At 66.5% G+C, this 55891-nt stretch carries 60 protein-coding genes and 1 tRNA gene (1 of these 61 cut by a window edge); 31 read left to right on the top strand and 30 right to left on the bottom strand.

The features are described from left to right. The 6 genes from ACZYZF_RS15630 to pth all read left to right on the top strand — a co-directional run. Nucleotides 1-294: the end of a ribose-phosphate diphosphokinase gene (locus ACZYZF_RS15630; protein WP_463836208.1), read on the top strand. The gene continues 687 nt to the left of window position 1, outside the view; the window shows 294 of its 981 coding nt (coding positions 688-981); its start codon lies beyond the left edge, outside the window; its stop codon occupies nt 292-294. After that, nucleotides 295-657: an arsenate reductase (glutaredoxin) gene (gene arsC, locus ACZYZF_RS15625; protein ID WP_463836207.1), complete on the top strand. Its 363-nt coding sequence runs from the start codon at nt 295-297 to the stop codon at nt 655-657. It begins immediately after the preceding gene. Further along, entirely contained in the window at nt 654-1298 is a 645-nt protein-coding gene (locus ACZYZF_RS15620) for an LpqN/LpqT family lipoprotein (protein WP_463836206.1), read from the top strand. The genes arsC and ACZYZF_RS15620 overlap by 4 nt, the downstream gene beginning before the upstream one ends. 27 nt (nt 1299-1325) lie before the next feature. After that, on the top strand, nt 1326-2198 hold the full coding sequence (locus tag ACZYZF_RS15615) for an oxidoreductase (RefSeq protein ID WP_463746155.1): 873 nt from the start codon (nt 1326-1328) through the stop codon (nt 2196-2198). A 169-nt stretch (nt 2199-2367) separates the two neighbouring features. Further along, nucleotides 2368-3009 (top strand): 50S ribosomal protein L25/general stress protein Ctc, encoded by a 642-nt coding sequence (locus ACZYZF_RS15610; protein WP_463746154.1) that lies wholly within the window; start codon nt 2368-2370, stop codon nt 3007-3009. 12 nt (nt 3010-3021) lie between these two features. After that, nucleotides 3022-3597 (top strand): aminoacyl-tRNA hydrolase, encoded by a 576-nt coding sequence (gene pth / locus ACZYZF_RS15605; RefSeq protein ID WP_463836205.1) that lies wholly within the window; start codon nt 3022-3024, stop codon nt 3595-3597. Between the two features lie 98 nt (nt 3598-3695). Here the strand turns inward: pth and ACZYZF_RS15600 are convergent, their stop codons facing one another. Both ACZYZF_RS15600 and ACZYZF_RS15595 read right to left on the bottom strand, forming a co-directional pair. Next, nucleotides 3696-4781 carry a metallophosphoesterase gene (locus tag ACZYZF_RS15600; RefSeq protein ID WP_463836204.1) on the bottom strand — a complete coding sequence of 362 codons (1086 nt, stop codon included), beginning with the start codon at nt 4779-4781 and terminating at the stop codon, nt 3696-3698. Between the two features lie 75 nt (nt 4782-4856). After that, nucleotides 4857-5891, bottom strand: coding sequence for a 4Fe-4S binding protein (locus tag ACZYZF_RS15595; protein ID WP_463746151.1), 1035 nt, complete (start codon nt 5889-5891; stop codon nt 4857-4859). 108 nt (nt 5892-5999) lie between these two features. On the opposite strand from ACZYZF_RS15595, the gene ACZYZF_RS15590 reads away from it, so the two are divergent. Next, nucleotides 6000-6527, top strand: a complete 528-nt coding sequence (locus ACZYZF_RS15590) for a DUF6611 family protein (protein ID WP_463836203.1) — start codon at nt 6000-6002, stop codon at nt 6525-6527. Continuing rightward, the gene (locus tag ACZYZF_RS15585) at nt 6527-6661 is read left to right on the top strand and encodes a hypothetical protein (protein ID WP_463746149.1); all 135 of its coding nucleotides are present in this window, start codon (nt 6527-6529) and stop codon (nt 6659-6661) included. Before ACZYZF_RS15590 ends, ACZYZF_RS15585 begins: the two co-directional genes overlap by 1 nt. A gap of 67 nt (nt 6662-6728) precedes the next feature. On the opposite strand, the gene ACZYZF_RS15580 is transcribed toward ACZYZF_RS15585, so the two are convergent. From ACZYZF_RS15580 to ACZYZF_RS15565, 4 genes are all read right to left on the bottom strand, one after another. Beyond that, nucleotides 6729-6956 (bottom strand): hypothetical protein, encoded by a 228-nt coding sequence (locus ACZYZF_RS15580; protein ID WP_463746148.1) that lies wholly within the window; start codon nt 6954-6956, stop codon nt 6729-6731. A gap of 74 nt (nt 6957-7030) precedes the next feature. Continuing rightward, entirely contained in the window at nt 7031-7462 is a 432-nt protein-coding gene (locus tag ACZYZF_RS15575) for a DUF4189 domain-containing protein (protein ID WP_463746147.1), read from the bottom strand. A gap of 248 nt (nt 7463-7710) precedes the next feature. Next, nucleotides 7711-9345: a fatty acyl-AMP ligase gene (locus tag ACZYZF_RS15570; RefSeq protein WP_463746146.1), complete on the bottom strand. Its 1635-nt coding sequence runs from the start codon at nt 9343-9345 to the stop codon at nt 7711-7713. Between the two features lie 434 nt (nt 9346-9779). After that, nucleotides 9780-10748: a 4-(cytidine 5'-diphospho)-2-C-methyl-D-erythritol kinase gene (locus tag ACZYZF_RS15565; protein WP_463746145.1), complete on the bottom strand. Its 969-nt coding sequence runs from the start codon at nt 10746-10748 to the stop codon at nt 9780-9782. Between the two features lie 55 nt (nt 10749-10803). On the opposite strand from ACZYZF_RS15565, the gene ACZYZF_RS15560 reads away from it, so the two are divergent. Further along, nucleotides 10804-11670 (top strand): serine/threonine-protein kinase, encoded by an 867-nt coding sequence (locus ACZYZF_RS15560; protein ID WP_463746144.1) that lies wholly within the window; start codon nt 10804-10806, stop codon nt 11668-11670. 57 nt (nt 11671-11727) lie between these two features. Here ACZYZF_RS15560 and rsmA read toward each other — a convergent pair whose 3' ends face one another. The 3 genes from rsmA to ACZYZF_RS15545 form a co-directional block, all read right to left on the bottom strand. Then, nucleotides 11728-12636, bottom strand: coding sequence for a 16S rRNA (adenine(1518)-N(6)/adenine(1519)-N(6))-dimethyltransferase RsmA (gene rsmA / locus ACZYZF_RS15555; RefSeq protein ID WP_463746559.1), 909 nt, complete (start codon nt 12634-12636; stop codon nt 11728-11730). Continuing rightward, nucleotides 12633-13760, bottom strand: coding sequence for a transglycosylase family protein (locus ACZYZF_RS15550; protein WP_463746143.1), 1128 nt, complete (start codon nt 13758-13760; stop codon nt 12633-12635). The genes rsmA and ACZYZF_RS15550 overlap by 4 nt, the downstream gene beginning before the upstream one ends. A 77-nt stretch (nt 13761-13837) precedes the next feature. Next, a complete protein-coding gene (locus tag ACZYZF_RS15545) occupies nt 13838-14692 on the bottom strand; it encodes a TatD family hydrolase (protein ID WP_463836202.1) in 855 nt (284 codons plus the stop codon). A gap of 26 nt (nt 14693-14718) precedes the next feature. Between ACZYZF_RS15545 and metG the strand changes: the two genes are divergently transcribed. The 5 genes from metG (at nt 14719) to ACZYZF_RS15520 (ending at nt 21171) form a co-directional block, all read left to right on the top strand. Continuing rightward, on the top strand, nt 14719-16278 hold the full coding sequence (metG, locus tag ACZYZF_RS15540; RefSeq protein ID WP_463836201.1) for a methionine--tRNA ligase: 1560 nt from the start codon (nt 14719-14721) through the stop codon (nt 16276-16278). Nucleotide 16279: 1 nt separating this feature from the next. After that, complete coding sequence (gdhA, locus tag ACZYZF_RS15535) at nt 16280-17629, top strand: NADP-specific glutamate dehydrogenase (RefSeq protein WP_463746140.1); 1350 nt, start codon at nt 16280-16282, stop codon at nt 17627-17629. A gap of 102 nt (nt 17630-17731) precedes the next feature. After that, nucleotides 17732-18925 carry an NAD(P)/FAD-dependent oxidoreductase gene (locus ACZYZF_RS15530; protein WP_463746139.1) on the top strand — a complete coding sequence of 398 codons (1194 nt, stop codon included), beginning with the start codon at nt 17732-17734 and terminating at the stop codon, nt 18923-18925. Continuing rightward, nucleotides 18922-19848: an RNA polymerase sigma factor SigJ gene (gene sigJ, locus ACZYZF_RS15525; protein ID WP_463836200.1), complete on the top strand. Its 927-nt coding sequence runs from the start codon at nt 18922-18924 to the stop codon at nt 19846-19848. The genes ACZYZF_RS15530 and sigJ overlap by 4 nt, the downstream gene beginning before the upstream one ends. Nucleotides 19849-19938: 90 nt before the next feature. Beyond that, the gene (locus tag ACZYZF_RS15520; RefSeq protein WP_463746137.1) at nt 19939-21171 is read left to right on the top strand and encodes an aminodeoxychorismate synthase component I; all 1233 of its coding nucleotides are present in this window, start codon (nt 19939-19941) and stop codon (nt 21169-21171) included. Here ACZYZF_RS15520 and rsmI read toward each other — a convergent pair. Then, nucleotides 21141-21977, bottom strand: a complete 837-nt coding sequence (rsmI, locus tag ACZYZF_RS15515) for a 16S rRNA (cytidine(1402)-2'-O)-methyltransferase (RefSeq protein ID WP_463836199.1) — start codon at nt 21975-21977, stop codon at nt 21141-21143. The genes ACZYZF_RS15520 and rsmI overlap by 31 nt on opposite strands. 24 nt (nt 21978-22001) lie before the next feature. Between rsmI and ACZYZF_RS15510 the strand changes: the two genes are divergently transcribed. Then, entirely contained in the window at nt 22002-23552 is a 1551-nt protein-coding gene (locus ACZYZF_RS15510) for a dolichyl-phosphate-mannose--protein mannosyltransferase (RefSeq protein WP_463746135.1), read from the top strand. Between the two features lie 178 nt (nt 23553-23730). Here the strand turns inward: ACZYZF_RS15510 and arcA are convergent, their stop codons facing one another. Next, on the bottom strand, nt 23731-24936 hold the full coding sequence (gene arcA / locus ACZYZF_RS15505) for an arginine deiminase (protein ID WP_463746134.1): 1206 nt from the start codon (nt 24934-24936) through the stop codon (nt 23731-23733). 33 nt (nt 24937-24969) lie between these two features. Here arcA and soxR point away from each other — a divergent pair, with 33 nt between their 5' ends. After that, nucleotides 24970-25401, top strand: a complete 432-nt coding sequence (soxR, locus tag ACZYZF_RS15500) for a redox-sensitive transcriptional activator SoxR (protein WP_463746133.1) — start codon at nt 24970-24972, stop codon at nt 25399-25401. 34 nt (nt 25402-25435) lie between these two features. Further along, nucleotides 25436-26032 carry an alpha-ketoglutarate-dependent dioxygenase AlkB gene (locus tag ACZYZF_RS15495; protein WP_463746132.1) on the top strand — a complete coding sequence of 199 codons (597 nt, stop codon included), beginning with the start codon at nt 25436-25438 and terminating at the stop codon, nt 26030-26032. A gap of 9 nt (nt 26033-26041) precedes the next feature. Here the strand turns inward: ACZYZF_RS15495 and ACZYZF_RS15490 are convergent, their stop codons facing one another. Together ACZYZF_RS15490 and ACZYZF_RS15485 are read right to left on the bottom strand one after the other, a co-directional pair. Beyond that, nucleotides 26042-26716, bottom strand: a complete 675-nt coding sequence (locus ACZYZF_RS15490; RefSeq protein WP_463746131.1) for a DUF5642 family protein — start codon at nt 26714-26716, stop codon at nt 26042-26044. Between the two features lie 47 nt (nt 26717-26763). Next, nucleotides 26764-27447 carry a DUF5642 family protein gene (locus ACZYZF_RS15485; protein WP_463836198.1) on the bottom strand — a complete coding sequence of 228 codons (684 nt, stop codon included), beginning with the start codon at nt 27445-27447 and terminating at the stop codon, nt 26764-26766. A 168-nt stretch (nt 27448-27615) separates the two neighbouring features. Between ACZYZF_RS15485 and ACZYZF_RS15480 the strand changes: the two genes are divergently transcribed. Beyond that, on the top strand, nt 27616-27867 hold the full coding sequence (locus ACZYZF_RS15480; protein ID WP_463746129.1) for a hypothetical protein: 252 nt from the start codon (nt 27616-27618) through the stop codon (nt 27865-27867). 148 nt (nt 27868-28015) lie between these two features. Continuing rightward, nucleotides 28016-28714, top strand: coding sequence for an envelope biogenesis lipoprotein LpqN (lpqN, locus tag ACZYZF_RS15475; protein ID WP_463836197.1), 699 nt, complete (start codon nt 28016-28018; stop codon nt 28712-28714). Here the strand turns inward: lpqN and ACZYZF_RS15470 are convergent. From ACZYZF_RS15470 to ACZYZF_RS15455, 4 genes are read right to left on the bottom strand one after another with little or no spacing between them, the layout of a single operon-like run. After that, complete coding sequence (locus ACZYZF_RS15470) at nt 28704-29567, bottom strand: shikimate 5-dehydrogenase (protein WP_463836196.1); 864 nt, start codon at nt 29565-29567, stop codon at nt 28704-28706. The genes lpqN and ACZYZF_RS15470 overlap by 11 nt on opposite strands. Then, the gene (locus ACZYZF_RS15465; RefSeq protein WP_463836195.1) at nt 29564-30565 is read right to left on the bottom strand and encodes a GNAT family N-acetyltransferase; all 1002 of its coding nucleotides are present in this window, start codon (nt 30563-30565) and stop codon (nt 29564-29566) included. Before ACZYZF_RS15465 ends, ACZYZF_RS15470 begins: the two co-directional genes overlap by 4 nt. A 32-nt stretch (nt 30566-30597) precedes the next feature. Next, a complete protein-coding gene (gene modA / locus ACZYZF_RS15460; protein ID WP_463836194.1) occupies nt 30598-31380 on the bottom strand; it encodes a molybdate ABC transporter substrate-binding protein in 783 nt (260 codons plus the stop codon). Continuing rightward, on the bottom strand, nt 31377-31784 hold the full coding sequence (locus tag ACZYZF_RS15455) for a TOBE domain-containing protein (RefSeq protein ID WP_463836193.1): 408 nt from the start codon (nt 31782-31784) through the stop codon (nt 31377-31379). Before ACZYZF_RS15455 ends, modA begins: the two co-directional genes overlap by 4 nt. Before the next feature lie 144 nt (nt 31785-31928). Between ACZYZF_RS15455 and ACZYZF_RS15450 the strand changes: the two genes are divergently transcribed. Continuing rightward, nucleotides 31929-33386, top strand: a complete 1458-nt coding sequence (locus ACZYZF_RS15450) for an aldehyde dehydrogenase family protein (protein WP_463836192.1) — start codon at nt 31929-31931, stop codon at nt 33384-33386. A gap of 12 nt (nt 33387-33398) precedes the next feature. Here ACZYZF_RS15450 and ACZYZF_RS15445 read toward each other — a convergent pair whose 3' ends face one another. From ACZYZF_RS15445 to ACZYZF_RS15435, 3 genes are all read right to left on the bottom strand, one after another. After that, a complete protein-coding gene (locus ACZYZF_RS15445) occupies nt 33399-33953 on the bottom strand; it encodes a hypothetical protein (protein ID WP_463746122.1) in 555 nt (184 codons plus the stop codon). Next, nucleotides 33950-34165: a hypothetical protein gene (locus ACZYZF_RS15440; protein WP_463746121.1), complete on the bottom strand. Its 216-nt coding sequence runs from the start codon at nt 34163-34165 to the stop codon at nt 33950-33952. Before ACZYZF_RS15440 ends, ACZYZF_RS15445 begins: the two co-directional genes overlap by 4 nt. 199 nt (nt 34166-34364) lie before the next feature. After that, the gene (locus ACZYZF_RS15435) at nt 34365-35102 is read right to left on the bottom strand and encodes an SDR family NAD(P)-dependent oxidoreductase (RefSeq protein ID WP_463836191.1); all 738 of its coding nucleotides are present in this window, start codon (nt 35100-35102) and stop codon (nt 34365-34367) included. A 168-nt stretch (nt 35103-35270) separates the two neighbouring features. On the opposite strand from ACZYZF_RS15435, the gene ACZYZF_RS15430 reads away from it, so the two are divergent. Further along, nucleotides 35271-36086 carry an enoyl-CoA hydratase/isomerase family protein gene (locus ACZYZF_RS15430; protein ID WP_463836190.1) on the top strand — a complete coding sequence of 272 codons (816 nt, stop codon included), beginning with the start codon at nt 35271-35273 and terminating at the stop codon, nt 36084-36086. On the opposite strand, the gene ACZYZF_RS15425 is transcribed toward ACZYZF_RS15430, so the two are convergent. Next, nucleotides 36083-36697: a TetR/AcrR family transcriptional regulator gene (locus ACZYZF_RS15425; protein ID WP_463836189.1), complete on the bottom strand. Its 615-nt coding sequence runs from the start codon at nt 36695-36697 to the stop codon at nt 36083-36085. The two genes, ACZYZF_RS15430 and ACZYZF_RS15425, sit on opposite strands and share 4 nt — an antisense overlap. 438 nt (nt 36698-37135) lie before the next feature. Then, nucleotides 37136-37720 (bottom strand): TetR/AcrR family transcriptional regulator, encoded by a 585-nt coding sequence (locus ACZYZF_RS15420; protein ID WP_463836365.1) that lies wholly within the window; start codon nt 37718-37720, stop codon nt 37136-37138. Nucleotides 37721-37866: 146 nt separating this feature from the next. On the opposite strand from ACZYZF_RS15420, the gene ACZYZF_RS15415 reads away from it, so the two are divergent. The 3 genes from ACZYZF_RS15415 to ACZYZF_RS15405 are packed head-to-tail and all read left to right on the top strand — an operon-like array spanning nt 37867 to nt 40795. After that, nucleotides 37867-38547 (top strand): hypothetical protein, encoded by a 681-nt coding sequence (locus ACZYZF_RS15415; protein WP_454791792.1) that lies wholly within the window; start codon nt 37867-37869, stop codon nt 38545-38547. Further along, a complete protein-coding gene (locus ACZYZF_RS15410; RefSeq protein WP_454791793.1) occupies nt 38544-39353 on the top strand; it encodes an SDR family NAD(P)-dependent oxidoreductase in 810 nt (269 codons plus the stop codon). The genes ACZYZF_RS15415 and ACZYZF_RS15410 overlap by 4 nt, the downstream gene beginning before the upstream one ends. Then, entirely contained in the window at nt 39350-40795 is a 1446-nt protein-coding gene (locus ACZYZF_RS15405; RefSeq protein ID WP_463836188.1) for a cytochrome P450, read from the top strand. The genes ACZYZF_RS15410 and ACZYZF_RS15405 overlap by 4 nt, the downstream gene beginning before the upstream one ends. Nucleotides 40796-40814: 19 nt before the next feature. On the opposite strand, the gene ACZYZF_RS15400 is transcribed toward ACZYZF_RS15405, so the two are convergent. The 6 genes from ACZYZF_RS15400 to ACZYZF_RS15375 all read right to left on the bottom strand — a co-directional run bounded on the left by ACZYZF_RS15400 (nt 40815) and on the right by ACZYZF_RS15375 (nt 45922). Beyond that, nucleotides 40815-41285, bottom strand: a complete 471-nt coding sequence (locus ACZYZF_RS15400) for an SRPBCC family protein (protein WP_463836187.1) — start codon at nt 41283-41285, stop codon at nt 40815-40817. Nucleotides 41286-41420: 135 nt separating this feature from the next. Beyond that, nucleotides 41421-41493 (bottom strand) — tRNA-Ala (locus ACZYZF_RS15395). A gap of 55 nt (nt 41494-41548) precedes the next feature. Then, a complete protein-coding gene (sepX, locus tag ACZYZF_RS15390; RefSeq protein WP_463836186.1) occupies nt 41549-42745 on the bottom strand; it encodes a divisome protein SepX/GlpR in 1197 nt (398 codons plus the stop codon). A gap of 242 nt (nt 42746-42987) precedes the next feature. Further along, nucleotides 42988-43641 (bottom strand): GNAT family N-acetyltransferase, encoded by a 654-nt coding sequence (locus ACZYZF_RS15385; RefSeq protein ID WP_463746112.1) that lies wholly within the window; start codon nt 43639-43641, stop codon nt 42988-42990. 46 nt (nt 43642-43687) lie between these two features. Next, entirely contained in the window at nt 43688-44926 is a 1239-nt protein-coding gene (gene glp / locus ACZYZF_RS15380; protein WP_463746111.1) for a molybdotransferase-like divisome protein Glp, read from the bottom strand. Between the two features lie 66 nt (nt 44927-44992). Then, nucleotides 44993-45922, bottom strand: coding sequence for a UTP--glucose-1-phosphate uridylyltransferase (locus tag ACZYZF_RS15375; RefSeq protein WP_463746110.1), 930 nt, complete (start codon nt 45920-45922; stop codon nt 44993-44995). Nucleotides 45923-45949: 27 nt separating this feature from the next. Here ACZYZF_RS15375 and ACZYZF_RS15370 point away from each other — a divergent pair, with 27 nt between their 5' ends. The 4 genes from ACZYZF_RS15370 to ACZYZF_RS15355 all read left to right on the top strand — a co-directional run bounded on the left by ACZYZF_RS15370 (nt 45950) and on the right by ACZYZF_RS15355 (nt 50649). After that, a complete protein-coding gene (locus tag ACZYZF_RS15370; RefSeq protein ID WP_463836185.1) occupies nt 45950-46549 on the top strand; it encodes a 5-formyltetrahydrofolate cyclo-ligase in 600 nt (199 codons plus the stop codon). 19 nt (nt 46550-46568) lie between these two features. Beyond that, on the top strand, nt 46569-47804 hold the full coding sequence (locus ACZYZF_RS15365; protein ID WP_463836184.1) for a PucR family transcriptional regulator: 1236 nt from the start codon (nt 46569-46571) through the stop codon (nt 47802-47804). Nucleotides 47805-47929: 125 nt separating this feature from the next. Next, complete coding sequence (locus ACZYZF_RS15360) at nt 47930-49765, top strand: amino acid permease (RefSeq protein ID WP_463836183.1); 1836 nt, start codon at nt 47930-47932, stop codon at nt 49763-49765. After that, entirely contained in the window at nt 49762-50649 is an 888-nt protein-coding gene (locus ACZYZF_RS15355; RefSeq protein ID WP_463836182.1) for a universal stress protein, read from the top strand. Before ACZYZF_RS15360 ends, ACZYZF_RS15355 begins: the two co-directional genes overlap by 4 nt. A 3-nt stretch (nt 50650-50652) precedes the next feature. On the opposite strand, the gene ACZYZF_RS15350 is transcribed toward ACZYZF_RS15355, so the two are convergent. Beyond that, entirely contained in the window at nt 50653-53034 is a 2382-nt protein-coding gene (locus ACZYZF_RS15350) for an arylsulfatase (RefSeq protein WP_463836181.1), read from the bottom strand. 202 nt (nt 53035-53236) lie between these two features. Continuing rightward, complete coding sequence (locus tag ACZYZF_RS15345; RefSeq protein ID WP_463836180.1) at nt 53237-53935, bottom strand: HNH endonuclease family protein; 699 nt, start codon at nt 53933-53935, stop codon at nt 53237-53239. Between the two features lie 129 nt (nt 53936-54064). Between ACZYZF_RS15345 and ACZYZF_RS15340 the strand changes: the two genes are divergently transcribed. From ACZYZF_RS15340 to mscL, 3 genes are all read left to right on the top strand, one after another. Then, nucleotides 54065-54397, top strand: coding sequence for an FmdB family zinc ribbon protein (locus ACZYZF_RS15340; RefSeq protein ID WP_463746103.1), 333 nt, complete (start codon nt 54065-54067; stop codon nt 54395-54397). A 70-nt stretch (nt 54398-54467) separates the two neighbouring features. Next, nucleotides 54468-55127, top strand: coding sequence for an SAF domain-containing protein (locus tag ACZYZF_RS15335; RefSeq protein WP_463836179.1), 660 nt, complete (start codon nt 54468-54470; stop codon nt 55125-55127). A gap of 135 nt (nt 55128-55262) precedes the next feature. Beyond that, complete coding sequence (gene mscL, locus ACZYZF_RS15330; protein WP_463746101.1) at nt 55263-55730, top strand: large-conductance mechanosensitive channel protein MscL; 468 nt, start codon at nt 55263-55265, stop codon at nt 55728-55730. The last annotated feature ends 161 nt before the right edge of the window (nt 55731-55891 follow it).

The following is a 55891-nucleotide window of genomic DNA, read 5'->3' as shown; positions in this document are numbered from 1 at the left end:
GACGACATGATCGACACCGGCGGCACCATCGCCGGCGCGGTCAAGCTGCTGCGTGAGGACGGCGCCAAGGACGTGATCATCGCCGCCACCCACGGCGTGCTGTCCGATCCGGCCGCCCAGCGCCTGGCCGACTGCGGAGCCCGTGAGGTGATCGTCACCAACACGCTGCCGATCACCGACGACAAGAAGTTCCCGCAGCTGACCGTGCTGTCCATCGCACCGCTGCTGGCCAGCACCATCCGCGCGGTGTTCGACAACGGTTCGGTCACCGGACTGTTCGACGGGTCGGCCTAGATGGCTGCATCCGATGGGCCGCCCGCCGCCGTCATCTACCACAACCCCAAATGCTCCACCTCCCGCAAGACGCTGGATCTGTTGCGGGAGAACGGGATCGAACCCGAGGTTGTGCAGTATCTGAAGACGCCGCCGACGCGTGATGACATCGCCGCGCTGATCAAAGCTGCAGGAATCGACGTCCGCACCGCCGTGCGCAAACGTGAATCCCTGTACGCCGAACTGGGTTTGGCCGATGCCTCCGACGACGAACTGCTCGATGCGATGGCCGCGAACCCGATCCTGATCGAGCGCCCGTTCGTCGTCACCGACAAGGGCACCCGGTTGGCCCGGCCGATCGATTCGGTGCGCGAGATTCTGTGAAGCGGCTGCTCGCCACGGCCGGCGCACTGGCGGTGCTGGTCACCGGTTGCGGCGCCGAAACGCCTGACTACAAGTCGATCTGGACGACGAGTTCGACGCCTCCGCCCGCCCCTGCGGACAATCAGCCGGTGCCGCTCTGGCAGTACCTGGAGGACTCCGGTGTCGTCGGCGAGCCCATCGCGCCCGAGAAGATCCCGCATCTGACGGTGACCATGCCGAGCCCACCGGGATGGCATCCGTACAACAATCCGAACCTTGCCCCGGGCACCCGGATGATCGCCAAAGGCGACACCTACCCCACCGCGATGATGCTCGCGTTCGCCTTGCACGGTGATTTCGACGTGCCCAAGGCCCTGAAGGACCACGGCTACGCCGACGCTCAGCTGTCGCAGAACTTCAAGCAGCTCAACGCATCCACCGCGGACTGGAAGGGCTTCCCGTCGGCGATGATCGAGGGCAGCTACGACCTCAACGACAAGCGCATGCAGAGCTACAACCGCGTGATCATCGCCAACGACGGGCTGCAGCCCCCGCAGCGTTATCTCATCCAGCTGACCGTCACGACCTACGCCGACGAAGCTGCAGCACAGGGTCCCGACATCGAATCGATCATCGCGGGCTTCAACGTCGCCAAGAAGTGATCGAGAGCCACCCGTAGGGTGGTCAACATGAGTGGATGGACCAGCGCCGACCTGCCCTCGTTTTCCGGCCGCCGGGTGATCGTCACCGGCGCCAACAGCGGGCTGGGGCTCGTCACCGCGCGTGAGCTCGCCCGCGTCGGCGCCAAGGTCACCGTTGCGGTCCGCAACCTGGAGAAGGGCACCGCAGCGGCCGAGACGATGACCGGTGGCATCGTCGAGGTACGCAAGCTCGATTTGCAGGACCTGGCCTCGGTACACGAGTTCGCCGACACCGTCGAGAGCGTCGACGTGCTGGTCAACAACGCCGGCATCATGGCGGTCCCGCTGAGCCGGACCGCCGACGGCTTCGAGAGCCAGATCGGCACCAATCACCTGGGTCATTTCGCCCTGACCAACCTGCTCCTGCCCAAGATCACCGATCGGGTGGTCTCGGTGTCGTCGTTGCTGCACTGGATGGGGAAGATCAGCCTGCACGATCTGAACTGGAAATCCCGGCCGTACTCGGCGTGGCTGGCCTATGGGCAGTCCAAGCTGGCCAACCTGATGTTCACCTCCGAGTTGCAGCGCCGGCTGACGGCCTCGGGCTCGCAGGTACGCGCACTGGCCGCCCACCCCGGCTATTCGGCCACCAACCTGCAAGGTCAGACGGGAAACAAGTTCGGCGAGCGGATGATGGCGACCGCCAACCGGGTGTTCGCCAGCGAGCCGTCGTTCGGCGCCCGTCAGACGCTGTTCGCGGTGTCCCAGGACCTGCCCGGAGACAGCTTCATCGGGCCGCGGTTCGGCCAGTTCGGCCCCAGCCAGCCCGTCGGGCGCAGCCCGCTGGCCCGGCGCGTGGACACCCAGAAGGCGCTCTGGGAGCTGTCCGAAGAGCTCACCAAGACCACGTATCCGCTGTAGGTCTCCCGGTCCGATTTTTGGCGGCGCCTCGGTCTTTGCTACCCTGACCTGGCGTCACGGCGAGGGTGGACCTTTTGGACCACCGTTATCGGCGGGAACTACTTCAAGTGTTGTGACCCTGCCGTGCTGACGATCTGACCGCAGTACCGCAATAGAGGAGCAACACGAAATGGCCAAGAACGCCCCCAACAAGCTGACCGCCGCCGTGCGTACCCGCACCGGCAAGGGCGCGTCGCGCCAGGCCCGCCGCGACGGCAAGGTGCCCACCGTGCTCTACGGCCACGGCACCGAGCCCCAGCACCTGGAGATCAACGCCCGCGACTTCGCCGCCGTGCTGCGCCACGCCGGCACCAACGCGGTGCTGACCCTCGACGTCGAAGGCACCGAGAAGCTCGCGCTGACCAAGGCCCTGGACATTCACCCGATCCGCCGCAACATCCAGCACGCCGACCTGCTCGTGGTGCGCCGCGGCGAGAAGGTCACCGTCGAGGTCACCGTGGTTCTCGAGGGCGACGCCGTCCCGGGCACCCTGGTCACCCAGGAGACCAACACCATCGAGATCGAGGTCGACGCGATGTCGATCCCCGAGCACCTCACCGTGTCGATCGAGGGCATCGAGGCCGGCACCCAGATTCTGGCCGGCCAGGTCAGCCTGGAAGCCGGTGTTTCGCTGGTTTCGGACCCCGAACTGCTGGTCGCCAACATCGTCGAGGCCCCGAGCGCCGAGGACCTCGAGGCCGAAGGCGGCGGCGAGGCTGCCGAGGCCCCGGCCGAGGAGCCGGCGGCCGAGGCTGCCGAAGCCTCCGAGTAAGCAACCCTCTCGATGGCCGAGCCGCTGCTGGTGGTGGGCCTGGGTAATCCCGGGCCCGCCTACGCCAAGACCCGGCACAATGTCGGGTTCATGGTGGCCGATGTGCTGGCCACCCGCATCGGCTCGGCCTTCAAGGTGCACAAGAAGTCCGGCGCCGAGGTGATCACCGGCCGGCTCGCAGGAGCCCCGGTGATACTGGCCAAACCTCGGTGCTACATGAACGAGTCCGGCCGTCAGGTCGGTCCGTTGGCCAAGTTCTATTCGGTGCCGCCGGGCCGGCTCGTGGTCATCCACGACGAGCTCGACATCGACTTCGGCCGGATCCGGCTCAAGGTCGGCGGCGGTGAGGGCGGCCACAACGGGCTGCGTTCGATTGCATCAGCCCTGGGCGGCAAGGACTTTCAGCGGGTCCGTATCGGGGTGGGACGCCCTCCGGGTCGTAAGGACCCGGCCGCGTTCGTGCTGGAGGCGTTCACCGCCGCCGAACGCACCGAGCTGCCGACGATCTGTGAACAGGCCGCCGATGCCACCGAGCTGTTGATCGCCCAGGGCCTGGAGCCGGCGCAAAACACCGTCCACGCCTGGTAATCCCCTGTCGCCACCTCTGCGCGAGCAGACGCAAAACTGCCCTATTTCATGCGAAAAGGGGCAGTTTTATGCCTGCTCGCGGGGGGAATCGCCCCCCGCTACCAACTGAACGGCCGGTCGAGGGTGAGCGTGCGCTCCGCCGGTGCATACCAACCCTGGGGCGCGTGCTGGCCGGTGTGCAGATAGCACTGCACCCGCACCTGCCGGCTGCCGGGGCGAAACGTCAGCAGCCGGCTGATCGGCAGGGTCGTGATCGGCATGTGATGGCGGCTCAGTGACGCCACGTTCATGAAATAGGTTCCACCCCAAGCCTGCTCGATATGGGTTTTCCCGCCGTGGGAATCGTCGGGGTTGGTGTGGGTATGCCCGGCCAGCCACAGCGCCACCGCACCCGGATGCTCGGTGAGATATCGCTCGAACGCCCCGGAATCCGGCTTGCCGCCAACCCAGTACAGGTAGGACGCGCCCTGCGGAGTCCCCTCCGGAAAGGGACGATGGTAGTGCTCGTAGAGTTTCCCGTCCGGACCCCGGCGCACTCCCTCCCACTCCCCTGACGCCACCGTGGTGTCCTTGAGCACGTAGTGGTGCACGGTGATGATGGTCGAATCATGGTTCTGCTCAACCATGTTCGCCCACCACTGAAATGTCTCGGCGGAGACCACGCCACCGGGGTTGCCGCCGAGCGTGCCCCGGCCCACAGCCTGCGACGGTTCGTTGCGGTCGCTGAGCATCAGGAAGAGCAGGTTGCCCACCCGGAACGAGTACCGTTCCCAGGTCCCGGTAACCGGATACCGCCGGGCCCCGGCGTCGACGCCGGACTGTTCGGTGTGCACGCCCAGCGGGTCGATCCACTTCTGCCACCACCAGGCGTCGGGTTCGGAAAGCCCACTGCGGTCATGATTTCCGCACACCGAATACACGTCCTCGCGTCGATGCTTGCGCATTGCGGAGAGTTGCCGGCGAACTTCCTGCCCCTCGGCGTCGTCGGGCAGGCTGTGATGCGCCCCGGACATGTCTCCGACGTCGACGGCGAGGTCCCAGTCGAACGGCGGGCCACCCTCGGCGCCACCGAATTCCGACTGCCGGATAGCGTCGGCCAGGCTCTCCCGGCCGAACTGCTGGTCGGTTCCGACGTGGGCATCGCCGAACGCCCAGAGCCGAAAGTCATCCTGCTGTGTCGCCATCGTCGCGAAACACTAGCCATCGCGGGGCGACTCGGTCCGGCATTGCGCTCAGGATGATTCGATTCCAGCCTCCGGTCAGACCCCCCGGATTCCGCTGTCGACCACTTTCACCGACTTGTGCGGAAACCGCTTCTCGGCGTGGGCCTTGGCCGCCGAGTTCGGCAGCACGTACAGCGTTTCCCGCTTGTCCTGCAAGGGTTTGAGCACCCGGTCCATGAACTCCTTGCGGTCATCGAGGTAGGGCTCGATCACGTCCTCCCCCGCCGGGCACACCGCCAGGCAGTAGGCCGCCTTGTAGTTGGCCTTGAACGACAGGCTCTGCCACATCGAGGCATTTTCCGAATCGCTGACCCGGGACCGGAATTCATCGGCGTCGCTGCTGTCGGCGATGGTCTGTGCCCAGTCGGTGAAACCACCCATGAACTCGCGGTAGTTGTGCACCGAGCAGGCGACGAAGTCGAACTCGCCGTCCTTCCCGATGGCCCCGACCGGGCAGGCCGCCACGCACAGCTTGCATTCCAGACATGGCGAATAGTCCAGTGGCTCACCGTAACTGCTGATGGGTGTGCCCACCATGATGGTCGCCAGCAAGATGAAGTTGCCGAATCTCGGGTGGATCACATTGCGATGGATGCCCATCACACCCAGTCCCGAAGCCACCGCGACCGGCTTGTGCGCCACCACCCAGATCCGCCCGGGATATCTGTCCATCTCCATGGGGAATGTTGCCGACGGGTTCACCGCACGGTGGCCGGCGTCCTCCAGCGCCCGGGTGATCCGGTGGGCGGCCTCGTTGATGATCTCGCCGCTGCGGTGGAACTCCTGGTTGGCCACACTGCGGGTGGACGAGCGCACGTTGTCGCGGTTCATCTTCACCACCAGCGAGATGTAACTGCGCACCCCTGGCAGCGCCGCTTCGACGTGTTCGCGCTCGGAAGCCAGGTCGGGGTTGTCCACGCTGGCGAACGCGACGTCGTCGGCACCGGCATCGAGACACAACTGACGCAGCCAGTCCGCATCGACCACGTCGGGAACCGCCGTATCGGCGCGGGCGCGTACTGCACGCACCGTCGGATGTTCGGCCAGGCGGGGCGAAAGCTTCGGGTTCATCGTGCTGAGTATAGTCAGCTATACTTAGGGTGCAAGGATCTCCCCGCCGGTCGTAAAGAAACCGTTCAGGCCAGGTGCGACCGTGCGCGCAGCGGGTACACCCGAGATATGGACGGCATCCGGCTACTCACCCCGCTCCTCGACGGCTCCCGGCAGTGGGGCTGCGTGCAGGTCCGGCCCGGCCGTTTCGGCATCACCTACTACCGGCTGGTGGTCTATCCGCCCGGTCTGAGCACCCCGGAGCGTCGCCTGGTGCGGTTGGCCCGGGGCTGGCCGTTGTGGGGCATGCTCGTGTGGCTGTTGTGCCAGCTGTGGCTGGGCGGGCAGATGTCGCCCTGGCCGGCGTTCGGCGCATCCACTGCGGTCTTCCTGGCCACCGGGGCCATCGCACTCGGCCTGTCCGGCGGTGCGTTCCACCGAGTTCGGACACTGTGCGCGACCACGATGGCCGGATGTGACGATCCGGGATCCCAGGTGGCCTGCGAGCGCCTCGTCGCGCTCGCGGCGACACTCCTGCAGGCCGATGAACGCCAAGACCGCGGTGAACTCACCACCGTGGACCACGAGCTGATCTGGTGGCAGGTGTACAACCGGATGGACGCGCACCACGGCGCAAATACCAAGCAGGCCAGCTGATGTCGGACATGCTCGAGGTGGTGTCGATGATGGCGGCGCCGGTCGCGGTCCTGTTGACGTTGCGCGGCTACGTCATTCGGCAGAACCGGGTCGCCGACGCGGCCGAGCGCATCGCACGCTCGACGACTCCCTGACAACCACGAGCGGGCGCGTCACGAATGACACGCCCGCTCACGGATGTTCGGTTCTACGAGAAAATTACTAGCGGCGACGGCCGGGCATCCCGAGCCACGGGAACACCGGGATGTTGGCAGGCGGCGCCGTGGTTCCGGGCCTCGCCTTGATGGACGTGCTGCCGTTGGTCGTGCAGATCGTCTTGGTGGCCGTGTCCTGACAGGTCGGCCGGGCTGACGCCATGGGCGCCGAAATCACCGATGCTGCAGCCAAACCCACCAACACGACGGCGAACTTACCGCGACCTTTCATCATGTCCTTCCCCTTCCGGGCTACGACCGCGATACCAGAATGGTCATGCGCTGAACGCGCCGGCATGCGCTCGCTCATCAGGGGCAGGCCGATACAACGACGTGGGAATCCGCATCGAGCGGGGTGTTGTTCGCCGCCGCCCGGTCGAACGCATCCTGGCGGGCAGCCTCCACCGTCGCCCCTGCTCCACCGGCCACCGCATGGTTGCTGGGGCTGGCCACGGACACGATGCAGAGGTTGTCGTTGGTCACCTCGTCGGCGGTGCATTCCACGCCACCGGCGCTCTGGCAGGCCGCGATCACCGCTGCGGAAGCCTCTTCACTGGTGTCGCCCGTCGCAGTGAAACCAGCCAGACTGTCGACGAATTCGCCGGTGCCAACGGCCGCAAATATGTCTTCGGGGTCTTCAACGTAGCCGCCGGGACCACCCGCCCACGCGGTGCCCGCGGTAATCCCGGCAGCGATAACGCCCGCGCCGAGGATCGCCGAAACCCATCGGGATTTGACCATGCCGGTCCTCTCGTCAAATTAGTTTCGGCGTCAGAATACACAGGTAATACTCAGTTCACCTGCAGTACAACGAATGTTGGTATGTCGTTCTACGGCGAATGGAAGCGCGAATAAAAGCCGGCACGCGTCGCGTTGCGGCAGAACACAACCCGACGGGTTTCATCTCCCCAGGCTGCGAGCGTGCGCAAAATGCGGCCCGCGAGCGGCATGTCGCGCAGCAGACACGCACGCTCGCGGTGAAAAAGGACCTAGGTGACCAGGGAAACCGAGTTGGCGCGACGCAGCTTGCCCGACGGGGTCTTCGGGATGCTGCCGGGCCCGAGCACCACGACATTGCGCGGACGCATATCGACCTCGGAGACCACCTCGTGGGCCACCTGGTGCTCGATCCGGCGTACCTCGGCCGGATCCTGCCAGGCGTTGGACTCCACGGCGACGGCGAAGGTCTCCCGCGAGTGCCCGGCGTCCAGGCGTACGGCGACGGCGCAGCCGGGGCGCACACCTTCCACTCGGCCCGCCGCGCGTTCAATGTCGGTCGGGTAGATGTTGCGCCCGGCCATGATGATCACGTCCTTGACGCGACCGCACACGATGACGTTGCCCTCTTCGGTGATGTAGCCGAGGTCGCCGGTGTCGTACCAGCCGTGCTCGTCCTGAGCCGGCAGGAAGCCGCCCATGGTGAGGTAGCCGGGCGTCAGCGATTCGCCGCGGAGCTCGATGACGCCGACGCCGCGGGCCAGCATGACGTCGCCGTGCTCGTCGACGACGCGGGCCTCAAGGTCCTGCAGCAGCGGGCCGAGCGATGCCAGCCGGCGGGTGTTGCCCTTGGTGGCGGGCACGGCTTGACGCAGCGCGGCCAGCAGATCGGCGTCGACCTCGTCGACCACCAGGCCGGCGCCGCACGGAGAGAACGACACCGCCAGGCACGTCTCGGCCATGCCGTAGGCCGGCAGGATCGCGTGCGGGTCCAGACCGAACGGTTTGCCGGCGTCGAGCAGGTCCTCGACGTCGGCCGGCTCCACAGGCTCGGCGCCCGACAGCGCGAACCGCAGCGTGGACAGGTCGAAATCGCCGGGCTTGGCTTGGCGGCGCAACCGCTTGGCGAACAGCGCGTAGGCGAAGTTGGGCGCCGCGGTCATGGTGCCCTTGTACTTGTCGATGAGCTTGGCCCACAGCAGGGTGTCGCGCAGGAAGTCCATCGGCGTGACCTTGACGAGCTCGGCGCCGAAGTACATCGGGATGGTCAGGAAGCCGACCATGCCCATGTCATGGAAGCAGGGCAGCCAGCTGACCATGACGTCCTTGTCGACGTCGTACTGCGCGCCGACGAACATCGCCTCTGCGTTGGAGTGGATGTTGCGGTGCGTGATCTGCACTGCCTTCGGAGATCCGGTAGACCCCGACGTCAGCTGCATCAGCGCCAGATCGTCCTCGCCGGTTTCCACCGGGTCGATCGGGTCGGCGGCCAACAGGTCGGAGACCTTGACCACTTTGATGCCCTTTTCCTCCAGCACCGGGATGGCGACCAGGAACGGCTCGGAGACGATGACGGCGTCCGCCTCGATCATGCCGATCACGTTCATGGTGTCCTCGGCCCACACCGCCAGGTCGGTGCGCGGGGTCGGCTGGTGAAGCATCGTCAGGCTCGCGCCGCGCATCCACACGCCCTGCGCGGTCGGCGCGATCTCGACGGGGAAGCCGGCCAGCACGCCGACGGCGTCACCGTGACCGATGCCCGCGGCGGCCAGACCGCCCGCGATGCACCGGGCCCGCTCGTGAACCTCACCCCAGGTGTGGCGAACCGGCTCATGCGGCTCACCAGTCACCATGCCGCGCTTGCTCTCATGAGCATTGCGGAACATCTTCTCGGTGAATCTGCTCACGACGACCTCCTTGGGTTCCGCGGCCCCGGCACCGACGACAGTGCGCCAGGTGCAGTTGCCCGGTTATCCATGCTCCGCCCGGTGTACACCGCTTTTGGGTAGGCGCGCGCACACGATTGGGGAGCAGTTATGTCTCGAAAAGGTGATGCCCCAGAACCGGGTGTACGTCTGGGCGACCACCCACCGTCGTGGACGGCGGGCGCACAAGTCGCATCCGATGCAAGATCGCTAGCATTCACCGTCGATCATCTTAAGAGACCCTTAAGTAACTGCCAAACCCTCGCGTTAATTGAGGCCTGCGTCACATTCTCAGGCCGAGGTCAGTTCGGACTGCGCCGTTTTCCACTCAGGGGTTGTTCCGGCACAAAGTTCGCGACCTTGGCGTCGAAAACGGCGGGGTGACGGCGGAGCAGCCTGACGGCCTGACCCGCCCGTCAGGCCGACGTCGACGGCTCCGGAACAACCCGGGCCCCGCTGACCGGACCGCTGGCCACCCGCACCGTCCGACACACACCGGCCCCGGCAAGTTCAGCACCCACGTCCACCGCAGAGGTCGACGACGAGCACAGGAACGCGCACGTCGGGCCCGAACCGGACACGATGCCGGCCAAGGCGCCGGCCTCCACGCCGGCGCGCAATGTCCGGCGCAGATCCGGGTACAGGCTCAGCGCGGCTGGCTGCAGGTCATTGGCCAGCAGCGCGGCCAGTTCGGCCGGATCGCCGGAAGCCAGCGCGGCCAGCACGGGCTCGGGCTCCTCGGCCCGCGGCGGGCCCCCCGTCGAGGCATCGGCGCGCAGCCGATCCAGCTCGCCGAACACCTTCGGGGTGGACAGGCCCTTGTGTGCGAACGCCAGCACCCAGTGGAAGGTGCTGCGGGCCAGCACCGTGGCCAGCTCCTCACCGCGGCCGGTGCCCAGCGCAGTGCCGCCGTGCAGCGCGAACGGGACGTCACTGCCCAGCCGAGCCGCCAACGCGTGCAGATCCCGCCGGGGCACCCCGAGCTCCCACAGCGTGTTCATGGCCACCAGCACCGCGGCCGCGTCGGCGCTACCCCCGGCCATGCCACCGGCCACCGGAATCGACTTGTCGAGGCTGATCGCCACGTCCGGCGACCGGCCCACATGCTCGGCCAGCAGTTCGGCCGCGCGCCAGGCCAGGTTGCGCTCGTCGGTGGGCACCGACTCCACGCCCTCACCCGCGATCGTGAGCGACAGCATGTCGGCATTGCGCACCGTCACCTCATCCAGCAACGACACGGCATGGAACACCGTGGTCAGGTCGTGGTAGCCGTCGTCGCGCACATCACCGACGGCCAGGTACAGGTTCACCTTGCCGGGGACGCGTACGGTCACCGAACCGGTGGGAACCCACTCGGACGCGGTACTGCCGTCGGAAGCTGACACGGCCACGACACTATCGCCGCCCACCCCCGGTTGTCGGTGAACTTAGGCTGAGACGGTGCCCTCACCCGAGGTGGAAATAGCGGGATACACCGCGGCGAAAGTCGTGGGGACCGGCGGCTCCTCCGTCGTATATCAGGCACGCGACCCCGACGGGTCCATCGTCGCGCTCAAGATTCTCGATGATCGGCACCGCCGGCCCGCCCAACTGGACCGGCTGCAACGCGAGTTCGACTTCGCCCGTCAGCTCACCCATCCGCACATCGTCACGGTGTACGCGGCGGGCCCGGGCTGGCTGGCGATGGAGTTCCTCGACGGCGGCACGGTGAACAACCTGCCCGGCATCCCCGAGCGGCTCACCGCGCTGACCCAGATCGCCGGGGCACTCGATCTCGCTCACCGTCGCGGCATCGTGCACTGCGACGTCAAACCCGCCAATATCCTTGTCGATGACCCTTTTTCGAGAGCGGTGCTGATCGACTTCGGGGTGGCCCACTCGATGGCCGCGGACGTGGCCGCCAAGCTGGCCCAGGACCGGCATGTCCGGATGAGCCTCGACCCGGCCCGGCGCATCACCCGCCAGGCACCCCGACCGCATCCGGATATCCAAGCGTCACTGCCCTATTCGGCACCCGAGCTACTCAGTGGCCGGACGCCGGTGGCGGCGACGGACCAGTACGCGCTGGCCTGTACGACGGTTGAGCTGCTGACCGGATCACCGCCGTTCTCCGCGGACACCGCGATAGCCCTGATCGATCACCAGCTGTACAGCCGGCCGCCACGAATATCGCAGCGGTGCAACTGGATTCCACCCTCGGCAGACTCGATCATCGCCAGGGCGATGGCCAAGGAACCGGACCGGCGACACGACTCGTGTTCGGAGTTCGTCGGCCTGATCACCGAGGCGCTCACACCCCCGATGTGAAGAAGATCGCGAGATTATCGAACAATCTCGCGATCTTCTTCACATTGAGGACAAACCCTAGGCCTGCTGTGTCGCCTCGACTTCGGCCGCAGCGGCCTCGCCCTCGGCTTCCTTGGCCCGCTGCAGGAGCCGGACGAAGTCGGCGATGCCGAGGGTCTCGCCACGGCGCGACGGGTCGATGCTTGCGGCCAGCAGCCGCTCGGCCGACTCGTTGCCCGAACCCGCCCAATCCGCGAACGCGTTACGAGAGGTCTTGCGCCGTTGCGCGAATCCGATGTCGATGAGCTTGAACACCTCATCGCGGAACTCGGCGTCCGTCGGCCACGGCGATGTCTCGTACCGGTCGATGCGGACCAGCCCGGAGTACACCCGCGGGATCGGCCAGAACACCGTCGGCGACACCATCCCGTGCCTGCGCACGTTTCCGTAGAAACGCGCCTTGGCACTGGGGACGCCGTAGTCCTTGCCACCGGGATCGGCCGCCAGGCGCTCGGCCACCTCGGCCTGCACCATGACCATCACCGTCCGGATCGACGGGAACTCGGCCAACAGGTGCAGCAGTGCGGGCACCGCCACGTTGTACGGCAGGTTCGCCACGAGCGCGGTCGGCTGATCGGTCAGATCAGACGGCATCAGCGTCAGGATGTCCTGGTTGATCACCGTGAGCCGGTTGATCTCGCTGTGGGAATGATCGGCGACGGTGGCCGGCAATTGCTTGGCCAGCACCGGGTCGATCTCCACTGCGGTCACCCTGGCACCGCGGTCCAACAGGGGCAGAGTCAGCGACCCGAGACCGGGTCCGACTTCGAGCACATGGTCGTTCCGGTGGATCCCGGAAGCCGACACGATGCGCCGAACGGTGTTGGCATCATGAACGAAGTTCTGGCCAAAGGCCTTGCGTGGTCGAAAGTCGATTTCTTTCGCCAAGCGTCGTATCTCGGTCCGCCCGAGCAGTCGAATAGTCAGCGCGCCCCAATCCTCCCACTACACACTGGCCAAGCTCCCCAACCTTGCCGGGCCTGCGTCACCGTAGCAATCGCAATCTGCTCTTCTCTTGTCGCCAGATCGGCTCTCGGAGCATACCGCAGACCACCCTGTCGCTCCCAGGTGTTTTGGTCGAATTGGACCCCGCCAAAAAATCCGTTACCAGTGTTAATCGCCCAGTTACCTCCGGCTTCGCACTGCGAAAGCGCGTCCCAGGCAGAGCCGTTGGTCACCGGCGGAACTTCGGTGCCGGGCTTTGCTCCGACCCTCAGCACGCCGTCGCGCGCCGGATCGATCACGACATTGGCTACTGGCAGCCTGCCCGTCTCCACACCGTTCACCTTGGCCACCGCATAGGTCACGTCCTGAGTACCCGGCGCACCCGGGTCCTCGACGACCTTGCGGCTCATGTTCATGGAGGCGTCTTCGATGCGCTTGTTACCCGGGGCCAGCGCGACCCGCTCGGTGACCTTCTCGATGCGCATGCGGGTCACCTGAACCTGCATACCCTCGGTGACCGGGGTCGATGCGGCCGGAACGACCGTGTCGTTCTGCTCCAGCGGGCTCCCCGCCGCGGCCAGCAGTCCGGCCACGTTCGGGGCGGCCAGGTGCACCGTCTGCACGTTGCCGCCGTCGTCGATCCGGACCGTCTTGGCGCTCACCACGGGCAGCGCCATGCCACCCAGCGGCACCCTGCTGCCGCGGGACGCAGCGGCCGGCGCCTTGTCGGTCATCTTCAGCTGCGCCAGGGCCTCGTCGACGGTCGAGGCGGTGGTCCACACCTGCTTGCTGTCGTTGCCGTCCAACGACAGCTCCAGCGGCCTGCTGCGGCGCAGAACGATGGTGTCGGCCTGGTGCACGGACTCGTCGGCCGAGGGGTAAAGATCATCGCGATCGCCAACCGAGAAACCGTTCTCCTCGACCACATCGATCACCCGCGACTTCATCGTCGTCACGGTCAACGGCGCGCCGTCGACGCTCAGCGTGACGGTCTTGTGCGACTCGACTGCGTACCCGCCCGCCGCGGTGAGCGTGACGAGAAGGGCTCCGACCACGCCACGCAGTAGCGGCGATCGGGATTCATGAAGTTTGTTCAGCGCGTCCATATACCCGCATTTCGGCTCGGACGGCATAGATCACCGCCGGCGGTTGAGGTTTGATCACAAGACGGTAACGAACAGGCCTACTCTCGGCAACTCCCGTTAATTCCGTACACCCGCGCCGCAGTGGCTGCGGTCTCGGACGCGACCTCTTGGGCGGGCCGGTCCAGCAACTCTGCGAGTGCCCGCACAGTGTATGGCAGGCAGTACGGCTCGTTCGGCGCTCCGCGGAACGGATGCGGTGTCAGAAACGGCGCGTCGGTCTCGACCAACAGCTGGCCCGGCGGGATCAACCGGGCAGCTTCCCGCAGTTCAGCGGCATTGCGGAAGCTGACCGTGCCGGAAAGGCTGAGCACCCAGCCGGCATCGACACAGGTGTGAGCCATCTCAGGTCCCGACGAAAAACAGTGGAAGATCACTGTCTCCGGCGCCCCCTCGGCGCGCAGCACGTCGAGCACCTCGGCGTCGGCGTCCCGGTTGTGGATCATCAACGGCTTGCCCGTGCGCTTGGCCAGATCGATGTGCCACGCGAAGCCCTCGCGCTGCTCGGCCGGCGTCGCGCAGCCGTCCAGCCGGCCCGGCCAGTAGAGGTCCATCCCGGTCTCCCCCACCGCCACCACGCGCGGATGGGCGGCCAGCCGCTCCAACTCGGCCCTGGCCGCGTCGTCGAGCGCGTTGGCCCGGGTGGGATGCAACGCCACCGCCCCGTAGACCCGCTCGTCGGCCTCGATGGCCGTGGTCACCCAGCGTGCGGAGTCCATGTCGTCGGCGATGGTGACCGCCTGGCCCACCCCGACGGCGGCCGCCCGATCCATGATCGCGCGAACGTCCTCGGCGGTCTGCGCGCCGCAGGCGTCGAGGTGCGTATGCGCATCCACCAGCGGAGCCAACGGCTCCGGCGCCGGCGGCTTCTCCCTGGCTGAGCGTTTCGAACCCACCGCAACACAATAAGGTGGGGACTCTGATGAGTGAGCCTTCCTACATTCCGTTCTACATCACGACGGCCATCGCGTATCCCAACGGTGCGCCGCACATCGGGCACGCCTACGAGTACGTCGCCACCGATGCGATCGCCCGGTTCAAGCGACTCGACGGCTTCGATGTGCGCTACCTGACCGGCACCGACGTGCACGGCCAGAAGATGGCCGAGACCGCCGCCGCCGAGGGCATCTCGGCGGCCGAGCTGGCCAACCGCAACTCAGATGTTTTCCAGCGGCTGCAGGAGAAGCTCAACATCTCCTTCGACCGGTTCATCCGCACCTCCGACGCCGACCACTTCGAGGCGTCCAAGGAGATCTGGCGCGCGATGAACGAGTCCGGCGACATCTACCTGGGCACCTACTCCGGCTGGTACTCGGTGCGCGACGAACGCTTCTTCGCCGAGGACGAGACCGCCGAGGAGCCCGACGGCACCCGTACCGCGATCGAGACGGGCACTCCGGTCACCTGGACCGAAGAGCAGACCTATTTCTTCCGGTTGTCGGCCTACACCGAGCGCCTGTTGGCCCACTATCAGGCCCACCCCGAGTTCATCGGGCCCGATGTGCGCCGCAACGAGATCGTCAGCTTCGTCTCCGGCGGGCTGAAAGATCTGTCGATCTCGCGGACCACGTTCGACTGGGGTGTGCCGGTTCCCGGCCACCCCGACCACGTGATGTACGTGTGGGTGGACGCGCTGACCAACTACCTGACCGGGGTGGGATTCCCCGACACCGCGTCGGAGTCTTTCCGAAAGTACTGGCCCGCCAATCTGCACATGATCGGCAAGGACATCATCCGGTTCCACAGCGTGTACTGGCCGGCGTTCCTTATGTCGGCCGGGATCGCCCTGCCCGAGCGGGTTTTCGCGCACGGCTTCATCAACGTCAAGGGCGAGAAGATGAGCAAGTCGGTCGGAAACGTGGTTGACCCGATCGCCCTCGTCGACACGTTCGGCCTCGATCAGGTGCGCTACTTCTTCCTGCGTGAGGTGTCCTTCGGCCAGGACGGCAGCTACAGCGAGGAAGCAATCATCGGCCGGATCAACGCCGACCTAGCCAACGAGCTGGGCAACCTGGCACAACGCTCGCTGTCGATGGTGGCCAAGAACCTCGACGGCGTGGTGCCCGATCCGGGGTCGTTCAACGACGACGACACCGCACTGCTCAAAGCAGCCGACAGCCTGCTCGACCAGGTACGCGCGCACTACGATGTGCCGGCGATGCACCTCGCACTTGAATCGATCTGGTCGGTCCTGGGCGCGGCGAACCGCTATTTCTCCGCACAGGAGCCGTGGGTGCTGCGCAAGTCCGAAGCGCCTGCCGACCAACAGCGGTTCGGTACGGTGCTCTACACGACGCTCGAGGTGGTGCGAATCGCGGCGCTGCTGACGCAGCCGGTGATGCCGGACTCGATGGCCAAGCTGCTCGACCTGCTGGGCCAGACGACCGACGCACGTGACTTCGACTCCATCGGGATCCGACTCAAGCCGGGTACCGAATTGCCCGCGCCCACAGGGGTTTTCCCCCGTTACCAGATGGACTGAGATGGCTGTACTACACGAGAAATTGCAGGCGATCTACGAAGAGGTTGCGCAGCGCAACGCCGGCGAGAAGGAATTTCACCAGGCCGTCTACGAGGTCCTGACCAGCCTCGGGCCGGTGGTGGCCAAACACCCCGACTACGCCGACGGGGCCATCATCCGCCGGCTGTGTGAGCCTGAGCGGCAGATCATCTTCCGGGTGCCGTGGCTCGACGATTCCGGCACCGCTCAGATCAACCGGGGCTTCCGCGTCGAATTCAACTCGGCGCTCGGACCGTTCAAGGGCGGGCTGCGGTTCCACCCGTCGGTCTACCTCGGGATCGTCAAGTTCCTCGGGTTCGAGCAGATCTTCAAGAACTCGCTCACCGGCCTGCCGATCGGCGGGGGCAAGGGTGGATCGGACTTCGATCCCAAGGGCCGCTCCGACGCCGAGATCATGCGGTTCTGTCAGTCCTTCATGACCGAGCTGTACCGCCACATCGGCGAGTACACGGATGTTCCGGCCGGCGACATCGGCGTCGGAATGCGCGAAATCGGTTACCTGTTCGGCCAATACAAGCGGATCACCAACCGCTACGAGTCCGGCGTGCTCACCGGCAAGGGCCTGACCTGGGGCGGGTCGCAGGTCCGCACCGAGGCCACCGGTTACGGCACGGTGTTCTTCGTCGACGAGATCCTGCGATCCACCGGGCAGTCCTTCGAGGGCAAGCAGGTGGTCGTGTCCGGTTCGGGCAACGTGGCGATCTACGCGATCGAGAAAGTGCACTCGTTGGGCGGCACCGTGGTGGCCTGCTCGGACTCCGGCGGCTACGTGCGCGACGAGAAGGGCATCGACCTCGACCTACTCAAGGAAGTCAAGGAACTGCGCCGGGGCCGCGTCGAGGACTACGCCGAGGCCCGTGGCGGCGCCGCACATGTGGTGACCGGGCGCAGCGTCTGGGAAGTGCCGTGCGACATCGCGCTGCCCTGCGCCACCCAGAACGAGGTCTCCGGCGACGACGCAACGATGCTGATCAAATCCGGCTGCCAGATCGTGGCCGAGGGCGCCAACATGCCGTGTACGCCCGACGCGGTGAAGTACTTCGAGGAGGCCGGGGTGCGGTTCGCCCCGGGAAAGGCCGCCAACGCCGGCGGTGTGGCCACCAGCGCGCTGGAGATGCAGCAGAACGCCTCGCGGGACTCGTGGAACTTCAACGACACCGAGGCGCGGCTGGCCGAGATCATGCGGCGCATCCACGACCGGTGCCTGACCACGGCCGACGAGTACGGCCAGCCGGGCAACTACGTCGCCGGCGCCAACATCGCCGGCTTCATCCGGGTGGCCGACGCGATGCTGGCCCTGGGCCTGGTCTAGCTTCTCCGGTGATGTGGGTCACATAACCGAAGAGTCCTGTCACAAATCCGTGTTGCGCGGTGTCTTGAGGGCACAAGCCTTTTGAGAACAGGAGCCGTTCCCATGACCGAAATAACTGCACAGAACGCCCGAGTGATCGTGATCGGCGGAGGTTACGCCGGGGTGCTGGCGGCCAACCGGCTGCAGGGCACACCGGGCGTGGCTGTCACGCTGGTCAATCCGCGGCCCGAGTTCGTCGAGCGGATCCGGCTGCACCAGCTGGCGGCCGGTAACCACGACGCCACGGCCGCCTACGACACGTTGTTGGGCGACGGGGTGCGGCTGCTGGTCGACGGCGCCGAGTACATCGACGCCGACATCCGTCAGGTGCAGCTGAGGTCCGGCGAGGTGCTCGATTACGACTATCTGGTCTACGCCGTCGGCAGCACCGGCGGGGTGCCCGCCTCGGTGCCCGGCGCCGCGGAATTCGCTTATCCGCTTTCGGAATTGGAACAGGCCCAGCGGCTGCACGACCGGCTGCAGGACGTGCCGATGTCGGCACCGGTGGTTGTGGTCGGCGGCGGGCTGACGGGCATCGAGGCCGCCGCCGAGCTCGCCGAGGCGGGACGCAAGGTCACGCTCGTCACGGATGTGGTCGGCGCCTCGGTGGGCGCAGGCGCCCGTCGCTCGATCGTCAAGGCGTTGACCAAGCTCGGCGTCTCGATCATCGACGGACCCGAGATCCTGGTGTCCGGGGTCGAAGCGGACGCCATCACACTGGCCGACGGCAACCGCCTGCCCAGCGCGGTGACGGTGTGGACCACCGGGTTCGGGGTTCCCGGACTGGCCGCCGCGAGCGGACTGCGTACCGATGAGCTGGGCCGGTTGCTCACCGACGAAACCCTCACCAGCATCGACGACGCGCGCATCGTCGCCGCCGGTGACGCGGCCTCACCGTCGGGAATTCCGCTGCGGATGAGCTGCCAGTCGGCAGGCCCCTTGGGTGTCCAGGCGGCCGACACCGTGCTGGCCCGCATCGCGGGCGCCGAGCCCAAGGTCATCAACCAGGCCTTCGCCGGACAGTGCGTGAGTGTCGGCCGCAACGCCGGGACAGTGCAGCTGTGCCACTCGGACGACAGCCCGCGCCGGGTCTTCATCGGCGGCCGAACCGGCGCCTTCTTCAAGGAGCAGGTCTGCCGCGCAACCCTGACGTTCCTGCGCAAGGAAGGCGTGAAGCCAGGCTCCTACTTCTGGTTCAAGGGTGACAACCGGGCGCGCCAGCTGGCCGAGGCACAGCAGGAGACACCGGTCCGATGAACACCCCTGGCGCAGGTAACTCGAACGAACACGCCGAACGATTCACTCTGCTGAGGCCGTTGTTGTTCACCATCGCCTACGAGATCCTCGGGACGGCAACCGAATCCGATGACGTCTTGCAGGAGAGTTACCTGCGCTGGGCCGAGGTGGATCTGGACTCGGTCCGCGACACCAAGGCGTTCCTGGCCCAGCTCGTCACCCGCCAGGCGCTCAATGCCCTTCGCGCCCAGTCGCGGCGGCGCGAGGAGTACGTGGGCCCATGGCTGCCCGAACCGCTGCTGTTGACGGGCGGGTCCGCCGGCGATGCGGGCGATCCCTCAATGGACGTGGTGCTGGCCGAGTCCGTTTCGATGGCCATGCTGGTGGTGCTCGAGACGCTGACCCCGGATGAGCGCGCAGTGTTCGTGCTGCGCGAGGTGTTCGGATTCAGTCACGACGAAATCGCTTCGGCGATCGGCAAATCCAGTGCATCGGTGCGTCAGATGGCGCACCGGGCCCGCAACCATGTGCAATCACGACGCAAGCGGTACGAACCGGTCGACCCGCAGGTGTCGTCCGAGATCACCCAGCGATTCTTCGCCGCCGCGACGACCGGCGACATGAACGTGCTGTTGGAGTTGCTCGCGCCGGACGTGGTGTGGACGGCCGACAGCGACGGCAAGCGCAGCGCCGCCCGCAGGCCGGTGACCGGGGCCCAGTCGGTGGCCAAGCTGGTGATCGGCCTCATGCGGTTCATCGAGCAGGGCGGCCGCTTCGAGCCGACGACATACAACAACGCCGCCGCGTTCAAGCTGTACCTCGAAGACAGCTTCGAGGGCGTGGTCACGGTCGAGGTCGCCGACGGCAAGATCACCCACTTCTACGCGATGCGCAATCCGGACAAGCTCGCCGGCATCGACATCCCGCGGGTGATCAGCCGCTGACGTTCTCCCGCGAGCAGACACAAAACTGCCCATTTTCCCGCGGAAATGGGCAGTTTTGCGTCTGCTCGCGGGAGGAAGCAAGCTAGCTGCATGCGGATCGAGCGGCTCGGCGCGCTGGGCGATGCCCCGGCGGTCCTGTGTGGCGTCGCCGCGGCCGCTCGGACCGCGGGCTTGGCGCCACCCGCGGCGCTGATCGGTGACTGGTTCTCCTCCCGCGCGGTGATCGCACCGTCGGTGGCGGTGGCCCCCGTTGCGCCGGCAAGCGCGTTCGAGGTGGCACAAGACTTTTCCGGGCCGGCCGGCGCGGTCGGGGGCGGATGGTTCGGCTACCTCGCCTACCCGGATCCCGGTGCCGACGGCACCCCGCCGCGCATCCCGGTGGCCGCCGGCGGCTGGTCGGACTGCGTGCTGCGCCAGGACTCCGGGGGCATCTGGTGGTTCGAAAGCCTCAGTGGTGCAGCACTTCCCACCTGGCTCACCGCCCTGCGGCCAGCGACACCGCACGCCTGCGCCATCGCGTGGGCGGCACCGGATCGCGACGATCACCGTCGCGGCGTACTGGCCTGTCTGGAGGCGATCGCCGCGGGCGAGGTCTATCAGGCTTGTGTGTGCACCCGCTTCACCGGCCGCCTCGATGGCGAGCCGATCGACTTCTTCAGCGAGGCGGTGGCCCGGACTGCACCGGCGCGGGCCGCGTATGTGGCCGGGGACTGGGGCGCAGTGGCCTCGCTGTCGCCGGAGTTGTTCCTGCGCCGGGCCGGTACGACGGTGGCCTCCAGTCCGATCAAGGGCACGCTGCCGTGCTCGGCCGACCCAGCGGATCTGCTGGCCTCGGTCAAGGATGTCGCCGAGAACGTCATGATCGTCGACCTGGTCCGCAACGACCTCGGACGGGTGGCGATGACGGGCAGCGTGACGGTGCCCGAACTGCTCGCGGTACATCCGGCGCCCGGAGTCTGGCATCTGGTCTCGACCGTCACCGCCGAGGTTCCCGTACGGCTGCCGATGAGCGCACTACTGGACGCCACATTCCCGCCCGCCTCCGTGACCGGCACCCCTAAGCGGCGGGCCCGCCAGCTACTGCGGCAGTGGGAACCGGCACGGCGCGGGATCTATTGCGGCACAGTCGGTTTAGCGTCGCCGATGGCGGGGTGTGAACTCAATGTGGCGATCCGCACCGTGGAGTTCGGCGCCGACGGGACGGCGGTGCTCGGCGTGGGCGGCGGCATCACCGCCGATTCGGACGTCGACGCGGAATGGGAAGAATGCCTCCACAAGGCAGCGTCGATAGTTCAGCCCCTCGCCCGCAGCACCGCGTCATAGAGCTCTCGCCGTGACGGCGCCCCGGGATTGGCGGCGATCACCTGGGCGCAGGCGTCCTTGACGCGGGCACCGTCGGCCACCAGTTCCTCGACCTCGGCTACCAGGGCGGGCAGTTCGACAGTCGGGGTGCCACCGGCCAACACCACGGTGATCTCCCCCAGAACGCCGTCGGCGGCCCACTCGGCGAGCTCGGCCAGGCTGCCGCGGCGGACCTCCTCATGGGTCTTGGTCAGCTCGCGGCACACCACGGCACGCCGCTGTGGCCCGAGCACTTCGACCGCGTCGCGCAGGGTCTCTGGCAACCGGCGCGGGGATTCGAAGAACACGGTGGTTCGCGGTTCAGCGGCCAGGGTCTGCAGCCAGGCGAGCCGGGCGGCGTGTTTGCGCGGAGCGAAGCCCTCGAAGCAGAACCGGTCCGAGGCCAGCCCGGACACCGCCAGCGCCGTCGTCACCGCACTCGGCCCCGGCAGGCAGGAAACCGGCAGGTCCGCCTCGGCGCACGCTGCCACCAGGCGGTAGCCCGGGTCGTTGATCAGCGGCATGCCGGCGTCGCTGACCACCAGCACCGTCGCACCCGCGGCGATCTCCTCCACCAGACCCGGCACGCGGCTCGCCTCGTTCTGGTCGAAGAAGCTCAGGATCCGACCGCCCGGCTGCACGCCCAGCGACTGGGCCAGCCCACGGACGCGTCGGGTGTCTTCGGCCGCCACGATGTCAGCCGTCTGCAGCGCCTCGACCAGCCGCGCCGACGCGTCATCGGGCCGACCCAGCGGCGTGGCGCCGATCAGTAGTTTGCCGGGTGTCACGACCGACAGCCTACGATCGCTTGCGTGACCGCCACCGCCACCGCCACCCCGACGGCAGGTCGCTCGGTCCCCCTCATCAGCCCCGCGCCGCTGATCCCGGCCCCGGATTTCGGCCCGACAGACCGGCTGCAGGGCTGGTTGATGACGGCCGTGATCACCGGGCTGGCCGCGATCAGCCGGTTCCTGAATCTGGGCTCGCCGACCGATGCCGGCACCCCGGTCTTCGACGAGAAGCACTACGCGCCGCAGGCCTGGCAGATGCTCTACAACCACGGGGTCGAGGACAACCCGGGCTACGGGCTCGTGGTGCACCCGCCCGTCGGCAAGCAGCTGATCTCGATCGGCGAGGCGCTGTTCGGCTACAACGGGCTGGGCTGGCGCTTCTCCGGGGCCCTGTGCGGGGTGGTGATCGTGCTGCTGGTGGTGCGGATCGCGCGCCGGATCAGCCGCTCCACCCTGGTAGGCGGTATCGCCGGGCTGCTCCTGATCGCCGACGGGGTCAGCTTCGTCTCGGCCAGAACCGCACTGCTGGACGTGTTCCTGGTGGTGTTCGTGGTGGCGGCGTTCGCCTGCCTGATGGTGGACCGCGACGACGTCCGCCAGCGCATGCACATGGCGTTCATGGAGGGCCGGATCACCGAGACTCCCTGGGGGCCGCGACTCGGCGTCCGGTGGTGGCGGTTCGGCGCCGGGGTGCTGCTCGGGCTGGCATGCGCGACCAAGTGGTCCGGGCTGTACTTCGTGGCGTTCTTCGGCGTCATGACGCTCGTGCTCGATGCGATCGCGCGCAAGCAGTACCACGTGCAGGCACCGTGGCGCGGCATGCTGCGCCGTGATGTGGGACCCGCCGCGTACGTATTCGGGCTGATCCCGATCGCCGTGTACCTGGCGTCCTACGGGCCGTGGTTCGCCTCCGAGACCGGCATCAACCGGTACGAGGCGGGCCAGTCCATCGGCGAGAACAGCATCATCCCGCTGCCCGACGCGCTGCGCTCGCTGTGGCATTACACCTACGCCGCCTACCATTTCCACGCCGGCCTGACCAACGCCGACGGCAACCACCACCCGTGGGAATCCAAACCCTGGACGTGGCCGATGTCGTTGCGGCCGGTGCTCTATGCGATCGACAACCACGATGTGGCCGGATGCGGCACGCAGTCCTGTGTGAAAGCCGTGATGCTGGTGGGCACTCCGGCGATGTGGTTCATCGCGGTGCCGGTGCTCGGCTGGGCCCTGTGGCGGGCCGTGGTGCGACGCGACTGGCGCTACGGCGTGGTTCTGGTCGGCTACTCGGCGGGTTTCCTGCCCTGGTTCTTCGACATCGACCGGCAGATGTATTTCTTCTACGCCACCGTGATGGCGCCGTTCCTGATTCTGGCGATCGCGCTGATCCTCGGCGACATCCTGTACCAGCCCAAGCAGAATCCCGAGCGTCGAACGTTGGGGCTGCTGGTGGTGTGCTTCTACGTGGCGCTGGTGATCGCGAACTTCGCGTGGCTGTACCCGGTCCTGACGGGCATTCCGATTGCCCAGTCGACCTGGAATCTGGAGATCTGGCTGCCTTCCTGGCGGTAGTTGTGCGCCGTGACTCTGCGCCGATTTCGCGGGCCCGACGCCGATTTCTACCTGTGGGCTGCAATAGCGAGTCACAACGACCCTCAGGTGGAAAGCGGCGAGCAAGGATGACCGGGCCGCGACCGTGGTGTAGAAAACGGCGCGTAGAAAACGGCGCGCGCAAACGGCGTTGCGGAAGCTAGAGCAGGTCCCGCGCTGCCGGGCACGACATGCAGCGGGGCCCGCCCCGCCCCGTGCCCAGCTCTGAAGCCTCGATCGACAGCACCTCGATACCCGAATCCGCCAGCCGGGCATTGGTTTCGGCGTTGCGCTCGTAGGCCACCACCACACCCGGCGCCAGGGCCAGGGTGTTGTTGCCGTCGTCCCATTGCTCACGTTCGGCCGTCACCGGGTCGAGCCCGGTATCGATCACCCGCAGCTGCTCGATGCCCATCGCCTCCGCGGCGGCCCGGACGAACGGCGCCTCGTCGTCGATCTGGATCTCACCGTCCGTACGGTGAATGGTGAACGCCGACAACGAGTCCACGATGTTCGGGTACATCACCACCGCGTCTACATCGACCATCGTGCACACGGTGTCCAGATGCATCTGGGCACGCTCCTGCCGGATCGGCACCGCGAGCACGGTGTGAGCCAGATCGTCGTCGAACAGGCTGCGCGCCAATGCTTCGGCACCCGCGGGCGTGGTCCGCTCCCCCACTCCGACCGCCACCACACCGGGCCCCAGCAGCAGCACGTCGCCGCCCTCGACGGGCGCCGAACGCGACTCGTACGCCCGCCGGACCCCGAGGAACCGCGGATGGTGGGCGTAGATCAGATCCGTCAGCGAGGTCTCGCGCACCCGGGCCGGCAGGGCAAGCGAGGTGATGGCCACCCGCGGCCCGATCCAGAACGACGAATCCCGGGTGAACAGAAGATTGGGCAGCGGCTCGATCACGAAATCCCCGCCGTGGTGCATGAGGCGTACGAGCGACAACTCGGCACCGTGGAAGGGCACCTCGTTGAAGGTCATGCCGGCCATCAGGATGTGCGCCAGATCGGCCGGCGGCAGCCCACGGAGATAGGCCGAAAGTTCCTGAGCCAGCGGCACACCGAGACGCCGGGCGTCGACGGCGGCAGAGATGCCGTGCATACGGGCCGCACCGCTGGCCAGCGCCTCGGTCAGCAGATCCGCCAGGAGCAACACCTCGACGCCGCGGGAACGCAGCACCGCCGCGAAGGCGTCGTGCTCCCGTTGCGCCTTGGCCACCCACGGCAGGCCGTCGAACAGCAGGGCGTCGTTGTTGCGTGGCGTCAGGCGCTGCAACTCCGGGCCCGGCCGGTGCAGGATGACGGCGCGCAGAGTGCCGACCTCAGAGTTGGAACCGAACGCGGCAGTCTCCACCCCATGACGTTAACTCAACTATGGTTGAGGTGTATGGAGACGCACGAGCTAACTCCCGGAGAGATGTCGCTGCGCAGTGGCGTGGCGGTGTCCGCGCTCCACTTCTATGAGCGCGAGGGCCTGATCGCCAGCCGCCGCACCTCGGGAAACCAGCGGCGCTATGCACGCGAGACGCTGCGCCGCGTGGCCTTCATCCGGATGTCGCAACGCCTGGGCATTCCGCTGGCCCGCATCCGCGAGGCACTGGCCGGACTGCCCGCCGACCGGGTTCCGACCAGCAAGGACTGGGCCAAGTTGTCGGCCGGTTGGCGCCAGGACCTCGACGACCGCATCCTGCATCTACAACGGTTGCGCGACAACCTGACCGGCTGCATCGGCTGCGGCTGCCTGAGCCTCAAGACGTGCCTGCTGACCAACCCCGGCGATGTCCTCGCCGACCGGGGCCCCGGGGCCTCCCGCCTCTGACACAGTCGAACGCCTGTGCGATACACTCGCGCGCATGGAGCTGGCGTTGCAAGGCTCACTGTTCGAGCACGCTGAACGTCGTCGACTCGGCAACGACGCCTGGGTGGAACTGCGCTCGGGCTGGTTGCCCGACGCCGACTCACTGTTCGAAGAGTTGATGGACGGGATCCCCTGGCGGTCCGAGGAACGCGAGATGTACGACCGCGTGGTGGCGGTTCCGCGGCTGGTCAGCTTCCACCACCTGATCAACGATCCGGTGCCGCACCCCAGGCTCAAACAGATCCGCCGGAGGCTCAACGACACCTTCGGCGGCGAGCTCGGTGAACCGTTCACCACCGCAGGCTTGTGCCTGTACCGCGACGGCAACGACAGCGTCGCCTGGCACGGCGACACCATCGGCCGCAGCCGCACCGAAGACACCATGGTGGCCATCATCGGGCTCGGCGCGACAAGGGTTTTCGCATTACGCCCCCGCGGCGGCGGTCATGCGCTGCGGCTACAGCACCGCCACGGCGACCTGTTGGTGATGGGCGGGTCGTGTCAACGCACCTGGGAGCATTCGATACCCAAGACCACCAGCCTGGTCGGGCCGCGCATCAGCATCCAGTTCCGCCCGCACGACGTCCGCTGACGTTCGGAACTAGCCCCGTACCGCGGCGACCGCACTGGTGAGCAGGTCGCGGGCCCGCTTGTCGTCCACCGGCGACACCGGCTTGTCAGGCACCACCAGCGGGTTGGCGGTGACGATCACCATGAACGTGTCGAAACTGGCGACATAGTTGAACAACTCACCGGTGCGAGCCTGGCCGCCCATCTCGGTCTGCACGATGCGGTGCGTCCCCTTCGTGCGCGCCCCGTCGATCTGCGGTGCCTCGACCACATCGACCTGCCCACGGATCCCGGGACCGAGGAACTTCACCTGCTTGCACGCATCGCCGGGATCGTTCAGCGGGACCGGTTCAGAGGTTTCCAGCGCCATCACGATGAACCGGTTACCCGCACCTTCGGCCGTGGTGGCCGCCACGTTGCCCTTCAGCCCTTCAGGCAGGGACTGCCCCTCGGCGAACTTCGCACAATCGGCGGGTTCGACCTTCACCCCCGGCGGCATTTTGTGCGGCGCCAGCTTTTTCGGGTCGATCCCGGCCGGGGCGACGTCGGTGACTTTGAACTCCGGCCCGAAGTTGGAGCGCACCTTGGCGATGTTGGCGATGTCCGCGCCGGCGGACGTCGACTGATCCGATTGACCGCAGGCGACCAATCCGGTGGCGCAGGCAACAACGCCCGCGGCGGCGAGTAAGACGTTGCGGTTCTCCATCGCTGGATAACATACCTGGGCCCGTCGACATACCCGGGACGACCGACTCAGCCGCGCAACGCCGAAACCGATTTCACCAGGAGATCGGAGGTGAACGCGGGGGCCAGCGCGGGATTCGGCGATCCGGGATCAGTGACGACGGTGATGAACACGTGGTAGTCGACGCCCTCGGAATGCAGATCGGCGGTGAATGTGTCGGCGTGAGATCTGGTTTCAGTGCCGCCTTCGACGACGGTGGTGACGGCGGTGGACGTCCCCGCGGTCACCGCACCCTCGATCACCGGAGCAGCGGCCGGCGTCACGGTTCCGGTGGAGTGCCCGCCCGACACCTTCCACTGTTCGCACGCCGCGTCGGGGCCCGGTCCGGGCACGCCCGACCCCGCTTTCAACTTCGCCACCGCCGCGTACACGATGCCGCCCGGCCCCGAGGCCGACCAACCCCTCCCCGGTTCGGTTTCGGGGGCGGCAGCCGCTGCACACTGCGTCGGGTCGGCCGTCCAGTCCGGCCCGAATCCCCACAGCGACACCGGGGTCGCAAGCGGGTCGATGGCCACCACCTCGTAGCCGGGCGGCAGGTCCTGGCGCACCCGGTCGATGCGGGCCGGGTTCACCGTCGCCGCACTGCCGGTGGTCTGCGGCCCTGACGATGTCGGCGTCGGTTCCGGCGCCGACCGCGCCCCGCAAGCCGCGGTGCACACCAGGAGAACCGTCGCGACGGCGAAAAGGCGCACGGCGTTTTGATACCACAGCCGGGGTTTGCTGTCGAGGACGGCCACAGCGCACTTTGTCAACTTGTTTCTCCTGGGCTGCAGCACGACAAGTGTTGCGATACAGCGGAATTTAATTGTGGCAGCACTGGTTGGCACCAGCGGAGCGTCCACAACGACGAGGGGCAAAAGGTGTACGGACTGACTGGAGCTGTGCTTGCCGGCAGTGCGCTGTCGGCCCTGGCCCTGGGTTTTCCCGCCCCGACGCCGGCCTCACCGTCAGGGGTCAGGTCCGCGCAGGACACCGCCGACGAACTCGAACGCCAGGGTTTCGACGTCATCATCTACCGCGCCGGCACGGCTGCACTCGATCGGTGCACCGTCTCATCGATACGGCCGGCACAGATTCTGCGGCAGACGGTGTACCTGTCCGCGAAATGCTGAGCCCGGCTCGGCCGGCAATGTCACAGACCTTTCACTGTGCAAAAGATGGCGTACCAGGACTGCGGCTTCTGCCAGCTATTGCCCAGGAAAGCGTTTATCGTGCAAATCAGTTGCGCCTCGCCGGGGGCGTCCAACCGATTGGAGACCGATGACCACCTCAATGAGGGCCGGCGGAATCGCCATCGCCGCCGTCGCACTCGGGGTCACCCTGGCCGGCTGCGGCGACAAGACGATATCGGGCACCGCCACCGAGGCGACCGGGACCAGCACCAGCAGTGAACCGACCAAGGCCGCCGACACGGACACGCACACGCCCACAGCCGGGCACCAATACACGATCGTGGACTACATCCGGGACAACAACATCACCGAAACCCCGGTGCACCGAGGCGATCCGGGCACACCCACACTGGACCTGCCGATTCCCGAAGGCTGGGCGGACGCGACCTCGTCGGCTCCCGAATGGTCCTGGGCCGCAATCGTATCCACCGACCCGGCGTTCACGGCAGATCCGCCGTCGATCATCGCGCTGATGTCCAAGCTGACCGGCGACGTCGACCCGGCCAAGATCCTGGAGTACGCACCGAACGAGATCAGGAACCTGCCGGGCTACGAGAACCAGGGCGACGGATCTGCTGACCAACTGAGCGGATTCGATGCGTATCAGATCGGTGGCACCTATGTGAAGGACGGCGCCACCCGGCTGATCGCCCAGAAGACAGTGGTGATCCCCGGATCCGACGGGCTGTTCGTGTTGCAGTTCAACGCCGACGGCACCGAGGATCAGATGGGTCCGCTGATGGATGCCACCTCGGCGATCGACGACCAGGCGGTCATCACGCCGTAGACGCCTGCCGGGAGAAGGCCGACGCCGCGGCCACTTGCTGCGGCGTCGGCCGCACTCCCGTATAACGCTCGAACTGTTCGGCGGCCTGTAGCGCGATCACCTCGGCGCCGGTGATCACCGGCACGCCGGCCGCCCGAGCCGCGATGATCAACGGGGTTTCGGCCGGCATCGCCACCACGTCGACGACGGCGCCGGCCGCCGCGATGGTGGCCGGTTCGAATGCACTGCGGTGTTCGTCGGGTCCGCCGGCCATCCCGATCGGGGTGACGTTGACCAGGATGGGTGCCGTCAGTGCGCCGACCTCGGGCGCATAGCCGTAGCCGAGTGTCTCGGCCAGTGCACTTCCGGCGTCGGGGTTGCGCGCTACGACCGTGCCGCTGCGAAATCCTTTGTCCCGCAATGCCGCACCGACGGCCTTCGCCATGCCGCCACTGCCCCGGATCAGCACCGCGTCGTCCGGGTTCAACCGCTCGACGAGTTGTTGCACCGCCAGGTAATCGGTGTTGGAGGCGACGAGACGGCCCCCAGGCACCGACAGGTCGTTGACGATCGTGTTCACCGCATCGATCGCCAGGGCTGACGGTTCGACCTCGTCGACGAGGTCCATGACGGCCTTCTTGAACGGCATCGACACCGAACAACCTCGAATACCCAGGGCCCGCACGCCACCGATCGCCGCGGCGATATCGGTTGTGGTGAAGGCCTTGTAGAGGAAGTCCAGGCCAAGTTCGTCGTAGAGATAGTTGTGGAAACGCGTCCCGATGTTGCTGGGCCGGGCCGCCAATGAGATGCACACGGTCGTGTCTTTGTTCAATGGTGGCCTCCGGCCACTGGCGGTAACAACTGGCCTCACTGGCTCACCGCCCGGATCACCTGCCGGGTCGCGTCCTTGATCTTGGCCGCCAGTTCGGGTTCCAAACTGAGCGTGTCGACGGCCGGCACCGGGACGTCAGTGAGCACCACACCCAGATCCTCACGCTCCCACACCGCACCCAGCCGGTCCAGGATGCGCCGCATCGCGTAGTTGTCGCTCAACACACGTGCGGTAAAACGTTGAATCCCAAGGTAATCCGCGGACACCACCAGGGCATCCAACAGAAAAGTTCCGATCCCGCGGCCCTGATAATCGTCGCCGACGGTGAATGCCACCTCGGCTGTCGTCGCATCATGACCCTCGCGGACCACGCGGGCGTCGGCGACGACCGGTCCTAGGGCACCCTCGGTCATCACCCAGACGAAATGATCGGCGTAGTCGACCTCGAAGAGATACTCCAACAGGGCCTTCGTCGGCTTACGCACGGATTGGAAACGCCGGTAGAGCGTTTCGCTGGAGAACTCGACAGGCCCGTTGAGGGTGCGCTCGACGTCGCCGGGCAGTACCGGCCGTAGATAGAACCAGTCACCGTTGCGCACTTGCACCGGGATTGGCGTGATGAACCCGGCCAACCGCTGGCGAGCGATGCGCACCAGGCGGTCCAACATCCCCGGCAGGTGCAGGATGACCTCGAACGCCTCACGGTCACCGACCCAGCCCGTCACCGGCGCTACGGCAGTCACCGTGGCCGTGCGCGACGCGGCGCGCAGCAGCGCGATCTCACCGATGATCAGACCCGGTTCCAGATCGGCGACGACGGCCTGGCCATCGGGCACGTCATGGACCACGCGCGTGCGCCCGGAGGCGATCAGCATGAACGTCAGAGCCGGATCGCCCTGCCGGATCAGCACCTGGCCCGGTGCGACCGACAGTGGCCGCAGCAGGGCCGCCAACGGCGCCAGTACGGACGGCCGGCATCCGGCGAAGAATTCCAGCGCCGCCAGGTCGTCGGCACTGATCTCGGTCAGATCGGCCACGTCCTCAGGCTACGGCGCCGCCGTGGACCCGGTCAGGGCTTGGCGAATCCCGCCTTGGCGAGCGCCTTTTGCCCGGCCTCGCCGTTGACCAGGTCGACGAACTGGCGCGCCAGCCCGGCCTGCTCGGACTGTTTGAGCACCGCAACGGGGTAGGTGTTGACGGCCTGGCCCGCCTCCGGAAATGCCACGCTGGTGACCTTGTCCCCGGCCCCGGCAGCATCGGTGACGTAGACCAGACCGGCGTCGGCCTGCCCGCTGGTGACCTTGCCGAGCACGTCGGTGACCGAGGTCTCCTCGCTCACCGGGGACAGCGTCACCCCGGTGGCGTGCTCGACCTTTTCGGTGGCGCCGCCGCACGGCACGGGCGGGGCGCACACCACAACACTGGTTCCGGGCTTGGCAAGATCGGCAAACGCCTTGATGCCCTTGGGGTTTCCTGGCGCTACGGCGATGGTCAGCGTATTGGTGGCGAAATTGACGGGGGCACCTTCGACGAGGCCGGCGGCCACCGCCTTGTCCATGTTCCGGGTATCGGCGGACGCGAACACATCGGCACCGGCACCCTGGGTCAGCTGGGTGACGAGATCCGAAGAACCGGCGAACGAGAACTCGACCGATGCGCCCGGGTTGTCGGTCTTGAACTGCTCACCGATCTCGGTGAATGCCGATTTCAGCGAGGCCGCGGCGAACACCGTGATCGAGCCGCCCGCCGCGGTGGAGGGCCCCGAGGCGTTGTCGGCCGAGGAGCATCCGGCAATCAGGGCCGTCGCTGTCATCGCGGTCAGCGCCAGGGCGCACATCCGGGCTCGGGTCATGACTTTCCTCTCGGGGTTTCCACGATCACGGTCGTCGCCTTGACCACGGCGACGGCGACGCTGCCAGGGGCCAGGCCGAGCTCGCGCACCGACCGGCTGCTCATCAGCGAGACCACGGTGAACGGTCCGCACTGCATCTCGACCTCGGCCATCACCTCGTCGGCGATGACGTTGGTGACCAACCCGGTGAAACGGTTGCGCGCCGAGCTCCCGATACCCAGCGGATCCTTGGGCGCCGCGGCGGCGTTGGCCCGTGCGAACACCGCCAATGCCGCGCCGTCGATCACCTTGCGCCCGGACCCGTCCAGGTGGGCCGGTAGGGATCCGTCGTCGATCCAGCGTCGAACGGTGTCGTCACTGACCCCGAGCAGTTCGGCGGCATCGCGGACCCGGATGTCTGGCACCGCGTCAGCGTATCGACACCATAGGGGTCCAACAACCGCAATTGCCGAGCCATTGCCACGCTTGAGCCGCACATGCGGGTCTTGACCGCCCCCTATTCGAATGCTAAGCAGATGCTCAGCATTAGCGACGACGAAGGGACCCCTATGGCACTGCAGACAGTTCTGGACGACCTCCGAACGCGGCCCGGCACCGGTGAGGTGATTCCGGTCATCGATCCCGCAACCGAGGAGCAGATCACCGAGTTCCGGGACTGCGGGCCGGAGGCTGTCAACGAGGCCGTCGCCGCAGCGAAAGCTGCCTACCAGTCCGGGATTTGGACCGACATTCCGGCCCGCCAGCGCGCCAAGGTGCTGTGGCAACTGGGCGATCTGATCGACGCGCACGCCAAGGAATTCGCCGAGCTGGAATCGCTGGACGCCGGCATGCCACCGATGCAGGCCGAGATGATCGTCTCCACCTGCGCCGAATTCTTCCGCTACTACGCGGGCTGGTGCACCAAGCTCAACGGCAGCAGCTACCAGGTGCAGATGGAGGGCGGCGTCAACAGCAATTACTCCAACCTGCACGCGTACACCACCAAGGAGCCGTACGGCGTGGTGGGCCTGATCTATCCGTGGAACGGCCCGCTGTTCAACGCCTGCGCCAAGATCGCCCCGGCCCTGGCCGCAGGTTGCTCCAGCGTCGTCAAGCCGGCCGAGGAGACCCCGTTGTCAGCGGTGCTGCTGGAGCGGCTGATCGGCGAGGCCGGCGTTCCGGACGGTGTGGCCAACTTCGTAATCGGCTACGGCGCCACGGCAGGTGCCGCGATCACCGCGCACCCCGACGTGGAGAAGGTCGCCTTCACCGGCTCCACCGAGGTCGGCAAGCAGATCATGCGGGACTCGGCGGACAACTTGAAGAAGGTGACCCTGGAGCTCGGCGGCAAGTCACCGGTGCTGATCTACGAGGACGCCGACCTCGACATGGCGATCATGATGGCCTCGATGGGTATCTTCGTGCACTCAGGGCAGGGCTGCGTGTGCGGATCACGAATCTTCGTGCAGCGCAGCGTGTATGAGCGCGTTGTCGAAGGTATCTCGATGATCGGCGAGAACCTGGTGCTGGGCGGCCCCAAGGACGAGGGCGCCATGATCAGCCCGCTGGTCAGCCAGAAGCAACTCGACCGGGTGCTGGGCTACATCGACCAGGGCAAGCGCGACGGCGTCGAGATCGTTTCCGGCGGTTACCGATTGGACCGCAAGGGCTACTTCGTCAAGCCCACCGTCGTCACCGGCGTGGACCCGGCCACCAGCCGGCTCTACAAGGAAGAGATCTTCGGCCCGGTCGTCACCATCCTGCCGTTCGACGATGACGACGAGGCCATCGCGATGGCCAACGACACCAGCTACGGCCTGGCCGCCACCGTGTGGACCACCAATCTGGGCCGCGCGCACAGCCTGGGCAAGCGTCTGCAGGCCGGCATGGTGGGACTGAACTGTCAGCTGACCTTCGACCACAACGTGCCGTTCGGCGGCTACAAGCAGTCCGGTGTCGGCAAGGAATTCGGCTACGAAGGCATCGACGGCTACCTCAAGACCAAGTCGATCTGGGCACAGCTCTAGCGGAGCGTTCGGTCACACCGAGAACCTGACGGCAGCGAGCTCGAGGGCCTTGCCCTCGAGCCGCTGCCCCAGGTAGATCTCGGCCTGCATCAGCCGCTCGCAGTACCACCGAATATCTTCGGCATGCTCCCGTGACGCCGTGTAACGCGTCGCCATGGTCGTCACATCGATGCGCCGGGTATCGCGCACCTTCAGATCCTCGGCCACCTGGAAACCGTCGTCCTCGGCGGCGGTGATGGCCTCGAGCACCTGCCCCACGGCGAGGCGGATGTCCCGGCAGCCGTTCTCGGCGATCTCGGAGGCCTCACGCTGAATGTCGCCCTGCCTGCGGACCACGACAGCGTCCGCGCTGACCCGCTCTCCCGCGGCTTCGCTGGCTTCGCCGGACCACTCGGCACCACCGGGCGCGAACACGTTCTGCCGGTGCCACTCGAACAGCGCTTCCGACTCGGCGGCCAACTGCCGCCAGCGGGCGGCAGCTTCTGCCAGATACGTTGTGTCCCAACTCTCCAACTGAGAACGAGTCAGGGCCCCACTCGATGGGCCGGTGCCGGACGGATCATTCACATCAACTCCGCCAGGCCTCCGGCGTGTTGCTCATCGACCGCGTCGTATCTCAGCGCGGCCGCAGACAAATCCCCCGCCTGCGCGCTCACGCGACTCGACTGGGAGGTTCGCGCGGTGATCACCGCGCCGTCCATCGCGACGACGCCGGTGCTACTGGGGTAGCCCCCGGCATCCGGACGGGCCGGAGCCACCCTCAATTCGACAGCGATCATCCCGCTGCTAGTGGCCCCCGCCCGAAGCGCCCCCGGGTCCACTCTCAGATCGTTTGCCATAGCAATCCCCCAACTGGCCAATCTGCTCCCCGAGGCTAACCGAACTGGCTGGGTTGAGCCCAGGGGCTGAGCAAGTATGCCATTGCAAACTGGCGTCGACCAAGGGCGGGTTCGACGCCGGCCGGTCACCGGTTGGCCATCAACCGGCCATCGTCAAGCCTCCACTCACACTGAGGACTTGGCCAGTAATGAAGCTGGCATCGTCAGAAGCGAAGAAGAGCACTGCCTTGGCGACCTCGTCGGGTTGGGCGATCCTGCGGAACGGGATGGCCCTGACCAGTCCGTCGCGGACCTTGTCGGGAAGCGAATGAAACAACGGGGTGTCGGTCGGTCCAGGGCAAACACAGTTGACGTTGATCTGGTGACGGGCCATCTCTCGCGCCAGCGACTTGGTGAAAGCGATCACCCCTCCCTTGGTCCCGGCATAGACGGTCTCCCCCAGACTGCCCACCCGCCCTGCATCGCTGGCAATGTTGACGATCTTTGCCGTACTTCCCTCTGCGAGGATGGTTTCCAGAAAGGCATGGGTGAGCCGGACCGGCCCGAGAAAGTTCACCGCGACCAACGACTGCCACAGTGCGTCGTCGTTGGACATGAACGGCTCGACCCGGTCGAAGCCGGCCGCGTTGACGATGACACCGGGCAGTCCGTGCGCGGCCACGACATCGTCGCGCAATGTGCTCACGGCCGCCGGATCCGCCAGATCGACCACGTGTGCGGTGGCGTCGGCACAGGTCTGCACGGTCTGGGTCAGGCCCGCCTCGTTGCGGTCGACGGCCGCGACGGTGGCGCCGTCCGCTGCCAAAGCAATCGCGATCGCCCGGCCGATTCCCGAGGCTGCACCCGTGACAACGGCGACTTTGTTGTCGAATCGCACTACCTGACCTCCCAATCTGCGGTGATGTGGACGCTACGGCCACTATCGGCTGACCAAGGCAACAAATCAACCGCATGGTCGGTAATTGACTGACATGGTCGAAAAACCGTAACTTCGGTTGAACCCAGCGCCCGCCGAGAGTGCACGCAGACAGAAGGGACCATCCCCATGGATTTCTCTGACTACCAACAATTGACGCTGACCCGCCGGGACAACGGCGTCCTGCTGATCACGCTGAACCGGCCGGAGAAGTACAACGCCGCTGACGAGGGCATGCACACCGAACTGGCCAGCATCTGGAAGGACGTCGCAGCCGACCCGCAGACCCGGGTCGCGGTGATCACCGGCGCGGGTAAGGCCTTCAGCGCCGGCGGCGACCTGGCCATGGTCGAGCGGATGGCCGGCGACTACGACCGGGTGTCACACATGCTCGGCGAGATGGGGGACCTGGTCTACAACATGATCAACTGCGACAAGCCGATCGTCTCGGCCATCAACGGTGTCGCCGTCGGCGCCGGCGCGGTGGCCGCCCTGCTCGCCGACATCGCGATCATCGCCGAGGACGCCCGGATCGGCGATGGCCACGTCAAACTCGGCGTGGCAGCCGGTGACCACGCCGCCATCATCTGGCCACTGCTGGCCGGCACGGCCAAGGCCAAGTACTACCTGATGACGGGTGAGATGATCGGTGGCATCGAGGCCGAGCGGATCGGCATGGTCGCCAAAGCCCTTCCGCGCGAGGAAGTTCTGGACGAGGCACTGCGAATCGCCGACAATCTGGCCACCGGCGCACAACAGGCGATCCGGCTGACCAAGCGGGCACTCAACAACTGGTTGCGCAATGCGGGCCCGATCTTCGACCAGTCCGCCGCCTACGAGATGTTGACCTTCCTGGGGCCGGACGTGGTGGAGGGCTACACCGCATTGCGCGAAAAACGCGCGCCGGACTTTCCGTCGGCGAAGCCGGCGAGACAGAACGGCTAGCCGAATAGGCACAACGCACGGTCGACGATCGCGGCACGCAGCTCCGCCCGATTCTCGTCGTGCAGGCCCGGCCCGATCCACACCGAAGACTGGTTGAGGATGCCGTGCAGACACTGCAGGGCGACATTGACGTCGGGACAGGCGAATTCGCCGTCGGCCACACCGCGTTCCACCACCCGGCGGAATACCGCGTCGTGACGGCGACGCATGTCCTTCATCGGATCCTCGAAGATCTCCGGCCAACCGCGTGGCCAGGAGAACATCGCGGCCACCTCCGGCGCGGTCTCGGTGAGGATGCGGACCTGTTCATCGATCAGCGCCGCCAGATGCTGGCGAGCATCGACCGTTCCGAGCTCCTCCTCACGTGCCGCCAGGCGCTGCAGGACTTCCTGGGTGAGGGTCTCCAGCGCGGCGGCAACCAAGGCGTCCTTGGATGAAAAGTAGTGGTAGAGAGTGGCCTTGGCGATGTCGGTCTGCTCGGCGACATCTTCCAGACTCATGCCGCCATAGCCGGCCTCGGTCAAGATCCGGGTCGCCGTCTTGACGATCTCGGCCTTACGTCGGTCGCGACGGCGCGCCACACGACTTGAGCCCGGCGGCTGATCCTCCACGGCATCATCCTAGCCGCGGCGTGGTCGGCTATTCGACCGAGTGGACGAACTCGGAGCTTGTAGCAGCTGTAGACCAGGCGGTGCCCGTCGAGCAGTTCACGTATCTCGGCGATGAAACCTTCGGACAGTTGATCCCAGTTCCAGGCGTCGTCGGGGCCGCAGAAATGGCCGGCTGCATCATGTTTGACGAACTGCGCCGCGCCGGCGCTGCACGCACGCCTGGATCGGCCCTTCGATGTCGCGGAACTGACGGCCGGGCTCGACAACGAGACGCACCTCGTCACGCACCCGTGAGGTGAGGACGACTTGCCATCCAACGCCCTGTGACGACTGTGCAGGCTTTGAGGCAGATTCACGATTTTCGCGTCGATAAGCGACACATTCGCCACAGGGTCTGCCGAGGAACTGTGGCCGACAGGCGCGGTATTCGATCAAGCACTAAGACGGAGCAATCCGGGAACGGGCCACCTGCGCCGCTCCATTGCCGGCGATCAGCCACAGGGTGGCGAGCTGCGCAATGAAATCGTCGAGAGACAGGTCGACGCCACCGTTGACGAACTCCAGGATCGCGTCGGCTGTCCCGCCGACGATGAACGCCGGTGCCACCTTGGCCAACGGATCCGCCTCCAACTCGACGCCGTGCACAGTGCGGCCATGGTCGATGAGCACGTCGGTGAGCCGGTGCATGACCGTGGTTCGGTGAGCATGCAGCTCGGGCGACGCTGCCACCCCACCCAGCAGGACGCGTGCGCGACGCGGATCGTCTACCAGTGCCCGCACCGCGGCCGTCACGCTCGCCAACGCCTGGACTTCCAGCGGTTCATGCGCGGCCGTGTCTGCTGCGGCCACCGTGGCGCGACGTACGCCCTCGGCGATGTCGTCGACGACGGCAGCCGAAAGGGCATCCAGATCGGTGAAGCTCTCGTAGAAGTACCGCTTGTTGAGAGTGGCGGCGGCGCAGACCTTTTCGACCGTCACGCTCCGCCATTCATTGCGCGCCATCACCGCCGTCGCCGCGTCCAGCAGACGTTCGCGCCGTCGCCTGCGGCGGTCGTCCGCCGATTGGCCACCGTAAGCGCGCTTGGTCGTTGACACCACCATCACATTCTGGCACGGTTTCGTACCAGATATTAGGCACGATTCCGTACCAGATTGGACCAGGAGGACGCATGACCACTGCAGCGAAGACCACCGGGGACGCCAACCACGCGCCGGACGCGACCCAGGCATCGGCGTTGAACGACTTGCGCGAGTTGGCGCTGACCTCACCCGTCCTGGCGCGCCGCCAGGGCTGGGACTACCTGCGGGAACTCGGTCAGGCCGGGCGCCGCGACCAACTCGGCGCGCTGTTCGAGCGAGGGCTCGCACCGGAGGGACCGCACGGAGCGATGGAAGGGCAGATCGTCGGTAACCTGTTCGGCATTCCTGAGGCGCACCTGGCCAATCCGCTGTTGAAGATCGACCCGACCTGGCGCGGAAAGACATTCGACACTGGTACCGGTTTCAACCGGCTTGCCCCGCTGGCCAAATACGCGATGCCGGTCATCGCTCCCTTGTATCGCGGACTACGTCGAGTTGGATCCGAGATGGTGGGGTTCGAATTCGATCACCGCATCGACACCGCGGCTATCGCGCCGTACATCAAAGTGCGGGCACTGGACTACACCCCGGACGAGTATCGGAATCCGAGCGTTCGCACGTTCCCGATCAAGCGGACCCGCGACGAAGTCGTGGAGCTGATACCCGGCCTCTATCTCGGGCGTGCCCTGCTGAAAATGAACAGCGGCGAAATTCGGCTGATCGCGTACTTCGCCTTGCGGGAGTTCACCGACGAGAGCGCCAGTCGATGATCGACCTCGCGGGAGCCGTCGCGTGCGTCACCGGGGGCGCCCGTGGCATCGGCCGCGCCACCGCGGCGGCTCTCGTTCAGCGCGGCGCAACAGTGTGGATAGGTGACGTGGACGCAGACGAGGCCACACGTACCGGTCGCGAGATCGGAGCGAACGCCGTACATCTGGATGTCACCGACGAAGCAAGCGTAGCGGCGTTTCACCGTGCGGCATCCGCCGATGGGCCGGTGGCCATGTTGGTGAACAACGCCGGCATCCAGCATATGGGCCCCTTCGTGGAGCAGAAACTCGCGGCATACCACCGCGAAATCGCCGTCAATCTGACCGGCGTCATCAACGGCATGCACGAATTCCTTCCCGGCATGCTCGACCGCAATCACGGCCACATGGTGAACGTCGCATCGATGGCTGCCAAGGTGACGACTCCCGGAATGTCGGTCTACTGCGCGACGAAGTACGCGGTGGCGGCGTTGTCACGAGCTGTCCGCGCCGAAATCGCCCACACCGACGTCACCATCACTACGGTCATGCCTACAGCAGTTCACACCGACCTGACCGCAGGAGTCACGCTCGATCTTCTTCCCACCCGCCAGCCCGAGCAGATTGCAGCGGCGATCGCAGACAGTGCACGACGCCCAGGGCGCGAAGTCACTGTCCCGAAATGGTTGTCGCCGTTCGGACTGTTGGAGGAAGCCACACCGGAGCCCTTGATGCAACTGTTCAAACGACTTGCAACACGAAACGAGCCTCCCGGCCATTTCGACGAGCGCCGTCGCCGCGACTACTTGAATCGGATAGACGGATGACATCATTGGCCACCCGCGTTGTCTCCCCCGCGAACACACACCGCCTCCAAGCCTTGGGCGCGGCCGTCACCTCCAGATTTCCGAGCGGCGAGCGTCCGCTTGCCACGCCACCCCGGGGATCGAGTCTGAAGCCCGTCATGGGCAATTACGGTTTCCCGTTCCTCGGCCATGTGTTGAGCTCACTGGCCGACCCCCTGGCCTTCGCCCGGGACCGGTACGAGCGCTACGGGCCGGTGTCGTGGGCCGGGGGCGTCGGCTTCCGCGTCGTCGGTCTCATGGGCCCTGACGCCTTGGAAGCCGCATGGGTCAACCGGGACAAGGTCTTCTCCAGCACCCGCGGCTGGGCACCGGTCATCGGACCGTTCTTCCACCGAGGAATGATGTTGCTCGACTTCGACGAACATCGCGACCACCGCCGCATCATGCAGCAGTCCTTCACCCGCAGCGCGTTGGACGGCTACCTGGAACTGATGCGGCCCAGTATCGATCGCACCCTGAGCAATTGGCCGTCGGCACAGCGATTTCCGTTCTATCCGTCCATCAAGCACCTGCTGCTCGAACAGGCCGCGGAGGTTTTCGTCGGCACCCATCTCGGTCCCGAGTCCGACCAACTGTCGGCGGATTTCCACGACACCGTCCGAGGCGGGCAGGCGCTGGTACGCGCGGACGTGCCCGGCGGCGTATGGGCCAAGGGACTACGGGCCCGGGAGCGGCTCGAACGCTACTTCGCCGAGCAGGTTCCCGACCGCCAGCGCGGCGATGGCACCGACCTCTTCTCGATGTTGTGCCGCAGCGAGGATGAAGACGGCGCCCGGTTCACGCCGGCCGACATCGTCAACCACATGATCTTCCTGCTGATGGCTGCGCACGACACCACCGCCATCGCGTTGTCGATGCTGACCTACGAACTGGGCCGGAACCGGCAATGGCAGGACGCGTTGCGCGAGGAAGCGATCAGCCTCCCGAATGACACCCCGACGGTGCTCGACCTGGATGCCTACCCACTGCTCGATGCCGCGTTCAAGGAGATCCTCCGCATGTATGCGCCGGCCGGCGCGCTCTTCCGGCAGACCGTCCGCGACACCGAGATCCTCGGGCACTTCGTCCCGCGCAAGACCCAGGTGGCCATCAATGTCTATGCCTCCATGCGGCTTTCCGACTGGTGGCCCGACCCTGACACGTTCAACCCCGAGCGGTTCGTGAACAATTCGGAGTCCCGCGCCACGGTGAGCCGCTACGTGTTCGCACCGTTCGGCGGCGGTGCGCACAAGTGCATCGGCCAGCAGTTTGCCGATATGACGGTCAAGACCACCATGCACCAGATGCTGAGACGTTTCGAATGGAGCGTGCCCGACGATTACCGGCCCCAACTGACCTGGGGCACCGGGCCGACGCCGGCCGACGACCTACCGATCACCCTGCGATCGCGCGCGCTGATGTAAGCAACGCCTTCGACGCGGATCAAGTCGCGTAGCGGTCGTGCAACTTGGTCAACGTGGACTCGATACCCTTCGCGTTGCCCTTGGCGAAGCCCATTCGCTCGTAGTACTTCAGCGTGTCCTTGATCGGCCCGGTGTCGCGGTAATCGAATGTCTCTGTGACGCGCGTCAGGGTGGGGGTGAGTGCGGTGAACTCCCAGCGCCAACGGTGCCCCACCGGATGTCGCCATTCAAAGAGTTCGTCGGGTCTTACCGCGGTGATGACGCTGGTGATCCGGTAGGGCACCCCGTACATCCGCATCCCAGTCGTGAACTTCGCACCCGGAGCGATGTCATCTGGGCACGACACGTTGTCGCGGACGGTGCCCGAACCGTCGATCTCGTGGTGACGACGCGGGTCGGCGATCATGGCGAACAGTTCGGCCGCAGGGGCATTGACCTCCACGGAGCGGCTGACCTGATTCGGACCCGCGTCGACGATGCTGACGGTCATGATGTGTCCTTCGATTCGCATTCGCTGTTCGAGACCAGTATGCGATGGTTCATCCTCGCTGCGGGATTAGCCGTTTACACGTTCAGATAAGAGAAGACCCGCCGTCTCCGGCGGGTCTTTCCTATTCAAACTTTGTGGAGCTAAGGGGAATCGAACCCCTGACCTTCTCGATGCGAACGAGACGCGCTACCAACTGCGCTATAGCCCCTGATACCGGAACGCAAGGCTACCAGCCGTCGCCCCGGAACCGGAAACCGGCCGCTCTACTGCCCGGAAGCGCGCGGTAGATCGTATTCGCGGGCCGCCGACCCGTAGGACGTGTAGGCCAGGTGCTCGAAGATCGGGTCCTCGTCGTCGATGTCGAGCACCACTGCGCCGGGCCTACGTAGCCGGGCAGGCACCACGTCGAGCTTGTGGTCATCGGTGCTCTCCACGCCCAGCCGGGACCGCGCCAGGCGTTGCGCCCGACGACGCCGCAGCTGTTCCTCGATACGGGTCTGGCGACGGAGGTAGGCGAGGTACAGCACGGTCAGTGTTCCCGCGCCGCCACACACCCACCAGGCCGACGGTGTCACCAGGAAGGCAGCACCCGCCGAGAAGAGCATGGCGACCGACAACACCGCGAGCATGCGCTTACGGAACCGGAACTTGCGGGCACTGACCTCCGCGGAGGTCTTTGACTCGAACCGGCGCTGCCGTGTTGCACTCAGCGATGCGACGGGCGTCTCGGACGATTCCTCTTCGGCCGGCTCGTCCTCGGCCTCGGGTTCCAGGCCCGACGAGTCGTCGACGTACTCGTACTCGGCGTCGGTGAGGTCGTCGGGGTCCTCGATATCCTCGGCGTCCTCGGCCTGCTCGGTCTCAGCGGTCTCGTCGAGATCCAGTGCGATCCGGTCGGTTTGCATCTCCGACTCGACGGCCTCGACCGGGGCAACGGGCTCGACGGGCTCGACAGGCTCCTCGACCGCGACGGGTTCGGGCTCCGCTTCCGGCTCAGGTTCGGTCTCGAACTCCAAGTCGAGTTCGGGTTCGGCCTCGGGCTCGGGCTCAGCCTCTGCCATCGAACCGACCGGCAGCGCACCGGAATCCTCGTCGACGACGTCGACATCGAGATAGTCGGGCTCAGGGGTCTCGACGCTCACCGCGGCCACCACCACGGTGCGCTGCACCGTGGCGTGCACGCGCACCTCGGCCGGCTCTTCATCCCCTTCGAAGTCTTCATCGAGCTTCTCGTCGAGGTGGTCAGCCGTGTGCTGCCAATGCGGATCGCTGTGATGCCCGGCGGCCGGGCCGCGCCGTAACCGTTGTGCGTTGCGGCCGCTGTTGAGCACTCGAGTCGCCAGGGCGACGTCGCTGGTGCGACGCACCGAGTCGCGCTTGCTGATCAACATGGGGACCAACACGAAAAGCCAGAGAACGACTAGGGAAATCCACAGCAGTGACTGGGGGATGCTTGGCATGACGCCTTTCCTTTCCCCTTCAGGCTAGGTCCGTGACCAGCGCATCCATGGATGACGCGCCGACACAATTACACACCTGTAATTCATCCGATACAAGCACCATCAGTCACACGTGTCACATTGGTAACAGCTGAGGAGGCCTATTCAGCCGAGATTGCTTCCAGGGCTGTTAATCCGGCGAAATCACGACCCTAGGCGCAGTTTCGGGACACGGCGCGCCGCAACTCAGACCGACCCGGAAATCAGCACCAACTGGCCCGGCCGGCCGAGACCAGCGCCTGGGACGCCGAATGTTTCAGCTCTTCCAACGTGACCGCTACCAGGAGATGGTCCCGCCAGGCGCCGTCCACCTCGAGATAACGGCGCAACAGGCCTTCCTCGCGGAACCCCACCCGTGCCAGGACAGCCCGGCTCGCGGCGTTCTCCGGCCGCACCGTGGCCTCGACCCGGTGCAGCTGCACCCCGGTGAAGCAGTGGTCGAGCCCCAGAGCCAGCGCACCCGTCGCCACCCCGCCGCCGGTCTTGTCACTGGCCACCCAGTAACCGATCCAGGCTGACCGCAGGGCGCCGTGGGTGACGTTGCCGATCGTGAGCTGGCCGGCGAACTCCCCGTCGAGCTCGATCACATAGGGCAGCATCCGGCCGCGCCGGGCCTCGCTGCGCAAACCCGAGCAGATCGCAGGCCATGACGAAACCCCATGGCGGACACGCCAATCCACACCACTGACCGGCTCCCAGGGCTCGAGGTGAGCCTGGTCGGCCAGCCGGATCCGGCTCCACACTGCGGCGTCGCGCAGCCGCACCGGGCGCAGCCGCACCACGCCGGCCTGCACCCGCAACGGCCCGATCGGACCCGGCCAACCCGGGTGGAAGGCACTGGAGCGCAGCAGGCTCATCCACACCGTCGATTCGTCACACCATCATTCATCGAATGAAGTCTTATCAGCCGCGCTGAGCCAGGAATGCCACATCCACCGTTTCGCCGGTACGGACCTCGTCGACCTCGCTCGGAATCACCACCAGACAGTTCGCCTCGGCGAGGGTGGCCAGCAAATGCGTCGACGCCCCGGGCGCCCCGCCCAAGGCCTGCACCAGGTATTCGCCGGTGTCCTGGTCACGCATCAACTGCCCGCGCAGGTATCCCGTCCGCCCGGCCACCGAACTGATCGGCGCCAGCGTGCGGGCCTGCACCACGCGCCGCATCGGCTGGCGCTTGCCGAGTGACAGCCGGATCAGCGGGCGCACCATCACCTCGAACACCACCAGCGCGCTGACCGGGTTCGCGGGCAGCAGGAAGACCGGAACGCGGTCGCGGCCGAGCTGCCCGAAGCCCTGCACCGATCCCGGGTGCATCGCGATCCGCGCAACCTCCATCTCGCCGAGGTCGGCGAGCACGGTGCGCACCGACTCCGCGGCGGCCCCGCCCACAGCCCCGGCGATCACCACGATCTCATTCCGATTGACTTGGCCCTCAACGGTTTCCCGCAGTTCTCGCGGGTCGGTGCTGATGATGCCGACCCGGTTCACCTCCGCGCCCGCATCCCGGCCCGCCGCGGCCAGTGCGTAGGAGTTCACGTCGTACACCTGCCCGGTTCCCGGCGTGCGGGATACGTCGACGAGTTCGCCGCCCACGCACATCACCGACAGTCTGGGTCGTGGGTGCACCAGCACCCGGTCCCGTCCGACCGCGGCCAGCAGGCCCACCTGGGCCGGGCCGATGATGGTGCCGGCCCGCACCGCGACGTCACCGGGCTGCACGTCGTCTCCGGTACGCCGGACATAGGCGCCCGAACGCACGCTGCGCAGGATCCGGACCCGGCTCTCACCACCGTCGGTCCACCGCAACGGAAGCACCGCGTCGGCCAGCGTCGGCATCGGCGCACCGGTCTGCACGCGGGCGGCCTGCCGGGGCTGCAACCGGCTCGGCGTCCGCGCCCCGGCCTCGACCGAGCCCATCACCGGCAGGCTGATCTCACCGGCACCGTCGCCCACGGACAACACGTCGACACTGCGCACCGCGTAGCCGTCGATCGCGGCCTGATCGAATCCCGGCATCGGCCGTTCGGTCACGACCTCTTCGGCACACATCAGACCCTGTGACTCGGCGATGGCCACTCGCACCGGCCGGGGCGCCACCGCGGCAGCCGCTATCCGAGCCTGCTGTTCCTCGACCGAACGCACAACACGCCTTCCTGTCCTACGGGCCCCGACGACCGGACGACGCGCGGCGTACGACCCGACGCGTTGCTAGCCTTCCTGTCCGGTCAGACCCAATCGTTCGACCAACCACCGCCGCAATTCGGGGCCGTAGTCGTCACGTTCCAACGCAAAGTCAACCGCAGCCTTCAGGTAGCCGCCGGGATTTCCCAGGTCGTGTCGGGCTCCGCGGTGTACGACCACGTGCACCGGATGGCCCTCTTCGATCAGCAGGGCGATGGCGTCGGTCAGCTGGATCTCCCCGCCCACCCCGCGCGGAACGCGACGTAGCGCATCGAAGATCGCCCGGTCCAGAAGGTAGCGGCCGGCCGCGGCGTACGGGGACGGCGCGTCCTCGGACTTGGGCTTTTCCACCATGCCCTTGACCCTCAGCACGTTCGGGTTGGCCGCGTCGGGCACCGTCTCGACGTCGAAGACGCCGTAGGCACTGATCTCGTCGCCGGGGACCTCGATCGCGCACAGCACCGTTCCGCCGCGTTTGGCCCGCACCTTCGACATCGTCTCCAGCACACCGGTGGGCAACACCAGATCATCGGGCAGCAGCACCGCGACCGCATGTTCGTCCGCAGCCAGCGCGCCCTCGACGCAGCCGACGGCATGCCCGAGGCCCAGCGGCTCCGCCTGCACCACCGACTCGACCTTGATCAGCGCGGGAGCGCGGCGGACCTTCTCCAACATCGTCTTCTTGCCGCGGGCCTCCAGCGTGCCCTCGAGCACCAGGTCCTCGACGAAATGCGCGACGACGCCGTCCTTGCCTTCGGAGGTGACGATGATCAGCCGCTCGGCTCCGGCCTCGGCCGCCTCGGCCGCGACCAGCTCGATGCCCGGGGTGTCGACCACCGGCAGCAATTCCTTGGGAACCGTCTTGGTCGCCGGCAAAAAGCGCGTACCCAGGCCGGCTGCCGGCACGACGGCCGTGAAGGGAAACGGCACCTCAGGCGCCTTGGGGGACGTGCTCATCGTTCACACACTAACGCCCACTCTGAAATGGTGGAGGGCGTGACCCCGCCGACGAAGACCGAGTTGCGAGCTGGCGTTCTGCGTGCAAGACGGGCTCTGCCGGCCCACCTCCGCGACAGTGAGGCGCAGGCGCTGTGCCGCTGGCTGCCCGCCCTGGTGCGTCCCGGGCAAACGGTGTGCGCCTACGTTCCGATGGACTCCGAACCCGGCTCTCAGATGCTGTTGGACACGCTGGCGGAACTCGATGCGCGCGTACTGATTCCGGTCGCCCGCAACGATGCGGACGGCCGGGGAATGCCGATGCAGTGGGGCCCGTACGAACCGGGCACGTTGGTGGCCGCCGAGTTCGGTCTGCGCGAGCCCGCGCCGCCGTGGTTGCCCGCCGGATCGATCGCCGACGCCGAGGTGGTCCTGGTGCCCGCACTGGCCGTCGACCGCACCGGAAACCGGCTGGGCCGGGGTGCCGGGTTCTACGACCGCAGCCTCATCTATGCGGCACCGCAAGCGCGGCTGGTCGCGGTGGTGCGGGACGACGAACTGGTCGACGAGCTGCCCGCCGACCCTCACGACGTGCGGATGACACATGCGCTGACGCCGTCGGGCGGAATCGTGACGTTGCGGCATTGACCTGGTCCAGAATCGTCAGGTGTCCGATCCGGTGAGCGCTGACTTCAGTGTCCGCATGCAGCTGATCGTCGACGTGCTGGCCCAGACCCTGGACCGAGCCGTGTTGCTGGATGACGAGGAGCTGACTCCGATCACACACAGCCGCCAGCTCGGCGAGCTGGACGACGTGCGCGTCCACAGCGTGCTGCAACGTGAGACGCGCACGGAGGTCAAGGCGGCGTTGTTCGAATTCGGGATCGGCTCGGCGGACTCGGCGTTGTGGACCCCGGCATTTCCGCACCACGGCTTGATGCCGCGGTTCTGCGTGCCGGTGCGCTCGGCGTCCGAGCGGTTCGGCTACCTCTGGATCATCGCCCCGGATGGCTCACTGTCCGAGCATGATCAGCAGCTGGCCGAGCGGGCGGCCGGTGACTTGCTGGCCATCCTCGATCGCCGCAACGCGGTGCTGCGCGCCGAAGAGTCGGAGCGCCAGGGCCTCTTGATGCGGTTGATCGGCGCCGAAGATCCCGGGCAGGCCCAGGCGGTGGTCGCCGAACTGCACGCCAGGGCGATGGCCGAACCGCACGACGTGGTCCAAGTTTTCAGGTTCGAGCCGGGCGCTGAGGGCGCGGACGATTCGGTCGATCGGAGCTTGGCGCTGCGTCTCCGGCTGGCGGCAACCGACCGGACGCGCCGGTGGTACACCCTGGCAGGACCGACGACGACGATCCTCGCGGTGTCACGTCCCGACGCCGGGTCTGCCACCACTGCCGAAACCGTGGCTCTGGCCGTCCGGGCCAGTTACGGAACCCGGCCAGCCATCGGCACATCCGGCGTCACCCTTCCGATAACGCAAGCGGCCCTTGGGTTCCGCCAGGCAAGCCTGGCGCTGACGCTCGCACGGATCGGCGCGGGCAGCGCCCAGGTGGCCGATTGGTCCGCACTCGGCTCGTGGCGCACCCTCGCGTTACTGGGCCAGGCCTACGGTCCGGACCGGCTCGGCGAGCTGGTCCATCCCGGCATCGTCAGCCTGATCGAGCAGAACCGCGACGACCTCCTCCGCACGCTCGAGACATATCTGGCCAACGGCGGTGACGTCCGGCGCACCTCCGAGGACATGTATCTGCACCGGTCCACGCTGTACTACCGGCTGGAGAGACTCACCGAGGCAGTCGACGGCGATCTCAGCGACGGTGAGACCCGGTTCAATCTGATGCTGAGCCTGCGGCTCGCTCGCCTGGCCGGGCTGTACCGCCCCGATTCGACAGCTGTCTGAACGAGCCGGGCGAGTTTCCTACAGTTTCAGCCCCATTTCGGCTCCGTCGACCGGTCGCCGGGCATAGCGTTCTCTTCTGGCCGCTTGTGACCTGAGTCACACATCATGGAGGAGTCGGTACTCAAATGGGTGAAACACCCGCATTGAAGAAGGCGCTCAGTCAGCGACAGTTGACGATGATCGCCATTGGCGGCGTGATCGGCGCCGGGCTGTTCGTGGGGTCGGGCGTGGTGATCGGTGATACCGGTCCCGGTGCGTTCATCACCTACGCACTGGCCGGGGTCCTGGTGATCATGGTGATGCGAATGCTCGCCGAGATGGCCGTGGCGAACCCGTCCACCGGATCGTTCGCCGACTACTCCCGCAACGCGCTCGGCAATTGGGCGGGGTTCTCGGTCGGATGGCTCTATTGGTATTTCTGGGTGATCGTCGTCGGCTTCGAGGCGATCGCCGGCGCCAAGATCATCCAGTACTGGATACCGGCGGCACCGATCTGGCTCACCGCGCTACTGCTGCTGATCGCCATGACAGCGACCAACCTCTTCTCGGTGTCGTCGTTCGGCGAGTTCGAATACTGGTTCGCCGGGATCAAGGTGGCGGCGATCATCGCCTTCATCGGCCTGGGTGCGCTGTACGTGATCGGGCTGTGGCCGCACAAGGACATGGACTTCTCGAACCTGACCTCGCACGGCGGATTCTTCCCAGTGGGCGCGATGGCCATCACGGTCGGTGTGGTGACAGTGATCTTCTCGATGGTGGGCGCCGAGATCGCGACCATCGCGGCCGCGGAATCCTCGGATCCCGAACGCGCGGTGGCCAAGGCCGCCAACTCGGTGATCCTGCGCATCGCGGTGTTCTTCGTCGGGTCCGCGTTCCTGTTGGTGACCATCCTGCCGTGGAACAGCGACCAGGTCGCCGCGTCGCCGTTCGTCTCGGCGTTCACCGAGATGGGCATCCCGTACGCCGACCACATCATGAATGCCGTGGTGCTCACGGCCGTGCTGAGCTGCCTGAATTCCGGGATGTACACGGCGTCGCGGATGCTGTTCGTCCTGGCCGCCCGTCGCGAGGCGCCGCCGCAGTTGGTCGCGGTGACCCGGCGAGGCGTTCCGGCCCCGGCCATCCTGACCTCATCGGTGATCGGTTTCATCTGCGTGATCGCCGCGGCATTCTCGCCGAACACCATCTTTGCGTTCCTGTTGAACTCCAGCGGCGCTGTCATCCTGTTCGTCTATCTGCTGATCGCGATCTCGCAGATCGTGCTGCGCTACCGCACCTCGGCCGACACCCTCAAGGTGAAGATGTGGCTTTTCCCGGTGCTCTCGATACTGACCGCGGTCGCGATCACCGCCATCCTGGTCCAGATGTTCGTCCAGGGCGGCGACAACCGGAAGGCACTGACCCTGAGCCTGCTGTCCTGGGCTGTGGTCATCGCACTGTTCCTGGCCAACCGTTGGTTCATCGGACGCAAACCCGAAGCACCCGAGATGGCCCCGACGGCCGGGGCCCCGCATCCGCACCGAGTGTTGGTGCTGGCCAACGAGACTGTGGAATCCAGTGAACTACTCGCTGAGCTGCGCCGCATCGGCGTCGACCGCGATGCGGTCTATCACGTCGTGGTACCGGCCAGCCCGATCGAGACCGGGGTGGCCGCCACCCACGGCCCGCTCGACATCTCCGAGGCCACCACGCGCGCGGCCCAGCGCCGCCTCGACCAGACGCTGAACACACTGCGCGCCGAGGAGCTGCGGGCCGACGGCGAGTTGGGCGATTATCGTCCGCTGCGAGCCTTGGCCCATGCAGTAGAGGAGTTCCGGCCCGACCAGATCGTCATTTCGACTCTGCCGCCGGAGGATTCGGTGTGGCATCGTTTCGACGTCGTCGATCGGGCTCGCGCCGACCATCAGATCCCGGTGACCCATGTGGTGTCACGAGCCCGCACCCAGGAGCATGCGTCGTGACCATCCTGGCCGCATTCAGCGCGAGCCGGCACAGCAGCGCACCGCTGAACCTGGCCATCCAGATCGCCCGCACCACAGGCGAGCAGGTGATCGCGGCGGCGGTGGTGGAACGGGCGTGGCCACCACGTGAGGACCCGGTCGAGGGTGAGTATCTGGCCTACGTCCGCGCGCAGGCCACCCAGGCGTTGCAGCGCGCGGTCGCGGTACTGCCCATCGATCTCGACGTCACCCCGGTGGTACACGAATCCACCTCGATACCAACGGGTTTGATCGAGCTCGCGGACGCCCACCGGGCGACCATGGTGTCCGTCGGCTCATCGTCATCGGGGATGCTCGGCCGGGTCGCACTGGGCAGTGTCACCGAACGCCTGGTGCACACCGCCCGAGTGCCGGTGGTCTTCGCACCGCGCGGATACGCCCAGACCGACCCCGCGATCCGCCGCCTCACCGCGGCCTACGGCGGGGAAGCCGACGTCAACGGGCTCATCCCGGCCACCGCCGAACTGGCGGCGGATTGGAAGGCCAAGCTGCGCATCGTGTCGTTCACCGTACGCAACACCGCGGCGTTCGCCGGCACCATCGAAACCTCTGCCGAGGAGTTGGTGGTCCAGCAGTGGTCACGGCGGACAATCGCCGAAATCACCAAGCAACTCAATGCCATTCGCGACCGGATGGCCGTTCCGGACGTCGACGTCGTCGTCGGCGCCGGCCACGATTGGAACAGCGCGGTGCAGAGCATCGGGTGGGACACCGGGGACATGCTGGTGCTCGGCTCGGGCGCGGCCGCGCCAAGCGCGCAGGTGTTCCTCGGCTCGGCCGCGGGCAAGATCCTGCGTCGCTCCCCGGTGCCGGTGATGATCGTGCCGCGTTACCGGACGTCGTGACCGCTACTGCTTGGCCATGGCGATGTTGAATCGATCCTCTGCCGTGATGAGGTGATCATTGCCGTCCTCGCCGATGTCGAGTTGTACCCACTCGATCTCGCCGGTGAATTTGTTTCCGGTCGGCCCGTAGTCGGGTGAGGCGGGCGATCCGGTGTCCGAACCCACGTCGCACGCCTCGTCGGCCGAATAGCCCATCGGGATGGTCCGCTCGACCCTGCCCTGGCCGGCAGCCTCGCCGTCGTAGTAGAGCGTGACGTCCCCGCCCTTGGCCAATCCCCCACCGTCGTAGGCGAATTCCATCCGCACCTGATGCTTGCCGGCTGGTATCGGCTTGTCCGCGGTGATGATGTAGTGCTCGATACCGAAGAAGTTGAAGCAGTACTTCAGCGTGCCCTCCTGCGCGTACAGCGACCATCCGCCGACGCTGCCGCCTTGGGTGACGATCACGCCGTTGACGCCCGATTCGGGCACCACGATGTTGGCGGTCACCGAGTGCGACTTGTTCTTGAGTGTCAGAACAGCCCACTCGCTGACCCGCATGCCCGGGAACAGCAACTGCGTGTTGCCACGTATGAGCTGCGGACGGCCGGCGATGTCGGGATTGATGCGCTCGAAACCGCGGTCATCCAGTGGGACGACGTTGTACTTGACTGCCTCGATGAGCCACAACCGTTGCAGCTCAGCGAGTTTCTTCGGATTCTCGGCGGCAAGGTCGCGCGACTGGGTCCAATCGTCGGGCCCGTAGAGCTCCCACACGTCGTCGTCGAATGCCGGCGGCGTGTCGGCCTTCCACGGCGTGCGGTGCTTGGTGACGGCAGTCCAGCCCTCATGGTAGATACCGCGGTTGCCCATCATCTCGAAGTACTGCACCACATGCGTCTCCGGCGCCGCGGCGTCACGCAGTGTGCCCAGCATGCTGACGCCCTCCAAAGGTGCCTGCGCGATACCGTTGACCAACGTGGGTGCGGGCAGACCCGCGGCCTCCAGAATCGTGGGCGCGACGTCGATGACGTGGTGGAACTGATTGCGCGTCTTGCCTTTGTCGGCCAACCCCTTCGGCCAGTGCACGATGGTGCCGTTGCGGGTACCACCCCAGTGCGAGGCCACTTGCTTGGTCCACTGGTACGGAGCGCACAAACCGTGCGCCCAGCCGACGGCGTAGTGGTTGTAGGCCTCCGGCGTACCGAAGTCGTCGATCTTGGAGAGCAGGAACTCCACGGTCTCGATTCCGGGCATGCCGTTGAGCGTGGTCATCTCGTTGAAGCAGCCGTTGAGTGTGCCCTCGGCCGAGGCACCGTTGTCGCCGATGATGTAGTAGATGAGCGTGTCGTCCAGTACCCCCAGATCGCCGATCGCCTCGACGAGACGGCCCACCTCGTGGTCGGTCTGCTCGAGGAACCCGGCGTAGATCTCCATCTGCCGGGCCAGCACCGGCTTGAGTTCATCGGGCATGTCGTCCCAGGCGGGGATCTCGTCGTGCCTCTTGGTCAGTTCGGCATCGTCGGGCACCACACCCAGTTTCTTCTGCTGTTCGAGGATCTTCGCCCGCAACGCATCCCAGCCCTCGTCGAACTTGCCCTTGTACTTGTCCGACCACTCCCTGGGAACGTGGTGCGGGGCATGCGTGGCGCCCGGCGCGAAGTACATGAAGAACGGCTTGTCCGGCATCAACGCCTTCTGCTGGCGCACCCAGGTGATCGCGTGGTCGGCGAGATCCTCGGTAAGGGTGTAGCCCTCCTCGGGTGAGCGCGGCGGCTCGACCGCGGTGGTGCCCTCGTACAGCCCCGGGTAGTACTGGTTGGCCTCCCCACCGACGAACCCGTAGAAATACTCGAAGCCGGAACCGGTGGGCCACTGGTGGAACGGTCCTACCGGGGTGACTTCCCAGCCGGGCACCTCATGGCATTTCCCGAACTGCGCGGTGGAGTACCCGTTGAGCTTGAGGGTCTCGGCGATCGGCGCTTTCTCCTTGGGCCGGATGCTGTTGTTGCCCGGCGCCGAGGTGGCCATCTCGGTGATGGCACCCATTCCGACCGAGTGGTGGTTGCGCCCGGTCAGCAGCGCCTGCCGGGTCGGCGAGCACAGTGCTGTCGTGTGGAATCGGTTGAGTTTCAGCCCTTCCGCTGCCAGCCGCTCCGCGACCGGGGTGTGGCAGGGGCCACCAAAGGCCGACGATGCGCCGAATCCCACGTCGTCGATGAGGACGATCAGCACGTTGGGCGCGCCCTTGGGCGGCCGCAACTCTTTGATCGGCGGGTACTTGGTGTGGGGGTCCTTGGCGTCGTAGGTCGTCAACCCGACGTGTTTGGGGTCAGGAATCGGGAGTTGCTCGCGCGCCAGGTGCGGCTCGGCGGTTCCCGCGTCGTTCGCCGTTCCTTTGACCATGATGTGTCCTTCCGGCTCAGCGCTGCTGTGAGTTCAATGACGCGCCCTGCTGCGGCCGATCTGGCCCGGGAATGCCGATTTCTGTTTGTATTGAACAAGGTTCATCGTCGCACCCCTTGCTCGTCGGGCGGGGCAACGCCAGCTTACGGGGGCGTAAGTGGTGCGTGTGGACCTTTGGCAGGCCGATCGCGAATCCGGCGGGCTAGCAGTTGTCGAGTACCGTCTCCATCGCCCGCTTTTCCTTCGCCGAGACCCACAGCTGGTAGGCGGCTTTCACCTCGACCTGGCGGGCCACGAACTCACAGCGGAACGCCACGTTGGGCGGCAGCCAACTGGCCGCGTCGCGGAATGCCTTGTCGAAGTTGGGCTGTGCGGCGACCGCGGTCAGGTTGCGCGGATCGTTGGCGAAGTCCCTGCGCCGCTGGGGGTCCCAGGTACGCGCCCCCTTGTACCAGGCGTCCGACAGGGACACGAGATGGTCGATCTGCACCGTGCTGGACGTGTCGGGCCCGCGGGTGAACGCGATCTCGACACCGGTGTAGGGGTCGCGCAGGACACCGGTGGCGGCGTAGCAGGTGCCGGGGCGGACCATCAGCTGAGCCAGGTCGCGGCGCAGGATGTCGTCCCGGGTGTTGCAGCTGTTGTGGCCGAACTCGACGTTGACGTCGTCACTCCAGGCCTCACCGAAGCGGGAGCGGGCGTAGTCGGTGTCGCGATCCCAGCCCTTGACCGGCAGCCCCGCCAGCAGCGTGCGGGCCCGGGCGTAGGCGGGCGTCCGCGGCGCCGGCGCCTGACCGGTGGCCGGGGGCGCGGAGGGGTGCGCAGCGGAATCGTCGGCCGGGGCTGCCGCACGCATACGGGCCACCACCAGCACGGCCAGCACCGCCACGATTACCGTCACCACGAGCAGTACGGATAATCTTCCGGTGCGCCGGCGCCGGCGGCCCGCGGGAATGACATGGCCCACGTAGCGGTTCTAGCACTTGAGCCGGTAGAGTGCTAACAAGTTTGACCAACTCGGAGGGTTTTCGTGCCTACCTATTCCTACGCATGCACTGAGTGCGGCAATCGGTTCGACGCGGTGCAGGCCTTCAGCGACGATGCGCTGACCACCTGCCCCAAGTGCTCCGGCAAGCTGCGCAAGCTCTTTGGCTCGGTGGGCGTGGTATTCAAGGGCAGCGGCTTCTACCGCACCGACAACCGCGAATCGGGCAAGAGCTCGGTCAACGGCTCGCCCGCCAAGAGTTCGGAAGGCAGCTCTTCGAGCTCGTCGTCCGACTCATCGTCGTCTTCCTCCGACTCGTCGAGCAGTTCTTCGTCGAGCAGCTCCAGCGCCGCCCCCGCCGCGGCAGCCTCAAGCTAACTCCGGAAGTTATCCACAGGACGGCGAATACGCCGTTCTCACGGAGCCTTCGCGCGCCTAGCGTGGCGCCATGGCCCAATCACTCGACCCACCGGCTTGGCGTCGGCTGACGGCTGCCCGGCCCGATTGGACCCGCACAGTGGCCGCACGCCGTGCGGCCGCAGCCGGGTTGGTGCTTCTGGCAGCCATCGCGGCCCTGCGCTCCGATCCGCACGGCGAGTACACCGAGATCGCGGTCGCAGCGCACGACCTGTCCCCCGGCATCGCGTTGACCGCCGCCGACGTGCGCCTGGAACGACACCGCACGGCCACCCTGCCCGACGGCGCCCAGCGAGACATGGCACCGGTGCTCGGGGCGACGCTGACGGCCCCGGCTCGTCGTGGCGAGGTGATCACCGATGTCCGGCTGCTCGGGTCGCGGCTGGCCGAAACGGCAGCGGGCCCAGAAGCCCGCATCGTGCCGATCAAACTCAGCGACACCGCCCTGCTGGATCTGATCCGACCCGGCGACGTGGTCGACGTGCTGACGGTGACCGCCGATCAGGACGACAAGGCACCGCCCCGGCCGGTCGTAGTGGCCTCGGGAGCCGTGGTGGTGCTCGTTTCAGAGAAGGCCCGTGGGGCCGGTGTAGGCAACGACCGGGTGGCACTGGTGGCGCTGCCGGCCCGCTCAGCCAATGATGTCGCGGCCACCAGCCTGGTGCAGGCCGTCACCCTGACCATCCATTGAGTCCGGGTTCCCTTGCCGGACAACATGGTTCACACATACCGAAGTTGTTGTCCCACAATCACCCAGCCGTTCGGCCAACTCCGTTACTGTTTGCTTGTCGCACCAACACACACCACTGCAGGGAGGGTCCGCAGCATGTTGAAGGGCTTCAAGGAGTTTTTATCTCGCGGCAACGTCATCGATCTTGCGGTTGCTGTGGTCATCGGCGCCGCCTTCACCGGGTTGGTCACCGCCTTCACGGAGAAGGTGATCCAGCCACTGATCGACCGCGTCGGCGCCGGCCCCGGCAAGGAGTACGGCCTGCTCAAGATCTCGCTCGGCGGCGATCCCGAGACGTTCGTGGACCTGAACGCCGTGCTGTCGGCGGCTATCAACTTCGTCCTGGTGGCCGCGGTGATCTACTTCGTCATCATGGTGCCTTACAAGAAGCTGCGTGAGCGCGGCGAAGTCGAGCAGGCCCAGGACACCGAGTTGAGCATTCTGACCGAGATCCGCGATCTGCTGGCCTCCAACGGCGACGCCGACAGCGGCAAGCATGTCAGTGGCCCCGGCACCGGCCCGAGCCCCGACACCGCCAAGCACACCAGCGCCGATCGCACCTGAGCGCGCGCCATCCCGGCACACAAAAACGGCCCCTGGAAGTTCCAGGGGCCGTTTTCAGCGGTGCTCAGAACGTGGCGTTCAGAACGTGGCGTTCATGTGCTCAGTTCATGTTCCAAGGCTCGCCGTAGGTGGTGACACTGTCACCGGTCGAGGCGATCAGA

The organism is Mycobacterium sp. IDUB_24 (genome assembly GCF_055419385.1).
The sequence above is the reverse complement of the archived record's forward strand: the minus strand, read 5'-3'. Positions and strand labels throughout refer to the sequence as shown.

Excerpts from the sequence above, each read along its gene's own strand:
- arsC (WP_463836207.1), top strand. The coding sequence starts at position 295 with ATGGCTGCATCCGATGGGCCGCCCGCCGCCGTCATCTACCACAACCCC.
- ACZYZF_RS15615 (WP_463746155.1), top strand. The coding sequence starts at position 1,326 with ATGAGTGGATGGACCAGCGCCGACCTGCCCTCGTTTTCCGGCCGCCGG.
- ACZYZF_RS15610 (WP_463746154.1), top strand. The coding sequence starts at position 2,368 with ATGGCCAAGAACGCCCCCAACAAGCTGACCGCCGCCGTGCGTACCCGC.
- pth (WP_463836205.1), top strand. The coding sequence starts at position 3,022 with ATGGCCGAGCCGCTGCTGGTGGTGGGCCTGGGTAATCCCGGGCCCGCC.
- ACZYZF_RS15600 (WP_463836204.1), bottom strand. The coding sequence starts at position 4,781 with ATGGCGACACAGCAGGATGACTTTCGGCTCTGGGCGTTCGGCGATGCC.
- ACZYZF_RS15595 (WP_463746151.1), bottom strand. The coding sequence starts at position 5,891 with ATGAACCCGAAGCTTTCGCCCCGCCTGGCCGAACATCCGACGGTGCGT.
- ACZYZF_RS15590 (WP_463836203.1), top strand. The coding sequence starts at position 6,000 with ATGGACGGCATCCGGCTACTCACCCCGCTCCTCGACGGCTCCCGGCAG.
- ACZYZF_RS15585 (WP_463746149.1), top strand. The coding sequence starts at position 6,527 with ATGTCGGACATGCTCGAGGTGGTGTCGATGATGGCGGCGCCGGTCGCG.
- ACZYZF_RS15580 (WP_463746148.1), bottom strand. The coding sequence starts at position 6,956 with ATGATGAAAGGTCGCGGTAAGTTCGCCGTCGTGTTGGTGGGTTTGGCT.
- ACZYZF_RS15575 (WP_463746147.1), bottom strand. The coding sequence starts at position 7,462 with ATGGTCAAATCCCGATGGGTTTCGGCGATCCTCGGCGCGGGCGTTATC.
- ACZYZF_RS15550 (WP_463746143.1), bottom strand. The coding sequence starts at position 13,760 with ATGGACGCGCTGAACAAACTTCATGAATCCCGATCGCCGCTACTGCGT.
- metG (WP_463836201.1), top strand. The coding sequence starts at position 14,719 with ATGAGTGAGCCTTCCTACATTCCGTTCTACATCACGACGGCCATCGCG.
- gdhA (WP_463746140.1), top strand. The coding sequence starts at position 16,280 with ATGGCTGTACTACACGAGAAATTGCAGGCGATCTACGAAGAGGTTGCG.
- ACZYZF_RS15530 (WP_463746139.1), top strand. The coding sequence starts at position 17,732 with ATGACCGAAATAACTGCACAGAACGCCCGAGTGATCGTGATCGGCGGA.
- sigJ (WP_463836200.1), top strand. The coding sequence starts at position 18,922 with ATGAACACCCCTGGCGCAGGTAACTCGAACGAACACGCCGAACGATTC.
- ACZYZF_RS15520 (WP_463746137.1), top strand. The coding sequence starts at position 19,939 with ATGCGGATCGAGCGGCTCGGCGCGCTGGGCGATGCCCCGGCGGTCCTG.
- soxR (WP_463746133.1), top strand. The coding sequence starts at position 24,970 with ATGGAGACGCACGAGCTAACTCCCGGAGAGATGTCGCTGCGCAGTGGC.
- ACZYZF_RS15495 (WP_463746132.1), top strand. The coding sequence starts at position 25,436 with ATGGAGCTGGCGTTGCAAGGCTCACTGTTCGAGCACGCTGAACGTCGT.
- ACZYZF_RS15490 (WP_463746131.1), bottom strand. The coding sequence starts at position 26,716 with ATGGAGAACCGCAACGTCTTACTCGCCGCCGCGGGCGTTGTTGCCTGC.
- lpqN (WP_463836197.1), top strand. The coding sequence starts at position 28,016 with ATGACCACCTCAATGAGGGCCGGCGGAATCGCCATCGCCGCCGTCGCA.
- modA (WP_463836194.1), bottom strand. The coding sequence starts at position 31,380 with ATGACCCGAGCCCGGATGTGCGCCCTGGCGCTGACCGCGATGACAGCG.
- ACZYZF_RS15450 (WP_463836192.1), top strand. The coding sequence starts at position 31,929 with ATGGCACTGCAGACAGTTCTGGACGACCTCCGAACGCGGCCCGGCACC.
- ACZYZF_RS15440 (WP_463746121.1), bottom strand. The coding sequence starts at position 34,165 with ATGATCGCTGTCGAATTGAGGGTGGCTCCGGCCCGTCCGGATGCCGGG.
- ACZYZF_RS15430 (WP_463836190.1), top strand. The coding sequence starts at position 35,271 with ATGGATTTCTCTGACTACCAACAATTGACGCTGACCCGCCGGGACAAC.
- ACZYZF_RS15415 (WP_454791792.1), top strand. The coding sequence starts at position 37,867 with ATGACCACTGCAGCGAAGACCACCGGGGACGCCAACCACGCGCCGGAC.
- ACZYZF_RS15410 (WP_454791793.1), top strand. The coding sequence starts at position 38,544 with ATGATCGACCTCGCGGGAGCCGTCGCGTGCGTCACCGGGGGCGCCCGT.
- ACZYZF_RS15405 (WP_463836188.1), top strand. The coding sequence starts at position 39,350 with ATGACATCATTGGCCACCCGCGTTGTCTCCCCCGCGAACACACACCGC.
- ACZYZF_RS15400 (WP_463836187.1), bottom strand. The coding sequence starts at position 41,285 with ATGACCGTCAGCATCGTCGACGCGGGTCCGAATCAGGTCAGCCGCTCC.
- sepX (WP_463836186.1), bottom strand. The coding sequence starts at position 42,745 with ATGCCAAGCATCCCCCAGTCACTGCTGTGGATTTCCCTAGTCGTTCTC.
- ACZYZF_RS15385 (WP_463746112.1), bottom strand. The coding sequence starts at position 43,641 with ATGAGCCTGCTGCGCTCCAGTGCCTTCCACCCGGGTTGGCCGGGTCCG.
- ACZYZF_RS15375 (WP_463746110.1), bottom strand. The coding sequence starts at position 45,922 with ATGAGCACGTCCCCCAAGGCGCCTGAGGTGCCGTTTCCCTTCACGGCC.
- ACZYZF_RS15370 (WP_463836185.1), top strand. The coding sequence starts at position 45,950 with ATGGTGGAGGGCGTGACCCCGCCGACGAAGACCGAGTTGCGAGCTGGC.
- ACZYZF_RS15360 (WP_463836183.1), top strand. The coding sequence starts at position 47,930 with ATGGGTGAAACACCCGCATTGAAGAAGGCGCTCAGTCAGCGACAGTTG.
- ACZYZF_RS15350 (WP_463836181.1), bottom strand. The coding sequence starts at position 53,034 with ATGGTCAAAGGAACGGCGAACGACGCGGGAACCGCCGAGCCGCACCTG.
- ACZYZF_RS15335 (WP_463836179.1), top strand. The coding sequence starts at position 54,468 with ATGGCCCAATCACTCGACCCACCGGCTTGGCGTCGGCTGACGGCTGCC.
- mscL (WP_463746101.1), top strand. The coding sequence starts at position 55,263 with ATGTTGAAGGGCTTCAAGGAGTTTTTATCTCGCGGCAACGTCATCGAT.